Annotated in this window: 52 protein-coding genes (1 of these 52 running past the window's edge); 36 read left to right on the forward strand and 16 right to left on the reverse strand. The window is 58.3% G+C overall.

From position 1 onward, the window contains the following. Window positions 1–243 (reverse strand): hypothetical protein (locus tag CORAM0001_RS11430; RefSeq protein ID WP_040361360.1); only part of this gene is annotated, 243 nt, incomplete at its 3' end. Window positions 244–619: 376 nt separating this feature from the next. Here CORAM0001_RS11430 and mihF point away from each other — a divergent pair. From mihF to secG, 24 genes are all read left to right on the forward strand, one after another. Continuing rightward, on the forward strand, window positions 620–946 hold the full coding sequence (gene mihF, locus CORAM0001_RS05770) for an integration host factor, actinobacterial type (RefSeq protein WP_005510818.1): 327 nt from the start codon (window positions 620–622) through the stop codon (window positions 944–946). Window positions 947–951: 5 nt separating this feature from the next. Beyond that, complete coding sequence (gene gmk, locus CORAM0001_RS05775; protein ID WP_005510748.1) at window positions 952–1,524, forward strand: guanylate kinase; 573 nt, start codon at window positions 952–954, stop codon at window positions 1,522–1,524. 117 nt (window positions 1,525–1,641) lie between these two features. After that, on the forward strand, window positions 1,642–1,920 hold the full coding sequence (gene rpoZ, locus CORAM0001_RS05780) for a DNA-directed RNA polymerase subunit omega (RefSeq protein WP_005510796.1): 279 nt from the start codon (window positions 1,642–1,644) through the stop codon (window positions 1,918–1,920). 27 nt (window positions 1,921–1,947) lie between these two features. Continuing rightward, the gene (gene coaBC / locus CORAM0001_RS05785; protein WP_005510822.1) at window positions 1,948–3,228 is read left to right on the forward strand and encodes a bifunctional phosphopantothenoylcysteine decarboxylase/phosphopantothenate--cysteine ligase CoaBC; all 1,281 of its coding nucleotides are present in this window, start codon (window positions 1,948–1,950) and stop codon (window positions 3,226–3,228) included. A 118-nt stretch (window positions 3,229–3,346) separates the two neighbouring features. Then, window positions 3,347–4,564, forward strand: a complete 1,218-nt coding sequence (gene metK, locus CORAM0001_RS05790) for a methionine adenosyltransferase (RefSeq protein ID WP_005510790.1) — start codon at window positions 3,347–3,349, stop codon at window positions 4,562–4,564. A 49-nt stretch (window positions 4,565–4,613) separates the two neighbouring features. Further along, complete coding sequence (locus tag CORAM0001_RS05795) at window positions 4,614–6,650, forward strand: primosomal protein N' (RefSeq protein WP_005510734.1); 2,037 nt, start codon at window positions 4,614–4,616, stop codon at window positions 6,648–6,650. Window positions 6,651–6,710: 60 nt separating this feature from the next. Continuing rightward, a complete protein-coding gene (def, locus tag CORAM0001_RS05800; protein ID WP_005510753.1) occupies window positions 6,711–7,214 on the forward strand; it encodes a peptide deformylase in 504 nt (167 codons plus the stop codon). Between the two features lie 95 nt (window positions 7,215–7,309). Then, window positions 7,310–8,284, forward strand: a complete 975-nt coding sequence (gene fmt, locus CORAM0001_RS05805; protein WP_005510780.1) for a methionyl-tRNA formyltransferase — start codon at window positions 7,310–7,312, stop codon at window positions 8,282–8,284. Continuing rightward, window positions 8,285–9,742: an RsmB/NOP family class I SAM-dependent RNA methyltransferase gene (locus CORAM0001_RS05810; RefSeq protein ID WP_005510742.1), complete on the forward strand. Its 1,458-nt coding sequence runs from the start codon at window positions 8,285–8,287 to the stop codon at window positions 9,740–9,742. Between the two features lie 11 nt (window positions 9,743–9,753). Further along, a complete protein-coding gene (rpe, locus tag CORAM0001_RS05815; protein WP_005510758.1) occupies window positions 9,754–10,422 on the forward strand; it encodes a ribulose-phosphate 3-epimerase in 669 nt (222 codons plus the stop codon). 35 nt (window positions 10,423–10,457) lie between these two features. Beyond that, window positions 10,458–11,492, forward strand: a complete 1,035-nt coding sequence (gene ribD / locus CORAM0001_RS05820) for a bifunctional diaminohydroxyphosphoribosylaminopyrimidine deaminase/5-amino-6-(5-phosphoribosylamino)uracil reductase RibD (protein ID WP_425265862.1) — start codon at window positions 10,458–10,460, stop codon at window positions 11,490–11,492. 69 nt (window positions 11,493–11,561) lie between these two features. Further along, window positions 11,562–12,149: a riboflavin synthase gene (locus CORAM0001_RS05825; protein ID WP_005510801.1), complete on the forward strand. Its 588-nt coding sequence runs from the start codon at window positions 11,562–11,564 to the stop codon at window positions 12,147–12,149. Between the two features lie 11 nt (window positions 12,150–12,160). After that, window positions 12,161–13,423 carry a bifunctional 3,4-dihydroxy-2-butanone-4-phosphate synthase/GTP cyclohydrolase II gene (locus tag CORAM0001_RS05830; RefSeq protein ID WP_005510804.1) on the forward strand — a complete coding sequence of 421 codons (1,263 nt, stop codon included), beginning with the start codon at window positions 12,161–12,163 and terminating at the stop codon, window positions 13,421–13,423. After that, entirely contained in the window at window positions 13,424–13,906 is a 483-nt protein-coding gene (gene ribH / locus CORAM0001_RS05835; protein ID WP_005510781.1) for a 6,7-dimethyl-8-ribityllumazine synthase, read from the forward strand. A 2-nt stretch (window positions 13,907–13,908) separates the two neighbouring features. After that, a complete protein-coding gene (locus CORAM0001_RS05840; RefSeq protein WP_005510815.1) occupies window positions 13,909–14,403 on the forward strand; it encodes a PH domain-containing protein in 495 nt (164 codons plus the stop codon). Window positions 14,404–14,432: 29 nt separating this feature from the next. Next, window positions 14,433–16,481, forward strand: a complete 2,049-nt coding sequence (gene uvrC / locus CORAM0001_RS05845) for an excinuclease ABC subunit UvrC (RefSeq protein ID WP_005510845.1) — start codon at window positions 14,433–14,435, stop codon at window positions 16,479–16,481. A gap of 112 nt (window positions 16,482–16,593) precedes the next feature. Continuing rightward, on the forward strand, window positions 16,594–17,484 hold the full coding sequence (gene rapZ, locus CORAM0001_RS05850) for an RNase adapter RapZ (RefSeq protein ID WP_005510809.1): 891 nt from the start codon (window positions 16,594–16,596) through the stop codon (window positions 17,482–17,484). Window positions 17,485–17,507: 23 nt separating this feature from the next. Next, window positions 17,508–18,455 carry a gluconeogenesis factor YvcK family protein gene (locus CORAM0001_RS05855; RefSeq protein WP_005510803.1) on the forward strand — a complete coding sequence of 316 codons (948 nt, stop codon included), beginning with the start codon at window positions 17,508–17,510 and terminating at the stop codon, window positions 18,453–18,455. A gap of 192 nt (window positions 18,456–18,647) precedes the next feature. After that, window positions 18,648–19,646: a DNA-binding protein WhiA gene (whiA, locus tag CORAM0001_RS05860; protein WP_005510844.1), complete on the forward strand. Its 999-nt coding sequence runs from the start codon at window positions 18,648–18,650 to the stop codon at window positions 19,644–19,646. A gap of 183 nt (window positions 19,647–19,829) precedes the next feature. Beyond that, window positions 19,830–20,837: a type I glyceraldehyde-3-phosphate dehydrogenase gene (gene gap / locus CORAM0001_RS05865; protein WP_005510729.1), complete on the forward strand. Its 1,008-nt coding sequence runs from the start codon at window positions 19,830–19,832 to the stop codon at window positions 20,835–20,837. 106 nt (window positions 20,838–20,943) lie between these two features. Continuing rightward, the gene (locus tag CORAM0001_RS05870) at window positions 20,944–22,155 is read left to right on the forward strand and encodes a phosphoglycerate kinase (RefSeq protein ID WP_005510728.1); all 1,212 of its coding nucleotides are present in this window, start codon (window positions 20,944–20,946) and stop codon (window positions 22,153–22,155) included. 69 nt (window positions 22,156–22,224) lie between these two features. Further along, complete coding sequence (tpiA, locus tag CORAM0001_RS05875; protein ID WP_040361363.1) at window positions 22,225–23,013, forward strand: triose-phosphate isomerase; 789 nt, start codon at window positions 22,225–22,227, stop codon at window positions 23,011–23,013. 202 nt (window positions 23,014–23,215) lie between these two features. Next, on the forward strand, window positions 23,216–26,044 hold the full coding sequence (gene ppc / locus CORAM0001_RS05880) for a phosphoenolpyruvate carboxylase (protein WP_005510770.1): 2,829 nt from the start codon (window positions 23,216–23,218) through the stop codon (window positions 26,042–26,044). 101 nt (window positions 26,045–26,145) lie between these two features. Next, the gene (gene secG, locus CORAM0001_RS05885) at window positions 26,146–26,382 is read left to right on the forward strand and encodes a preprotein translocase subunit SecG (RefSeq protein ID WP_005510775.1); all 237 of its coding nucleotides are present in this window, start codon (window positions 26,146–26,148) and stop codon (window positions 26,380–26,382) included. Between the two features lie 118 nt (window positions 26,383–26,500). Here secG and pgl read toward each other — a convergent pair whose 3' ends face one another. The 3 genes from pgl to zwf are packed head-to-tail and all read right to left on the reverse strand — an operon-like array spanning window position 26,501 to window position 29,846. Continuing rightward, complete coding sequence (pgl, locus tag CORAM0001_RS05890) at window positions 26,501–27,268, reverse strand: 6-phosphogluconolactonase (protein ID WP_005510821.1); 768 nt, start codon at window positions 27,266–27,268, stop codon at window positions 26,501–26,503. After that, window positions 27,265–28,281 carry a glucose-6-phosphate dehydrogenase assembly protein OpcA gene (locus CORAM0001_RS05895; protein WP_005510779.1) on the reverse strand — a complete coding sequence of 339 codons (1,017 nt, stop codon included), beginning with the start codon at window positions 28,279–28,281 and terminating at the stop codon, window positions 27,265–27,267. Before CORAM0001_RS05895 ends, pgl begins: the two co-directional genes overlap by 4 nt. Window positions 28,282–28,331: 50 nt before the next feature. Beyond that, window positions 28,332–29,846, reverse strand: a complete 1,515-nt coding sequence (zwf, locus tag CORAM0001_RS05900) for a glucose-6-phosphate dehydrogenase (protein ID WP_244262008.1) — start codon at window positions 29,844–29,846, stop codon at window positions 28,332–28,334. 224 nt (window positions 29,847–30,070) lie between these two features. Between zwf and CORAM0001_RS05905 the strand changes: the two genes are divergently transcribed. Genes CORAM0001_RS05905 through CORAM0001_RS05915 form a run of 3 tightly spaced genes read left to right on the forward strand, consistent with a single transcriptional unit; the run spans window position 30,071 to window position 31,865 of the window. Continuing rightward, window positions 30,071–30,433: a GntR family transcriptional regulator gene (locus CORAM0001_RS05905; RefSeq protein ID WP_005510834.1), complete on the forward strand. Its 363-nt coding sequence runs from the start codon at window positions 30,071–30,073 to the stop codon at window positions 30,431–30,433. A gap of 11 nt (window positions 30,434–30,444) precedes the next feature. Further along, on the forward strand, window positions 30,445–31,149 hold the full coding sequence (locus tag CORAM0001_RS05910; RefSeq protein WP_244262005.1) for an AAA family ATPase: 705 nt from the start codon (window positions 30,445–30,447) through the stop codon (window positions 31,147–31,149). Next, on the forward strand, window positions 31,146–31,865 hold the full coding sequence (locus tag CORAM0001_RS05915; protein WP_005510843.1) for a hypothetical protein: 720 nt from the start codon (window positions 31,146–31,148) through the stop codon (window positions 31,863–31,865). The genes CORAM0001_RS05910 and CORAM0001_RS05915 overlap by 4 nt, the downstream gene beginning before the upstream one ends. A 213-nt stretch (window positions 31,866–32,078) precedes the next feature. Here CORAM0001_RS05915 and tal read toward each other — a convergent pair whose 3' ends face one another. Both tal and tkt read right to left on the reverse strand, forming a co-directional pair. Continuing rightward, on the reverse strand, window positions 32,079–33,194 hold the full coding sequence (gene tal, locus CORAM0001_RS05920; RefSeq protein WP_005510824.1) for a transaldolase: 1,116 nt from the start codon (window positions 33,192–33,194) through the stop codon (window positions 32,079–32,081). A gap of 172 nt (window positions 33,195–33,366) precedes the next feature. Next, window positions 33,367–35,466 carry a transketolase gene (gene tkt, locus CORAM0001_RS05925; protein WP_005510764.1) on the reverse strand — a complete coding sequence of 700 codons (2,100 nt, stop codon included), beginning with the start codon at window positions 35,464–35,466 and terminating at the stop codon, window positions 33,367–33,369. 288 nt (window positions 35,467–35,754) lie between these two features. Here tkt and CORAM0001_RS05930 point away from each other — a divergent pair, with 288 nt between their 5' ends. Next, on the forward strand, window positions 35,755–36,669 hold the full coding sequence (locus CORAM0001_RS05930) for a heme o synthase (RefSeq protein ID WP_208854642.1): 915 nt from the start codon (window positions 35,755–35,757) through the stop codon (window positions 36,667–36,669). A 354-nt stretch (window positions 36,670–37,023) separates the two neighbouring features. On the opposite strand, the gene CORAM0001_RS05935 is transcribed toward CORAM0001_RS05930, so the two are convergent. The 4 genes from CORAM0001_RS05935 to mptB form a co-directional block, all read right to left on the reverse strand. Then, the gene (locus CORAM0001_RS05935; protein ID WP_005510736.1) at window positions 37,024–38,037 is read right to left on the reverse strand and encodes a COX15/CtaA family protein; all 1,014 of its coding nucleotides are present in this window, start codon (window positions 38,035–38,037) and stop codon (window positions 37,024–37,026) included. Between the two features lie 93 nt (window positions 38,038–38,130). After that, window positions 38,131–38,934: an ABC transporter permease gene (locus tag CORAM0001_RS05940; protein ID WP_005510813.1), complete on the reverse strand. Its 804-nt coding sequence runs from the start codon at window positions 38,932–38,934 to the stop codon at window positions 38,131–38,133. After that, a complete protein-coding gene (locus tag CORAM0001_RS05945) occupies window positions 38,934–39,902 on the reverse strand; it encodes an ABC transporter ATP-binding protein (protein ID WP_005510793.1) in 969 nt (322 codons plus the stop codon). The genes CORAM0001_RS05940 and CORAM0001_RS05945 overlap by 1 nt, the downstream gene beginning before the upstream one ends. A 25-nt stretch (window positions 39,903–39,927) precedes the next feature. Continuing rightward, window positions 39,928–41,667 (reverse strand): polyprenol phosphomannose-dependent alpha 1,6 mannosyltransferase MptB, encoded by a 1,740-nt coding sequence (gene mptB / locus CORAM0001_RS05950; protein ID WP_005510831.1) that lies wholly within the window; start codon window positions 41,665–41,667, stop codon window positions 39,928–39,930. Window positions 41,668–41,852: 185 nt separating this feature from the next. Here mptB and CORAM0001_RS05955 point away from each other — a divergent pair, with 185 nt between their 5' ends. The 7 genes from CORAM0001_RS05955 (at window position 41,853) to CORAM0001_RS05985 (ending at window position 48,305) form a co-directional block, all read left to right on the forward strand. Then, the gene (locus CORAM0001_RS05955) at window positions 41,853–42,551 is read left to right on the forward strand and encodes a helix-turn-helix transcriptional regulator (RefSeq protein WP_005510799.1); all 699 of its coding nucleotides are present in this window, start codon (window positions 41,853–41,855) and stop codon (window positions 42,549–42,551) included. Next, window positions 42,548–44,014, forward strand: a complete 1,467-nt coding sequence (gene sufB / locus CORAM0001_RS05960; RefSeq protein WP_005510784.1) for a Fe-S cluster assembly protein SufB — start codon at window positions 42,548–42,550, stop codon at window positions 44,012–44,014. Before CORAM0001_RS05955 ends, sufB begins: the two co-directional genes overlap by 4 nt. 5 nt (window positions 44,015–44,019) lie before the next feature. After that, complete coding sequence (gene sufD, locus CORAM0001_RS05965) at window positions 44,020–45,210, forward strand: Fe-S cluster assembly protein SufD (RefSeq protein WP_005510840.1); 1,191 nt, start codon at window positions 44,020–44,022, stop codon at window positions 45,208–45,210. 93 nt (window positions 45,211–45,303) lie between these two features. Beyond that, on the forward strand, window positions 45,304–46,065 hold the full coding sequence (sufC, locus tag CORAM0001_RS05970) for a Fe-S cluster assembly ATPase SufC (protein WP_005510783.1): 762 nt from the start codon (window positions 45,304–45,306) through the stop codon (window positions 46,063–46,065). Beyond that, window positions 46,058–47,311 carry a cysteine desulfurase gene (locus CORAM0001_RS05975; protein ID WP_005510808.1) on the forward strand — a complete coding sequence of 418 codons (1,254 nt, stop codon included), beginning with the start codon at window positions 46,058–46,060 and terminating at the stop codon, window positions 47,309–47,311. Before sufC ends, CORAM0001_RS05975 begins: the two co-directional genes overlap by 8 nt. 21 nt (window positions 47,312–47,332) lie before the next feature. Continuing rightward, window positions 47,333–47,848, forward strand: a complete 516-nt coding sequence (gene sufU, locus CORAM0001_RS05980; protein WP_005510836.1) for a Fe-S cluster assembly sulfur transfer protein SufU — start codon at window positions 47,333–47,335, stop codon at window positions 47,846–47,848. Continuing rightward, window positions 47,841–48,305, forward strand: a complete 465-nt coding sequence (locus CORAM0001_RS05985) for a metal-sulfur cluster assembly factor (RefSeq protein ID WP_005510771.1) — start codon at window positions 47,841–47,843, stop codon at window positions 48,303–48,305. Before sufU ends, CORAM0001_RS05985 begins: the two co-directional genes overlap by 8 nt. 402 nt (window positions 48,306–48,707) lie before the next feature. Here CORAM0001_RS05985 and CORAM0001_RS05990 read toward each other — a convergent pair whose 3' ends face one another. After that, a complete protein-coding gene (locus tag CORAM0001_RS05990; protein ID WP_005510837.1) occupies window positions 48,708–50,171 on the reverse strand; it encodes an amino acid permease in 1,464 nt (487 codons plus the stop codon). A gap of 98 nt (window positions 50,172–50,269) precedes the next feature. Continuing rightward, window positions 50,270–51,478: a lycopene cyclase family protein gene (locus CORAM0001_RS05995; RefSeq protein WP_005510817.1), complete on the reverse strand. Its 1,209-nt coding sequence runs from the start codon at window positions 51,476–51,478 to the stop codon at window positions 50,270–50,272. Between the two features lie 20 nt (window positions 51,479–51,498). On the opposite strand from CORAM0001_RS05995, the gene CORAM0001_RS06000 reads away from it, so the two are divergent. After that, window positions 51,499–53,130 carry an ABC-F family ATP-binding cassette domain-containing protein gene (locus CORAM0001_RS06000; RefSeq protein WP_005510820.1) on the forward strand — a complete coding sequence of 544 codons (1,632 nt, stop codon included), beginning with the start codon at window positions 51,499–51,501 and terminating at the stop codon, window positions 53,128–53,130. Here the strand turns inward: CORAM0001_RS06000 and CORAM0001_RS06005 are convergent. The 4 genes in view from CORAM0001_RS06005 to CORAM0001_RS06020 are tightly spaced (at most 48 nt apart) and all read right to left on the reverse strand, a layout consistent with a single transcriptional unit that may run on beyond the window. After that, a complete protein-coding gene (locus tag CORAM0001_RS06005; RefSeq protein WP_100066802.1) occupies window positions 53,127–53,885 on the reverse strand; it encodes a response regulator transcription factor in 759 nt (252 codons plus the stop codon). The two genes, CORAM0001_RS06000 and CORAM0001_RS06005, sit on opposite strands and share 4 nt — an antisense overlap. Beyond that, on the reverse strand, window positions 53,878–56,154 hold the full coding sequence (locus CORAM0001_RS06010; RefSeq protein WP_005510766.1) for a sensor histidine kinase: 2,277 nt from the start codon (window positions 56,152–56,154) through the stop codon (window positions 53,878–53,880). The genes CORAM0001_RS06005 and CORAM0001_RS06010 overlap by 8 nt, the downstream gene beginning before the upstream one ends. Before the next feature lie 45 nt (window positions 56,155–56,199). Next, the gene (locus CORAM0001_RS06015) at window positions 56,200–56,946 is read right to left on the reverse strand and encodes a glutamine amidotransferase (RefSeq protein WP_081451102.1); all 747 of its coding nucleotides are present in this window, start codon (window positions 56,944–56,946) and stop codon (window positions 56,200–56,202) included. Between the two features lie 48 nt (window positions 56,947–56,994). Beyond that, a protein-coding gene (locus tag CORAM0001_RS06020; RefSeq protein WP_005510733.1) for a glutamine amidotransferase-related protein crosses the window boundary here: on the reverse strand, window positions 56,995–57,671 show its 3' portion. The gene runs 73 nt beyond the window's last position; 677 of the gene's 750 nt are visible here — the last part of the coding sequence; its start codon lies off the right edge, out of view; its stop codon occupies window positions 56,995–56,997.

The raw sequence follows: 57,671 nt of genomic DNA on the forward strand, positions 1-57,671 counted from the left end.
AATAATGGTCAAGAACAAGACACGACAGCCCGCAGAGTGGATTGCTTGGGTGGCGGCCGCATTCGGGTGGTTGTGCTCGGCGTTTGTGTGGTCATCTGGTGGCCCTGAACAACGAGTGGTCAGCATCGTATCTACGGTGATGGTAGTGATAGCGACGATAACGGTCGCAGCTATCGCAGTAACGAGGAAGAGCTCGGCGTTAGGCGTACTTGCACTAGTTACCTTGCTTTCGCCCTTACTCATCCTTTTTGCATCGTTTGCTAGCTGGTGATTAAGGCGCATATCTTACGGGCGCGACTGCCTGGGAAGTCGTTAAAAATGGCATACGCAGCAATCTGCCACTGCATCAAGGGCATTCCGTACAAAAACCGTGGTCAATTTCCATTCTCCTGGGCAAACGGTGCTACAATCGCCGGAGTTGGTTGACCACGACCGAAAGGTGGGGCGGATATAGCCCTGGTGTCATTTTTATCGACACCCCGTCAGCATTTGCCTCAACAACCGGTAAGTGCGGTACGGTCTCCAATCGTTAAGCACGGTGTCCTTGCCTGCCTTCGGCGGACGCGAGGCTCGTGCTAGTAAATAAGAAGCTAACCAATCTATTTTTACGGAGGAACACGTGGCCCTTCCGCAGTTGACCCCGGAGCAGCGTGCAGCAGCACTCGAGAAGGCAGCTCAGGCCCGCAAGGTACGCGCAGAGCTCAAGGACAAGCTGAAGCGTGGCGCTACCGACCTGCCAGAGGTTCTCAAGCAGGCTGACGAGAACGAGATCATCGGCAAGATGAAGGTCTCCGCTCTGCTCGAAGCTCTGCCGAAGGTCGGCAAGGTCAAGGCACAGGACATCATGAATGACCTGGAAATTGCACAGACCCGTCGTCTGCGTGGCCTGGGTGACCGTCAGCGTCGCGCTCTGCTGGAGCGCTTCGGCTACGCAGTGGAGGACTAGTCGCCGTGGCCGGGAATGAAAACGGTCAGTTGGTAGTCCTCGCCGGCCCCGCCGGTGTAGGAAAATCCACTGTTGTCAGTCGGCTCCGTGCCGAGGTTCCCGGACTGTACTTCAGCGTTTCCATGACCACCCGCGCCGCACGGCCGGGTGAGGTCGATGGCCGCGACTATTTCTTCGTGACCCCGGAGAAGTTCCAACAGCATATTGATGCAGGAGAGATGCTCGAGTGGGCTGAGATCCACGGTGGTCTGCAGCGTTCTGGTACGCCGCGTGGCCCGGTGGATAAAGCTCTCGCCGAGGGCCGTCCAGTGCTCGTTGAGGTGGATCTGGCGGGTGCCCGTTCCATCCGTAAGGTAGCGCCGGATGCTCACCTGCTGTTCTTGGCCCCGCCAAGCTGGGAGATTCTCGTCAGCAGGCTCACTGGTCGTGGCACGGAAACCGAGGCGCAAGTCAAGCGTCGCCTGGAAACCGCGCGAGTCGAAATGGACGCTCAGCACGAATTCGATGAGGTTGTTGTCAACGACAATGTCGATGATGCTGTGGCAGCCATCGCTCGGGCGCTGACTACTGGCAAGTAACAGGGCGACTCCACATCATAGATAGTAGAAACCGTTTTCAAGCAATGGTGTTTCTATTGCTACGACGGTTTTTATTGTCACCCCAGTAACTCACGTTCTATTGAGGAAAGATTTCTCGTGACCCAGGAAAATACCGCCACCGAGGCAGTGTTCGACCCGCCAATTGGTATTACCAATCCGCCGATCGACGAGCTGCTTGGTAAGGCTTCTTCGAAGTACGCGCTGGCTATCTTCGCCGCCAAGCGCGCACGTCAGATTAATGACTACTACCAGCAGATTGACGAAGGCATGCTGGAGTACGTTGGCCCGCTGGTTACTCCGGGGGTCGCTGAGAAGCCTCTGTCCATCGCTCTTCGTGAAATCAACGCTGGTCTGCTGGACCACACTGAGGGTTAGAGCATTTCCTTAAGGGGAGATATCTGTATGCATACCGCCGGTAATGCTGACGTATCCGAATGTTTAAAGGTTGTCGTCGGGGTTGCCGGCGGCATTGCTGCATATAAGGCCGCACACGTTGTTCGTGGCTTCAAGGAACTCGGTCACGATGTTCGCGTCGTTCCCACTGAGTCCGCATTGAACTTTGTAGGTGCAGCTACTTTCGAGGCACTGTCGGGGAACCCGGTGTCGACTACGGTTTTTGACGCAGTCGACGAAGTACAGCACGTTCGAGTGGGCCAGGAGGCCGATCTCGTCGTCGTAGTTCCCGCGACTGCCGACTTTATGGCGCGTGCCGCACACGGGCGTGCCGACGACCTGCTCACCGCGACTTTACTTGTAGCGACCTGCCCGGTGGTTCTGGCCCCTGCCATGCACACCGAGATGTGGAACCATCCAGCTACCCGCGAGAACGTCGAAACGCTGCGACGCCACGGCACGATTGTGCTCGACCCGGCACATGGCCGACTGACCGGCAAGGACACAGGTCCAGGCCGTCTGCCCGAGCCGGAGCAGATTGTCTCGCTGGCATTGGCTGCCGTCGAGAATCCACGCCACTTCCGCCGAGACTTCGAGGGCGTCCGCTTCATGATTACTGCCGGCGGCACCCGCGAGGCCATCGATCCTGTTCGCTTTATCGGCAACCACTCTTCTGGCCGCCAGGGGTATGCACTCGCTGAAATGGCCGCTCAGCGTGGTGCCCAAGTCACTGTGGTCGCAGGTCACACAGATCAGCTGGCGACCCCGTTGGGCGCTACCGTTGTCAAGGTTGACTCCACGTTGGAAATGGCCGAGGCGACCTATGAACATGCCAAGTTAGCCGATGTCTGCATTTTTGCTGCTGCCGTCGCAGACTTCCGTCCAGCATCCGCCGCTGGGTCCAAGATGAAAAAGGGCGTCGCAGATGATGCTTTAAGCAATATCCAACTCGTGGAGAACCCGGATATTCTGGCTACCACTGTGCAGCGTCGTCAAGCGGGAGAGATTCCGGCGACCACGACGATGGTGGGTTTTGCAGCTGAAACCGGTGACGAGACGACGACACCGCTCGAGCTTGCGAAGCAGAAAATTGTGCGCAAAGGCTGCGATTTGCTGATGTGTAACGACGTCTCGGGTGGGCAAACTTTCGGTGCGACGGACAACGTCGGATGGTTGCTGTCTCTCGATGGCGAGCAGTGGGACGTGCCGCGGGGCTCAAAATTCTCGGTGGCCGGTTCGATTTTGGACGCAGTTTCCGAGCTGCGACAGGAACCTCAGCCAGCGGAGTAGCCGATGCCTACTACGGCAACTGAACCGCTTGGTCTATAATTATCGAATCAAACGAAAGCCCACGCCGCAGCGACACCGCAGGGGTGGGGAAATGATCTAGAAGAAAGTTGTACTGCTCGTGGCCTCTAATCTTCGGCTGTTTTCCAGTGAATCCGTTACCGAGGGGCACCCAGATAAGATTTGCGACTCGATTTCGGACTCCATCCTCGACGCTATGCTCGCGCAGGATTCTGCATCGATGGTCGCCGTTGAGACTGTGGTGACTACCGGTTTAGTCCATGTTGTTGGCGAGGTTCGTACGAAAAGCTACGTTGACATCCCCGGTATTGTCCGGAGTCGACTGAAGGAAATCGGTTTCGATTCTTCTGAAAAAGGCTTTGACGGCAAGACCTGTGGCGTGTCCATTTCGATTGGTGAGCAGTCCTCAGACATCCACGACGGTGTGCACACTTCTCTGGAAGCACGCAGCTCTGACGGCGAAGTCGAAGCAGAAGATCTCAAGGGCGCTGGCGACCAGGGGCTGATGTTCGGCTACGCTACCAACGAAACTCCGGAGTACATGCCGCTGCCGATTGCGCTGGCGCACCGCCTAGCTCGCCGCTTGACGCAGGTACGCAAGGAAGGCATCGTCCCGTCGCTCCGGCCGGACGGTAAGACTCAGGTCACCTTCGCTTACGACGAAGACAATAACCCGGTGTACTTGGACACCGTTGTGGTGTCCACGCAGCACGACCCGGATGTGACCCAGGAGTGGATTACCGAGCAGATTAAGACTCACGTCGTCGATTGGGTGCTCGACGACGCTAACTTGCGCGAGCGCTTTGTTACCGATGAATTGAAGCTGCTGGTTAACCCGTCTGGCCAGTTTATTATCGGTGGCCCGATGGGCGATGCCGGCCTGACCGGCCGCAAGATTATCGTCGACACTTACGGCGGTATGGCTCGTCACGGTGGCGGCGCATTCTCGGGTAAGGACCCGTCAAAGGTGGACCGCTCCGCCGCTTATGCCACCCGTTGGGTTGCGAAGAATGCCGTGGCTGCGGGTCTGGCTGACCGCCTTGAGATTCAGGTCGCCTACGCTATCGGTCGCGCTCGCCCGGTAGGCCTTTACGTCGATTCTTTCGGCACCGGTCACGTTTCGGACGACGCCATCCGCGAGGCTATCAACAAGGTCTTCGACCTTCGTCCGGCCGCTATTATTCGTGACCTGGACTTGCTGCGCCCGATTTATGCGCAGACCTCCGCCTACGGTCACTTCGGCCGAACTGACTTGGACCTGCCGTGGGAGCAACTCAACCGTGTTGAAGAGCTCCGCGCAGCCGCTGGCCTGGGATAAACACCACCCGCCAGCATTACCCTGGGGTGGGGCAGTAGAGTAAGACTCTATGACCGACGCCCCTTTCGCACCCGCCGCCGCAGCTGAGAAGCTGCCAGTCGCGCGGGTGCTTCCGCTTTTGGGGTTACCGCAGTTGGATCGCCCCTTCGATTACCTGGTTCCGCGCGCACTAGCCGAGGAAGCGGTCGTCGGTTGCCGCGTGCGGATTCGCTTCCACGGCCAATTGGTCAATGCGCTGGTGCTGGAGCGCTGTGCCACGCCCACTCACGACGGCAAACTGTCCTATCTCAAGGATGTCATCAGCTCTGAGGTTGTCTATCCGCCACAGCTTCGACGGTTGGTGGATTCTCTGGCGGAGTATTACGGCGCAACGCGCTCAAACATCATTCGCTCCGCCATCCCAACCCGTCATGCACGGGCCGAACGTGCCCGCAAGGAAAATATGCCCCCGACGTGGGAAGAGTTGGGAAAGCTTGCCACCGAAGATCCGGACCTTTCCGCTTGGGGCAACTACGTCTTCGGCGAATCCTTTGTCGATTCCGTCCGCAAGGGCGCCCCGGCGCGCGCAGCGTGGCAGCCAGTTCCAGGCGAACAGGTCGCAGCCATGCTAGCCGCGCTCAGCGTTTCGGTCGCCCGCGATGGTGGCGGCGTTCTCATCATTGTTCCGGACGCACGCACGCAGGCGCGCTTCGAGAGCGCTTTTCGCGAGCTCATTTCTGCCCGTCAGCTCACTCTTCTCGGGGCTGGCCTCGGTCCCGAGTCCCGCTATCGCCGCTACCTGGATATCCTGCACGGCCAGGGACGCATAGTCGTCGGCACGCGCTCGGCAGCGTACGCGCCAGTGAAGAATCTGCGTTTAGCAGTGATTGTCGATGATGGCGATGACAACCTCGTAGACCCCCGCGCACCCTACGTGCACTCTCGCGAGGTGCTGGTCACGCGTAGTGCGCAGGAGGGGTGCGCTCTCATTTTTGCGTCGTATAGCCGGACAGCCGAGGTGCAGCTGCTGGTCTCCTCAGGTTGGGCGCACAATCTGGTAGCAGGCACTGACGCCCTGGCTGAGTCCATGCCGGAGATGATCGCCTCGACGGACACTTCCGAAGACCCGGATGACGTCAGTAGGGGACGCCTTCCTGCCATCGCTTTTCGACGGGCAAAAGCCGCTCTGCGCGAAGAGCTTCCGATTCTGGTCCAGGTACCCCGCAAGGGATATGTGCCGACACTGTCGTGTCGCTCCTGTGGCGCGCCTGCGCGCTGTCGCTGGTGTAACGGTCCACTGGGAATTCCACCGTCCGATAACCCGGACGATCCGGCGCCGCCGACCTGTCGGTGGTGTGGCCGCATCGACATCCACCACCGTTGCCATAGCTGTGGTTCCACCAAGATTCGGCCAGTCGTGGTCGGCAGTGAACGTACGGCGGAAGAGTTTGGCCGTATTTTCAGTCCATTCCCAGTCGTCGCTTCCTCTGGCGAACGCATTGTTGACGACATTCCCGAAGGCCCGAGGGTCGTGGTGGCCACGCCGGGAGCCGAGCCTTATGCGCCGGCGGGCTACGGTGCAGTGATGCTGCTGGACACTTGGGCGATGCTCGGCCGGCAGGACTTGCGCGCTCACGAAGAGGCATATGCGCATTGGTCTCGAGCTGTCACGCTTGCGCGCCCGCGGGAGCGAGGCGGGGCGGTGGTTATCGATGCGGATGCTGCAGTCCCGACTGTGGCCGATCTCCTGGCATGGGACGCGGTAGGCGCTGCGAATAGGGAATTGGCCGACCGTACAGCTGCCGCTCTGCCTCCGGCCTTTCACGTGGCAGCAGTGGATGGGACTGAAGAGGGCCTGCGTAACTTCATGGAGTCCCTGGAGGTTCCATCGGGTGCGGAAATCCTGGGGCCGGTAGACCTTCCCCGCAATGCCAGGCCACCAGCAGGCGTGGAACCGGGTACACCTATTCAGCGGATGTTGGTGCGCTGTGACCGTCGCCAAGCACGGGCAGTGGGAGCGGCGTTGAAGGCAGCACAGGTCGTTCGAGCGACCAGGAAGGACCCGACGCCAGTGCGCGTCGTCGTCGATCCGATTAATTTCGGCTAGCTGCTAAAATGAGCGCGTTATCGCTTGATTCACACCAGTTTTCTTGGAGGCTCTAAGTTCATGGCAGTTCGTGAGGTACGTCTTTTCGGCGATCCGGTGTTGCTGTCCAAGGCGGAAACCGTCACTGATTTCGACGCGACGCTGTCGCACCTGATTGATGACATGTTCGACACGATGGACGAGCAACAGGGCGTCGGGCTCGCGGCAAACCAGGTCGGCGTGCTGCAGCGCGTCTTTGTCTACGACTGCAATGGCACCCGCGGGCACATCGTCAATCCGGAATGGGAAGCCATCGGCGACGAGACTGTCCACGAAATCGAAGGATGCCTATCTATCCCGGGTATTAATGGACCCGTGACTCGACACGCACGTGTGCGCGTTACTGGCCAGGATCGCCACGGCACACCGGTGAGCTTCGAAGCTGATGATTTGCTGGCTCGCTGCGTACAGCATGAAAGCGACCACCTGGACGGTGTCCTGTTTTTGAAGCGGCTCGAGGGCGACGAGCGCAAGACCGCGATGCGTTCTCTACGTGAACAGGACTGGTTCCTCAACCGCGGTTAACTCACCTGCGCCGAGCCCCTCCGGGTGTGGCGCCCCGAGTTTCATCACTAGATTAACTAGAACAACTAGGTCCACCAGGAAGGAATCCACTTACTGTGCGCCTGATTTTTGCCGGAACCCCGGAACCCGCTGTCGTTGCACTGAAGAAGTTGCTCGAAGACTCCCACCATGAGATCGTCGCTGTTCTCACTCGCCCTGATGCCCGCCGTGGCCGCGGCAAGTCGCTTTCGCCCTCGCCGGTGAAGGCTTTGGCCTTGGAACACGACATTCCCGTGCTCACCCCGACGACCCTGCGCGATGAGGAAATCCAACAGCAGATTCGCGAACTAAACGCCGACTGCATCCCGGTGGTCGCCTACGGCAATCTCGTGCCGGAGGAATTGCTCGATGTACCGACGCACGGCTGGGTTAATCTGCATTTCTCGCTGCTTCCTACTTGGCGAGGTGCCGCGCCGGTGCAGGCAGCTATCGCCGCTGGCGATGAAGTCACGGGCGCCAGTACTTTCCGGATTGAAAAGGGCCTGGATACCGGACCAGTTTTCGGTACCGTCACCGAAGCGATTCGCCCGACCGATAATGCCGACGACCTTTTGACCCGCCTCGCATACTCCGGCGCAGATCTTCTAGCCGCCACCATGGACGGCATCGAAGCCGGTGCGTTGCGTCCGACCGCTCAGCCGGAACAGGATGTCAGTTACGCCGCTAAGTTCGGGCCGGAGGATGCCCGAATCATTTGGACGCAGCCGCGCCATCTTCTCGACCGCCGCGCTCGCGCGTTCACGCCTGCCCCAGGTGCGTGGACGACCCTCGACGGCTCACGTTTGAAGGTCGGAGAGCTCACCCCGCTTTCCGACGAGGACAGCGCCGCAGTCGAAGAGGTGCGAAAGGCAGCTGATCCGGAGGCGGCAGCCGCCACACCGGGTGAGTTGGTAGTGGAGAAGCACCGGGTATCCGTGCGTTGTGCCGATGGCTATGTGCAGCTGGTGAAGGTGCAGCCACAGGGTAAGAAGATGATGGATGCGTCCGACTGGGCGCGAGGTAGCCAACCCGGCGGAAAGGTCTGCGAGTAAATGGGCAACGACAAACCCCGCCACACCGGTGGCGGACGGCAGCGTGGCAACCGCGCCGGACAGAACCGCAATGACCGCAACCGTAACCGTGACAACAGAGGTGGGGACAACCGTGGTGGCATCGACCAGCCGCGCAAGGTCGCACTAAAGGTATTAGCCGATGTTCGCGAGAATGATGCTTACGCGAACCTGCTGCTGCCCAAATTGCTGAAGGCACACAAGCTCAAGGGCCGGGATGCTGCTTTTGCAACTGAGCTGACGTACGGCACACTGCGGGCGGAAGGCCTGTTGGACGCCGTGATTGAGGCATCGTCGTCACGCCCGTTAAGCGATATTGCTGGACCGGTGATGGACGTGCTGCGCCTGGGCACGTACCAGCTGCTGCGTACGCGCGTCGACGCCTACGCGGCGGTCGATACCTCGGTGCGGTCAGTGGCGAAGGTGGCGGGACCTGGCGCGCGCGGCTTTGTCAATGCCATTTTGCGGAAGGTCTCCTCGCAGACCGAAAGCGAATGGGTGTCTGAGATTGCGCCGGATCCTGCGACCGATCCGATTGGCTACGTAGCGATGAAGCATGCCCACCCGCGCTGGATCGCGATGGAGTTTGCCCGCGCACTCGGTGCACAAGCCGGTGAATTGCAGCAGGCACTTGCTGCCGACGATGCGCGCCCGCTTGTGCACTTGGTCGCTCGTCCGGGCGAGATTACTGCCGAGGAATTGGCACTGATCACCGGCGGTGAAGAGGGACCGTGGTCGCCGTACTGCGTGCGCTTGGACTCCGGTGCCCCTGGAGAGCTGGAGCCGGTCCGACAGGGCTTGGCTGCGGTGCAGGACGAGGGTTCTCAGCTCATTGCGCGTGCCGTCACCAAGGCACCCGTTGCCGGTGAAGACAGCGGCCGCTGGTTAGATCTGTGTTCCGGCCCCGGTGGTAAGTCAGCTTTCATCGGCGGCATCGCAGCTATTGAGGGCGCGAAGCTCGATGCTGTTGAGGTATCGGCGACTCGCGCAGAACTGGTGAAGAAGGCCACGGCCGGGCTGCCAGTGACTGTAACCGTTGCGGACGGTCGTGATACCGGGCTGGAGACAGGCTTTGACCGCATCTTGGTAGACGCGCCGTGTTCTGGCTTGGGCTCGCTCCGCCGTCGCCCGGAAGCGCGCTGGCGGAAGTCGCCGTCCGATCTGAACTCGTTGACTACGCTGCAGTTTGAACTGCTCAGTGAAGCTGTGCGTCTGGCACGGCCGGGTGGCATCATCGTTTATTCCACGTGTTCTCCGCATCTGCGGGAAACCAGGGGCATTGTCGATAGGGCAGTGACGGAACTGCCGGTGACTGAGCTGAATGCACACGAGTTGGTAGCACCGATGACTGATGTCGGACCGTATCCATCAGTGCAGATGTGGCCACACCGCCACGGCACCGATGCGATGTTCTTCTCAGTTTTGCGCAAGAACGACTAGGCTCAGAGGTTATGAGCGCACCAATTATTGCCCCGTCCATTCTCGCTGCTGACTTCGCTCGCCTCGACCGCGAGGTTGCGGCTGTAGCCAATGCAGATTGGCTGCATATCGACGTCATGGATGGCCACTTCGTTCCCAACCTGTCCTTCGGCGCTCCGGTGCTGGCGGCCGTAGCTGCGGTGACGGGGAAGTACTTGGATGTCCATCTCATGATTGAGAACCCGGAGAAGTGGGTCGACACCTATATCAAGGCGGGGGCGAGCTCCGTTATTTTCCATGTGGAAGCCGCCGACGATGCCATCGCGCTGGCACGCCGCATTCGTTCCCAGGGTGTGAAGGCTGGATTCTCGCTGCGCCCGGGTACCCCAATTGAGCCGTGGCTGGATCACCTCGCCGAATTCGACGAGGTGCTGGTCATGAGTGTCGAACCCGGTTTCGGGGGCCAGTCCTTTATGCCGGATCAGCTAGCCAAGGTCGAGAAGCTGCGTGAACGCATTGATGCCGAAGGGCTGGATACTCTGATCGAGATTGACGGTGGTATCTCCGCGAAGACCATCGAATCCGCTGCCGCCGCTGGTTGTGACGCCTTCGTTGCAGGGTCGGCCGTTTTCGGCGCTGAGGATCGTGCGGCGGCTGTCGATGAGCTGCGCGCATTGGCAACCGCTGCTGCAACTAAGTAGACGGCGGTGAGGCAACGGTGGCACAGTTTCCGGATATGGTCTCCGCACAGCCGCTGACTGACGCGCAAGCAATGGCATTGGCCATAGAAGCCGGCCAGCGAGTTCGGGGCACCACCTATCCCAATCCACCGATTGGTTGCGTCATCCTCGATACCGCAGGAATCGCGGTAGGTGTGGCCGGAACTGAGCCGGTAGGCGGGCGACACGCAGAGCCACAGGCATTGGAGATGGCGGGGCCACGAGCTCAGGGCGGCACTGCAGTGGTCACGCTCGAGCCGTGCAACCATATCGGCCGTACACCACCGTGCACCGAGGCACTTGCGGCAGCCGGTGTTTCCCGCGTCATATTTGCAGTCGCCGATCCTAATCCCGTGGCCGCTGGCGGCAGCGAGTGGTTGCGTTATAAAGGCATCGAGGTCGTTGAAGAATTCCAGCGTGACCAAGTAGCCGCCGGCTACCTACGTCCATGGTTACACTGGCAGCGCACTCGGCGCCCACACATCACGCTGAAGACGGCGGGCACGCTGGATGGTTTCGCCGCCGCTACCGACCGCACCTCGCAGTGGATTACGGGGGAGCAGGCGCGGGCACGGGTACATGCTGATCGTGCACGTCGGCAAGCGATTGTCGTCGGAACGGGAACAGTGCTCGCTGACAATCCGCGATTGACCGCGCGCACACCAGACGGCGAGGAGCTGTCAACGCAACCCCTGCGCATCGCGATTGGCACCTCGGAGGTCGCCGCCGATGCGAATATCCGCGGCGATAACTTCCGCCATATTCGCACTCACGATGTGGAAGTGGCGCTGGAGACAATGGCGGATATGGGGCTTATTGACGTGCTGGTAGAAGGCGGCCCAAGGCTCGCCAGCGCTTTCTTAGAAGCCGATGCTGTCGACGCGATTGAGTCTTACATTGCCCCGGCGTTTCTCGGCGCTGGTCTGCCAGTGACATCGGCCAACCACGAGACCACCATCACCGATATCTCGCGGTTCCGCACCGCCTCGGTCGAGACTTTGGGGGATGACATTTTGATCACGGCACTCCGCAGTGGCAAAGATCGTGGGTAGACCGGCTAGAGTTAATTTTGTAAAAATCTTTCAATTTATAACAAACGGTAAAGGATTTTCCTGACCACTATGTTTACAGGAATTGTTGAGGAACTCGGCGAAATTCGCGAAATCCACCGCGAAGCCGATTCCATCACTCTGACCATTCGCGCATCCACCGTGCTTGACGACGTGCACCACGGTGATTCCATTGCTGTCAATGGCGTTTGTTTGACCGTCGTGGAGTTTGGCGATGATTTCTTTAACGCTGATCTCATGCAAGAGACTCTGGATAGGTCGAGCCTCGGCCAGGTAGAGGTCGGCTCCAAGGTCAACCTCGAACGTGCAACCGCAGTCGGTCAACGCCTCGGGGGCCATATCGTGCAGGGACATGTCGATGGCACCGGCAAGGTTATTTCGCGCACGCCAGGGGAGCGCTGGGAGGTAGTGCGGATTTCCCTGCCGGAACAGCTCTCCAAGTATGTCGTGGAAAAGGGCTCAATTGCCGTGGACGGCACCTCGTTGACCGTCTCTGCAGTAGGCGAGGGGTTCTTTGAGGTCAGCCTGATACCGACGACGCTGACGGACTCCGTTATTGGTTCGATCGCGGTAGGCGCCAAGGTCAATTTGGAAGTCGATGTGCTAGCCAAGTACGTCGAAAAAATGTTGGAAAGATAAGCTACAAGACTGTGATTAAGTTCGATTCTGTTGAGCGGGCCATTGCGGACATCACGGCCGGTAAGGCCGTGGTCGTCGTCGATGATGAAGATCGTGAGAACGAGGGCGACATCATCTTCGCCGCCGAGAAGGCAACGCCTGAACTTGTTGCCTTTATGGTGCGCTATTCCTCTGGCTACATCTGCGCGCCGCTGACCGCCGAAGACTGTGAGCGTCTGAATCTGCCACCGATGGTGTCAGAGAATGAGGATGCCCGCGGTACCGCATATACAGTGACCGTGGATGCCAACACCGGTACGACCGGTATTTCCGCCACAGATCGTGCGAACACTATTCGTACTCTGGCTGACCCCACCTCGAGCCCGCACGATTTCACCCGACCAGGACACGTGGTCCCGTTGCGAGCTCGCGAGGGTGGCGTCCTCGTCCGTGCCGGCCACACTGAGGCTGCGGTCGATCTCGCCCGCCTAGCAGGACTTCGTCCCGCCGGCATGCTGTGTGAGGTTGTCTCCGAGGAAGATCCAACCGGTATGGCGCGTTCGGAGGAACTGCGTCGTTTCTGCGACAAACACGATTTAGCGCTGATCTCCATTGAGCAGCTGATTGAATACCGTCGCCACAACGAGCACTTGATTGAACGCGTTGTCGAAACCAAGCTGCCGACCGACTACGGCGAGTTCCGTGCCGTTGGCTACCGCAGCCTTATCGACGGTGTCGAGCATGTCGCTCTCGTTGTGGGTGATGTTTCTTCCAACGATGGCCAGGACGTCCTCGTGCGTGTCCACTCCGAATGCCTCACCGGCGACGCATTGGGATCTCGCCGCTGCGATTGCGGTCAGCAGCTGCACAACTCCATGCGCATGGTTCACGAAGCGGGGCGCGGCGTCATCCTCTACATGCGCGGTCACGAAGGCCGAGGCATTGGTCTGATGCCGAAGCTCCAGGCCTACCACCTGCAAGATGAGGGCGCTGACACCGTTGATGCCAATCTCGCACTCGGTTTGCCGTCGGATGCCCGCGAGTACGGCACAGGTGCGCAGATTCTGCAGGATCTGGGCGTCACCTCTATGGCGCTGCTAACGAACAATCCGACTAAGCGTGCCGGCCTAGGCGGTTATGGGCTGGAGATGAGCCGCCGGGTACCGGTGCCAGTTGAGGTCAACGAGGATAACTTGAAATACTTGTTGACAAAGCGCGAACGCATGGGCCATGAACTTCCTTGGTTGGATGAGTACATGGAGCCCCACGGCATTTCGACAGAAGGAGCACAGTAGATGAGTGGCGCAGGTCTTCCTGAAATTTCCGTTCCCGATTCCACTGGTGTGACCGTCGGTCTGGTCACCTCTCACTGGAACGAGGAGATCACCGGGCAGCTTCGTCGTGAAGCGCTGGCCCAGGCCGAGGAGGTCGGCGCTGTAGTTACGGATGTGACTGTCGTCGGCGCTCTGGAGATTCCGGTTGTGGTGCAACAGCTCGCGCGAACTCACGACGCCGTGGTGGCGCTGGGATGCGTTATCCGCGGTGGTACGCCGCACTTCGACTATGTCTGCGACTCGGTGACTGAGGGCCTGACGCGAATCGCACTGGACTGTGAAACGCCAGTTGGCAATGGTGTGTTGACCTGCAACACTGAACAGCAGGCAATTGATCGTGCCGGCGGTGCGGGAGCTGCGGAGAATAAAGGTCGCGAGGCCATGGCCGCAGCACTGCATACCGTCGCCGTGTTGAAGTCCCTTCGTGAAGGTGGAGCTGAGTAAGAATGGGCAACTCCGAACGCCACAGCAATTCGACTGCCGTCGACACCGGTAGCGAAGACCAATGGCTGTTGGAAATCACCTCGCAAAAGCTGCGTCTTTGGGCGATTATCGCTGCAGTTGTGGTCTTCGCGATTCATATCTTCATGGGCATCGTGGTGGACTTTGGTAACACTGGCGCTTCGGTGACCACTATCGACCAGCTGGCTTTCCCAACGATTGGTTTGATCATCGCCGGGGTAATCCTGCTGCTGACTCGGGCTCGCGTTCGCGTAAACGCCAGGGGCGTGGAAGTTCGCAATCTACTCAATGAGAAGTTCTACCCGTGGGTCGATATCTACGGCCTGAGTTTTCCAAAGAAGTCCCGCTGGGCTCGCTTGGAGTTGCCTGACTTTGAGTTTGTGCCAATGCTCGCGATCCAGTCGGCTGACGGCAGCCGCGTCGTGGAAGACATCCGCCGGTTCCGTGAACTTGAAGACAAGTTCATGCCGGAGGACTAACCCAAGGACACGTTTTAAGGACACCGTAAGTGACTGACCCTTCTCAGTACCGTCCCGCCCCCGGCACCATTCCCACGGAGCCGGGGGTGTACCGTTTTCTCGATTCAACAGGGCGCGTTCTCTACGTCGGCAAGGCGAAGAACCTCCGTGCGCGTTTGTCTAACTATTTCCAGGACTTAACTCGGCTGCATCCCCGCACGCGTCAGATGGTGCAGTCCGCTTCGAAGGTGACGTGGACTGTCGTCCACAATGAGGTCGAAGCGCTGCAGTTGGAGTACACCTGGATCAAGCGCTTTAATCCGCGGTTCAACGTGATGTACCGCGATGACAAGTCGTATCCGATGTTGGCCGTCAGCGTCGGCGAGCTGTACCCGCGGCTGTTCCTCTACCGAGGGCCGCGCCGGAAGGGCGTGCGTTATTTCGGGCCCTATTCGCACGCGTGGGCTATCCGAGAAACGCTCGACTTGCTTACGCGAGTTTTCCCAGCCCGCACCTGTTCAAAGGGAGTCTTCAACCGGCAGCAGGCCCTGGGGCGCCCCTGTTTGCTCGGATATATCGACAAATGTTCAGCGCCTTGTGTAGGCCGTGTCAGTGCCGAGGAACACCGCGAAATTGTCCGTGGTTTTACCAGCTTCATGTCGGGAAATACGGGCCCGGTCACCAGACGCTTGAAAAACGAAATGGAGGAAGCTGCCGCCGAGTTGGACTTCGAGCGCGCCGCGAGCCTGCGCGACAACCTCGCTGCCATCGACAAGGTCATGGAGCGGCAGTCAGTCGTGCTTTCCGACGCCGCCGATGCCGACTTTATTGCGCTAGCAACCGACGAACTGGAAGCGGCCGTGCAGATTTTCCACGTTCGGGCAGGACGTATTTACGGTCAGCGCGGCTGGGTAGTGGAGAAGTCCGGCGAGTACGCGACTACAGAGTTTCAAGAGGGAGAAACCGATCCCAGCTTGGGTGGGCTGCTAACGCAGTTCCTGACACAGTTCTATGGCGACGCCGCCAAGCACGCGGATGTCGACGGCGATGAATCAACCACTGCCGCCCAGGTTGTGCCACGCGAAATTCTCGTCCAGGCCACGCCCGACGATCTTGACGAGGTTGCTGCATTTTTGGCCGATATTCGTGGCACTAATGTGGATATCCGCGTCCCACAGCGCGGTGACAAGCGGACGCTCATGGAGACCGTGCAGAAAAATGCCGCTGAAGCGCTGCGCCAGCACAAACTAAAGCGAAGTGGAGATCTAACTACTCGATCGCAGGCTCTCTCCGAACTTCAGGACGCGCTGTTTATGGATGAAGCTCCGCTGCGCATCGAATGCACTGACATCTCGCATATTCAGGGCACCGATGTGGTGGCCTCGTTGGTGGTCTTCGAAGATGGATTGCCCAAGAAGTCCGACTACCGCCGCTACCGAATCAAAGATGCAGCGGGTGACGGTCGCTCCGACGACGTCGGTTCCATCGCTGAGGTGGTGCGCCGACGTTTTCTGCGCCATAACGAGGACAAGCTCGCCATGCCCGATGATGCCAGCGAAATGTTCGTCGAAGAGACGACTGATGCCGTCGATGAGCAGTCGAGGAGCAGCCGCAAGTTTGCCTACCCGCCACAGCTGTTCATCGTCGACGGTGGTGCACCGCAGGTCGCAGCCGCTCAGGCGGTCCTCGATGAACTCGAGGTCACCGATGTGACGTTGGTGGGAATTGCCAAGCGCTTAGAAGAGCTGTGGATTCCGGACGATGATGAGCCACTCATTCTGCCGCGCAATTCGGAAGCGATGTACCTTATTCAGCGAATTCGTGATGAGGCGCACCGATTTGCCATTAATTATCACCGTCAGCAGCGATCTAAACGCATGCGCTCGTCGGTGCTTGATGGCATTAAGGGGCTGGGGCCAGCACGTCGCAGTGAGTTGGTCAAGCACTTTGGCTCTGTTGCGGCGCTGAAGAAAGCCAGCGTCGAGCAGATCGAAGAAGTGGCTGGTTTCGGTCCGATGCTCGCGAAAACTGTTCACGATTACCTCCACCCAGACGAGAAGTCGTCAGAGCCAAACTCGGATGTCGGTCCGGGAGAGTAGGCGTAGAAGTAGGTAAACAAGTGGCTAAAACCGCACTTGAAACAGTGCTAGCGGGTTTACTTCCGCTAGTAAAACCGAGAGCGGTTGGGCGGAATTGTATTAGAGTGATGGCATGATTACTTCGGGTTATTCCCCTCAGGCTGAAAAGTCACTTGTGTTGATTACCGGCATGTCCGGTTCCGGACGCAATACGGCCGCCAGCGTCTTGGAGGAGATGGGCTGGTATGTCGCAGACAACCTGCCACCGGAGTTGATTATGCGCATGGTCGAGTTGTCGTTTGAGGCGGACTCTCCCGTAGAGCGCCTCGCTATCGTCACCGATGTGCGCTCGCGCGCGTTCGCCGGTAGTTTGGGGGAGGTGCTCGACGGACTCCGCAATGAGGGGCGCCAGCCCTATGTCATCTTCTTTGATGCCAACGACGACACTCTCATCGCCCGCTACGACTCGGTCCGTCGCACCCATCCGCTGCAGGAAAATGGCACACTTTCACAGGGTATTGCCGCTGAACGCCAGATGCTGCTGCCAATAAAGGGCATGTCGGATTTAGTAGTGGATACCTCTGACATGAGCGTGCACGATTTGCGCCGTGAGTTAGAGCATCAGCTGTCGGATACCGCTAGCAAGATTCAGCAGATCACCATCGAATCCTTTGGATTTAAGCACGGTGCACCGCGCGATGCCGACATGCTTTTCGACGTCCGTTTTCTCCCCAACCCCTATTGGGTACCTGAGCTGCGCGCGGGCCGCGGCACCAACAAAGCAGTGGCGGACTACGTACTGTCCCAACCTGAATCTCAGGGGTTCTTGGACAACGTCACAAACTTAATCGAATTGGTTTTGCCCGGGTACCGCCGTGAGGGCAAAGGTTTTATGACTATCGCTGTGGGATGCACCGGAGGCCATCACCGAAGTGTGGCCATGTCGGAGGCGCTGGCTAAGAAGCTCGAGGGAGTTTCCGGGATCAACGTCAACGTCGTCCACCGCGATATTGACCGCAACTAGCGGTTTTCGTGGAGGTGTAGAAATTGACATCAATTACCAGTCTGGGTGGCGGTCATGGTCTCTTTGCCACGCTGAGAGCTGACCGTCAGGTTGCGGACCATGTCACTGCGGTGGTCACAGTTGCCGACGATGGCGGATCCTCTGGCCGCCTTCGTCGTGAGCTGGGGCAGATTCCCCCTGGAGACCTTCGCATGGCGCTCGCCGCGCTTTCCGCAGATACGGAAAAAGGCGATCTGTGGGAAAAGACACTGCAGCACCGCTTTGGCGGAACCGGCGCATTGGCAGGGCATGCGATTGGCAATCTGATTATCGCTGGCCTCACCAGTGTGATGGGAAATGAAGTTGACGCCCTTGACGAAATCGGCCGGTTGCTGCAAATCCAGGGTCGCGTCGTGCCCATGTCGCCAATCCCGCTAGAGATTGAGGCCGAAGTCGTAGGCCTGGAGCAGGATGCCCGCGTCGTGCGCCAAGTCCGTGGCCAGGTCGCTGTGGCCACGACACCTGGCCAGGTGCGCCGAATCCGGCTGATTCCTGAGACTCCGCCTGCATCCGAGGAGGCCATTGAAGCTATCCTCAATGCCGATTTGGTGACGCTGGGTCCGGGTTCGTGGTTCACTTCGGTTCTGCCACATCTTCAGGTGCCCGGGCTGCGGGACGCTCTGCAAGAAACCAAGGCCACAACCGTCGTGGTACTGAATCTTGTCGCCGAGCCGGGGGAGACCGCCGGTTTCTCTTCCGAACGGCACATCCATATGCTCACGCAGCACGCACCTAACTTGAAGCTCAATTACGTGCTTGTCGACGACAACACGCCGCTCGCGGATACCGAACGGGAATACCTGCAGCGAGCGGCGGACAGCCTAGACGCGAAGGTTGTCTTCGCCGATGTGCAAGAAGTTGACGACCGCGGGGCTTTGACGGGTCGGCATTCGCCGGAAAAGCTAGCTGTCGCACTTCGTCAGTTCCTCTAAAGCGTCCGGCCAATCGAAGGTTTTTATGCAATCTCCTGCGGGGATGCAGTAGGCATTCAGCTAATTGCCACTCGATTGGTTCCGGATACTATCCTTGAGGTTTATTGCTAAAGCTCAAATGGGGTTAATTAAACCTTAAATTAGCCAGGCCCAAACCCAGCTCGTACACATGAAATGAGGATGGACAGCATCGTGGCATTGACGGCGAAGGTCAAAGACGAACTAGCCCGCGTGTCAGTTTCGCAGGAAAGCGCTCAGGCAGCGGAGATTGCGACCCTGTTCCGCTTCGCAGGAGGACTCCACCTGGTGGCAGGTTCGATTGTGCTGGAGGCTGAGTTGGATTCCGGCGCTGTCGCACGCCGCCTGCGCTCCATGCTGGCCGAACTCTACGATGTCAAAGCCAGCCTCAATGTTTTGTCTCCCGGTGGGTTGCGAAAGACCTCGAAGTACATCGTGCGGGTAACCGTTGGCGCGGAACTCGTCGTTAGGCAAACTGGCCTGATTGACTCTGCAGGACGTCCCGTACGTGGACTACCACGCAAGCTCATTATGGGGCAGAAGATTGATCAAGAAGCTGCATGGCGGGGTGCTTTTTTGGCACATGGTTCACTGACTGAGCCGGGGCGTTCCTCAGCTTTGGAAGTCACTGCTCCTTCTGCTGAAGCGGCGCTCGCATTGGTGGGATGTGCTCGTAGGCTCGGTATTACGGCTAAGAGCAAGGAGAATAAGTCCCGCGGTGGCGATCGCGTAATTATCCGGGAGGGCGATGCAATCGGTGCGCTCCTCACGCGAATGGGAGCCCAGACTACTCGCCTGCAGTGGGAAGAACAGCGTATGCGTCGTGAAGTGCGAGCGACGGCCACCCGCTTGGCAAACTTCGACGATGCCAACCTCCGGCGCTCGGCTCGTGCGGCCGTTATTGCAGCAGCGCGAGTAGAGCGTGCTTTAGAGATTCTCGGAGACGATGTACCAGATCATTTGGTGTCTGCAGGACAGCTGCGCATTGAGCACAAGCAGGCATCATTGGAAGAACTTGGGCAGCTAGCCAATCCGCCCATGACCAAGGACGCAGTCGCAGGACGCATCCGTCGTTTGCTCTCCATGGCGGACAAAAGAGCAAACGAACTCGGAATTCCCCCCACAACTGCAGTCGTTACAGACGAACTTTTTGACAAAGAAGTTGACGAGTAAAGCACCCGTTATGCCTAGTCAGCTGTAGAAATTTGGATAAATCTCCGTTTATTTGGGGTTTTCGCGCGAAAGCAGCGCTGCGCGAATGAAAAACCCAACGTACACTTCTGTAGTGAACCTGTTGGAGCGCAATCAGCGCCCTGACAAGTGGCATCGATTCGCCAATCCATTAAGGAGATTATTGTGACGGTTCGTGTAGGTATTAACGGTTTTGGTCGCATTGGCCGTAACTTCTTCCGCTCTCTGCTCGCTTCGGGCGCTGACCTGGAAGTCGTTGCTGTAAACGACCTCACTGATAACAAGACCCTGGCTCACCTGCTCAAGTACGACTCCATCATGGGAAAGCTTGACGCAGAGGTCACCTACGACGATGAGTCCCTCACCGTCAACGGCAAGCGCATCGTGGCATACGCTGAGCGCGACCCGAAGGACCTGCCGTGGGGCAAGCACGAGGTCGACATCGTCATTGAGTCCACCGGTTTCTTCACCGATGCCAACGCTGCCAAGGCTCACATCGAGGCTGGCGCCAAGAAGGTCATCATCTCCGCTCCGGCTAAGAACGAAGACGCAACCTTCGTTGTCGGTGTCAACCACACTGACTACGACCCGGAGAAGCACAACATCATTTCGAACGCTTCTTGCACCACCAACTGCCTGGCTCCGATGGCTAAGGTTCTGGACGACAAGTTCGGCATCGAGCGCGGTCTCATGACCACCATCCACGCATACACCGGTGACCAGCGTCTGCACGACGCTCCGCACAAGGATCTGCGTCGCGCCCGCGCTGCTGCTCTGAACATTGTTCCGACCTCCACCGGCGCGGCAAAGGCAGTCGCTCTGGTTCTGCCGCAGCTCAAGGGCCTGCTGGACGGCTACGCACTGCGTGTTCCGACCCCGACCGGCTCTGTCACCGACCTGACCTTCACTGCTAAGAGCGAGGTCACCGTCGAGTCCGTCAATGCTGCCATCAAGGAAGCTGCTGAGGGCGAGCTCAAGGGTGTTCTGGGCTACAACGAGGACCCAATCGTTTCCAAGGACATCGAGGGCGACCCGCGTTCCTCTATCTTCGACGCACCGCTGACCAAGGTCATCGGCGACCAGGTCAAGGTTGTCTCCTGGTACGACAACGAGTGGGGCTACTCCAACCGCCTCGTCGACCTGGCTGTCTACGTCGGTGAGCGCCTCCAATAGAACACCTGGTTAATCCCAGACCCCGAACGGGCCGGGGTGGTTGTGCCTGAGTAGGGCACTCCACCCACGGCCCGTTTTTTCACACTTTCACAAGGATTTCATTGAGATGACTGTTAAGACTGTCAAAGACCTGATCAACGAAGGTATTGAAGGCCGTTACGTCCTCGTCCGCTCCGACTTTAACGTTCCGCTGAAGGACGGCGTAATCACCGATCCGGGTCGAATCGATGCTTCGCTGCCCACTCTGTCCGCTCTTATCGATGCCGGTGCCAAGGTCGTTGTTATGGCTCACCTGGGTCGCCCGAAGGGCGAGGTTAAGCCCGAGTTCTCTCTGGCCCCGGTCGCTGAGGCGCTATCTGAGCGCCTGGAGCAGTACGTCGCGCTCGCCGGTCATGTCTCCGGTGAGGACGCGCACGAGCGCGCTAATGGCCTGACCGAGGGCGATGTACTCCTGTTGGAGAACGTCCGCTTCGATCCGCGCGAGACCTCCAAGGACGAAGCAGAGCGCGCCGAATTCGCAGCCGAGCTGGCTGCACTTGTTCCGGACGGAGCATTTGTTTCCGACGGTTTCGGTGTTGTTCACCGCGCCCAGACTTCCGTCTTCGACGTCGCTAAGAAGCTGCCGCACTACGCCGGCAACCTGGTTCAGGCTGAACTTGAGGTTCTACGCAAGGTCGCTGAGACCCCGGAGAAGCCGTATACCGTTGTGCTCGGCGGATCCAAGGTCTCCGACAAGCTGGGCGTTATTGAGGCTCTCGCGCCGAAGGTTGACTCCCTGGTCATCGGCGGCGGCATGTGCTTCACCTTCCTGGCTGCCAAGGGCTACGCCGTGGGCTCATCCCTGCTGCAGGAAGAGATGATTGACACCTGCAAGGATTTGCTGGACCGCTACGGCGACAAGATCGTTCTGCCAACCGACGTAGTCGTGGCTGACAAGTTCGCTGCAGACGCTGAAAACAAGGTCGTCGAAGCCACCGAGATTCCGGAAGGCTGGATGGGCCTGGACATCGGACCGGCTTCCGCCGAGGCATTCGGCAAGGTGCTGGCTGAGTCCAAGACTGTGTTCTGGAATGGCCCGATGGGCGTGTTCGAGATGGAGGCTTTCGCAGCTGGCACCCGCGAGGTTGCACAGGCCATCATCGATGCGACCACGAACAACGGTTGCTTCTCCGTCGTCGGTGGCGGTGACTCCGCAGCGGCAGTGCGTACCCTGGGATTGAACGAGGAAGGTTTCAGCCACATCTCCACCGGTGGTGGCGCTTCGCTGGAGTTCCTCGAGGGTAAGACTCTGCCGGGCGTCTCCGTCCTGGAAGACTAAGATTTTTCCACCACTGGATTTTCAACGCTTAAAAATCCGCTAATTGATAGGGAAGTGAATTCCACCACTATGGCACGTACACCATTTATTGCTGGTAACTGGAAGATGAACCTGAACCATCTCGAGGCTATCGGTGTGGTGCAGAAGCTCGCGTTCGCTCTGCCGAAGGAGTACTACGACAAGGTTGACGTCGCTGTCATCCCGCCGTTTACCGACCTGCGTTCGGTCCAGACTCTCGTTGAGGGCGATAAGCTCGGCGTTACCTACGGTGCTCAGGATGTCTCAGTCCACGAGTCCGGCGCTTACACCGGCGAGATTTCCGCCTCGATGCTGGGAAAGCTCGGCTGCACTTGGGTCGTCGTCGGTCACTCCGAGCGTCGCGATATGCACGCAGAAGACGATGAGCTGGTCGCAAAGAAGGCCAAGGCAGCACTGCGCGAGGGCATGAACCCAATCGTCTGTGTCGGCGAGCCGCTCGAGGTCCGAGAGGCCGAAGAGCACGTCGAGTACGTTGTCTCTCAGGTCAAGGGCTCCCTGGCTAACCTGACCAACGCTGAGCTGGCCAAGACTGTCATCGCTTACGAACCGGTCTGGGCAATCGGCACCGGTAAGGTCGCATCGGCTGCAGACGCTCAGGAAGTCTGTGCAGCTATCCGTGAGACCATCGCTGAAATTGCGGATGAGAGCATCGCAAAGGAGATGCGCATCCTCTACGGTGGTTCCGTCAAGGCCGAGAACGTCGCTGAGATTGTCGGCAAGCCCGATGTCGACGGCGGCCTCGTCGGTGGCGCTTCGCTCGACGGTGAAGCATTCGCGAAGCTTTGCGCACTTGCTGCAGATGCCGCTCAGAACGCCTAAGTGTATATAAATTCAGAACAACTGATAAGATAGGCGCCATGCGCGACCCCGGATTGGTTTTATTGATTCTCATAAAACCGATTCGGGGTTATTGCCTTTAGGCGGACTCAACTCAGGCACACCGAATGGCAATAATTCAGCGCAATACTTTTCCCGAGGCTTTCCACATTGAATGCCCGGCAATTTTAAAAGGAAGTGTTCAATGAACGAACAAGTACATCGTGACACTGACCGACACACTGCAAGCAATGGGCAATCCTCGTCGACCGCGACCGCGAAGCAGCAGGACTTGCTCCGGGAGGATATTCGCCACCTGGGTCGAATTCTTGGGCAGGTAATCCGCGAGCAAGAGGGTGACGAGGTCTTTAACCTGGTCGAAAATGCTCGCCGTGCAGCCTTCGAACTCCATCGTGGCGATGGCGACATCGAGAAGCTCACCGGCCTCTTCCGCGATATTGATCCGGCTGAGGCAAGCCCGGTCATCCGTGCTTTCACGCACTTCGCACTTTTGGCTAACCTCGCTGAGGATTTGCACGAGGAGCTGGGCATCGAAGCATCTCTCGATGCTGGCGATCCACCGCAGGACTCCACGCTGGAGGCAACATGGCAGAAGCTTCGCGACGCCGAGGTTTCCAGCAGCGCGATTGCGGACATGATGGACCACATTGAGGTCGTTCCGGTTCTGACCGCGCACCCAACGGAAACTCGTCGTCGCACAGTGTTCGATGTGCAGAAGCACATCACGGCCGCAATGCGTCGTCGTCATGAGATCCAGGCAGCCCCGTTGAATGCACGCACCGCGGACCGACTCGCTGAAATTGATGCCGATATCCGTCGCCGTATCCTGACGCTGTGGCAAACGGCTCTGATTCGCATGAACCGCCCGGATATTCGCGACGAGGTCGAGGTTGGTCTTCGCTACTACCAGCTTTCTCTGCTGGAAGCTGTGCCACAGATTAACCGGGACGTCGTCAAGCACTTGCGTCAGCTCGGCGGCAACAAGCTGCCGGCTAACCCAACGATTCGCATGGGATCGTGGATCGGCGGCGACCACGACGGCAATCCGTACGTGACAGAGGATACGCTGCGCTACGCCTCCGATAGGGCAGCGGGTACGATTCTGCGTCACTACTTCTCGCAGCTTCACCTGCTGGAGCGCGAGCTCAGTCTCAGCGATCGCCTGACCAAGGTCACCGTGGATCTGGTCGCCTTGGCCAGCCGTGGCCACAATGACGTACCAAACCGCGAAGATGAGCCGTACCGTCGTGCGGTTCACGGTATTCGCGGTCGAGTGGCGGCAACAGCGGTGAACTTCTTCGACGAGTCCATCATTGAGGGCGACTGGTCGGAATTCACTCCGTATGACAGCGCCGAGGAGCTGCTTGACGAGCTCTCGATTATCGACGACTCCCTGCGGTCCAGCCACGATGACCTCATCGCCGACCATCGCCTGCGCGATCTGATGGATTCAGTCGAGGTATTTGGTTTCCACCTGTACTCGATTGATATCCGCCAGAATTCGGACTCACATGAGGAAATTCTCACCGAGCTATTCTCGGCTGCCGGTGTGGTGGACAACTACGCGGCATTGAAGGAAGCCGACAAGGTCGAGCTGCTGACCAAGGAACTGCAGTCCTCCCGTCCGCTGATTTCGACTTCTACAAATCTTTCCGAAGCTACGGCTCGCGAGCTAGGCATTATGCGTGCGGCATCTCGTGCGGTGCGCAAGTACGGTCGCGATGCGGTACCGCACTGCATCATTTCAATGTGTACATCGGTCTCCGACCTGCTGGAGCCTATGATTCTGCTCAAGGAAGTCGGTCTAATTCGCCCGAATGGCTCCCAGCCGACCGGTTCTGTTGACGTCATCCCGCTGTTCGAAACCATCGAAGACCTACAGGCTGGTGCCGACGTGCTGCGTGCTGCGTGGGACATTCCGGTCTACCGCGCATACGTCTCCGCACGCGGAGATCTGCAGGAAGTCATGCTCGGCTACTCCGACTCCAACAAGGACGGCGGGTACTTCGCTGCAAACTGGGCGCTTTACGACGCGGAGGTCGCCATCGTGGCGGCCGCGAAGGACAACGACATTCGCCTGCGTCTCTTCCACGGCCGCGGAGGTACTGTCGGCCGTGGCGGTGGACCGTCCTACGAGGCAATCCTGGCGCAGCCGTCGGGTGCAGTCCAGGGCTCGGTGCGTATCACTGAGCAGGGCGAGATTATCTCTGCTAAGTACGGTCACCCTGCAGCGGCACGCAGGAACCTCGCCGCGCTGGTTTCGGCAACTATCGAGTCGACTCTGCTCGACGTCGATGACCTGAAGAACCCGTCTCGCGCCCACGAGATTATGTCGGAGATTTCCGACCTGTCGCGCGAGGCCTACTCGAAGCTTATGCACGAGGACCCGGGCTTTATTGACTTCTTCACTTCGTCTACTCCGGTCGATGAGATCGGCAGCCTGAACATCGGTTCACGTCCGACCTCACGCAAGCAGACCCAGACCATTTCTGACCTGCGCGCAATTCCGTGGGTACTGTCCTGGTCGCAGCAGCGTTCTATGGTGCCGGGCTGGTTTGGTGTCGGCTCTGCACTGCAGGAGTGGATTGGCGAGGACGAGGACGGCTCTCGTCTGGCTGAGCTCCGTCAGCTCAACGAGATTTGGCCGTTCTTCAATTCGGTGCTGTCAAACATGGCGCAGGTCATGTCCAAGGCTGACCTGAATCTGGCGCGCGCCTACGCTAGCCTGTGCCAAGATAAGGCCGACGGCGAGCGCATCTACAGCATCATCAAGGCTGAGTTCGACCTGACTTTGGAGATGTTCCTGAAGGTAACCGGGTACAAGCATCTGCTGGAAGACAACCCGCTGCTCAGGCGTTCGGTGGACATGCGCTTCCCGTACCTCATGCCGCTGAACATCATCCAGCTAGAGATGCTGCGTCGCTACCGTGCCGGTGATAATCGCGACAAGGTGCGTCGGGGCATTCAGCTGACCATGAATGGCCTGGCAACTGCACTGCGCAACTCCGGCTAGGAATTCGCCTAGGGATACGGCTGGGGATACCTAGCCAGCGGAGTAATTGCGCTAGTATAGTTGGAGTTCTTAAAGAAGCGACGTTTCAAAAGGAAGTGCGCGTGTACCTCGCCATTCAGATTGTCCTGGTCATCACATCCATCCTGATGACGCTGTTCATCCTGCTCCACAAGGGTAAGGGTGGCGGACTGTCCAGCCTCTTTGGTGGCGGCATGCAGTCGAATCTGTCCGGTTCGACTGTGGTGGAGAAGAACCTTGACCGCGTCACTATTGTGACCGTGATTATCTGGTTGCTCTGCATTGTCCTGTTGCTGCTGTTTAATACCTTCGGCTGGTAGGTTTCGCACGCAGCACGCCCCAGCGCAGGCCTTTAAGTAATAAAAATTCCCGTCGATAGCATTTCGCTTATCGACGGGAATTTGCTGTTTCTGGGCTGTTAGCCGGTGAAGCGAAAGCCTAGAGCTGTGCAGCCGCAGCATCGTCAACAAAGACAACGGTCTCTTGAGCACCGCGAACTCCGGCCGCTGGCCACTGCGCTGGGTCGTCCTGCTGCGCGATAGCTGCAATTGCCTCAGCCTTTCCGCCACCCGCTACAAGTAGCCACACACGCTGAGAGCTGGCAATGGCCGGCATCGTCAACGTGAGGCGGGTCGGCGGTGGCTTCGGGCAGTTATGCACGTCCACGACCAAGCGTTCCCGCTCAGCCAGCGCTGCGGTATGCGGGAAAATCGAGTTGATGTGTCCCTCTCCGCCCATACCAAGAAGGTGAAGGTCAAAGCCATTTGGAGCCTTCTCCCGAACAATAGCTTCGTAGCTTTCGGCGGCCTCCGTGGTGGTCACGCCGCTGTCGGCAGCGGCAAACTCGAAGATGTTTTCCTCCGGCACACCGACAGGGGACAAGAGACGCTCACGAGCAGCCAACGCATTGCGATCTGCCGAGTCGGCAGCGACAAAGCGTTCATCTCCGAAGAACACGAGGACTCGGTTCCAGTCGATGTCTCCGGAATCGTCGGCAAGCGCACTGAGCAAAGCGGTACCCGCGCCGCCACCGGTGAGAACGACGCGTACAAAACCGTCATCGGTGACCGGAGAGGCGTTGCCATGCTGGACGGCGACAACCGCATCGATGAAGCGTTGACGTGCAACCTCGACGATGCCGGCCTGGTCTGCAGCGCGGTGGAACTGTGGGACAGGGACGGTGTTCGAGACGTTGTCGGTGGTCACTTGTCAGAAACTCCTGGTTCGTTAGCGAAGCTAGTTGTTGTGGACGTTGGAGGCTGCATACCCACTGTGTGAATCTGACTGAGTCCACGCAGGGCGCGGCCGTAGGCAGTATCGTGATCGAGGTGACGCAGCTCCTCTGCCAAGCACTCGGAGCGTGTTGGACGCGACAATGCGACCTTGAACGGTGGCTTTTCTCCGTTGGTGACCGATGCAGTGGTAGCGCTTTCAATATCGATGCGCAGAGTCTGACCATTTTCACGCTCAAACGCGACGGAGGTCACCGGTGGCTTGGCGCGGCCCTTTTCGTCCACCGGAATCTTCTTCTCACCGGTGGAGTAACGGTTGACCGGCAGCCCAAGGCGATCTGCCAACCAGCCGGCGGCTACCTCCACCGATGGCGACTCCTTTGGACCGTAGATGGACACGGAGGTCACCGGCGAGTGCGGCGGCAGGTCGAATGCGGAGGCCAACACACCGCGCCAGTTCGTCAGTCGCGACCAGCTCAAGTCGGAATCGCCAGGCGTGTAGCCCGTACGGCGCGTGTAGATAGCGTTACTACTCGGGTCACACAACGAATCGGTGATACGGCGCTGGGCAATCCGGCCGATTGGTGTCGCCGCTGGTACTTGCGGCGCCTCGGACGGCCACCACGCCACGACCGGCGTATCCGGCAGCAACAGGGGAGTCACCACAGAGCTGTGGTGCTGACCAATCTCACCGGACATGTGCATAACGACGATCTCAGCGGCACCGGCATCTCCACCGACGCGGAGTTCCGCGTCGAGGCGATTGTCCAAACGCGGATCATCGGAGACCAATACCAGCACACGGGATGGGTGCTCGCGGGAAACGGAGTTGACCGTGGAAATAATGTTTTCCAGGTCGTCTTCGCTTTTGGCCAAAACGATCAGGGTGAGGACACGGCCCGTGGTGACGATGCCGCCCTGCTCTCGAAGCTGCACTAACTGACGAGCAATGCTCGCGGTGTCAGTGTCTGGCAAATTGACAATCATGAAGGTGTTCTTTCTGTCAGAAAATTCTTAAGAACTGAGAGGTCGGCAACCTATGGCCGTCGCCAAACGCGACCGTCGCGCTCGAGCATGTGGTCAGCGGAGGACGGCCCCCACGAACCTGCGGGGTATCCCTCGGGACGACCGCGCTTGGCCCAGTACTCAATGATGGGGTCAAGAATCTTCCAGGACAGCTCGACTTCCTCGTTGGTGGGGAAGAGGCTGGCCTCGTCGAGAAGCGCATCCAGAATCAGGCGCTCGTAGGCCTCTGGCGACTGCTCGGTAAACACCTCGGAGTAGGAGAAGTCCATGTTGACATCGCGCACCTCCATGGCCGAGCCCGGGACCTTCGAGCCGAAGCGCATGAGCACGCCTTCGTCTGGCTGGACGCGGATGACCATGGCGTTTTGGCCAAGAGCGGCCGTCATTGTCTCCGCGAAGGGCAGGTGAGGTGCGGACTTAAAGACCAGAGCAATCTCAGTGACGCGGCGGCCGAGGCGTTTGCCGGTGCGCAGGTAGAAGGGAACACCGGCCCAGCGACGGGAGTTAATCTGCAGCGTACAGGCGGCGTAGGTCTCGGTCGTGGATTCGGGGTCGAAGCCTTCCTCATCGCGCAACCCCGGCACGAAGTTGCTGCCCTGCCAATCCGCCGTGTACTGGCCACGAGCGGTGTATTTCGAAAACGGGCGCACTGGCTCGACGGCACGCAGCACCTTGATCTTTTCCGCCTGCAGCTCTTCCGGGGTAAAGGCGATGGGCTCTTCCATTGCCACCAGCGCCAGGAGCTGGAGTAAGTGGTTCTGAATCACGTCACGAGCTGCACCGATACCGTCGTAGTAGCCGGCGCGACCGCCCAAACCGATATCCTCGGCCATGGTGATCTGAACGTGGTCAATGTAGTGAGAATTCCACATCGGATCGAACAACTGGTTGGCAAAACGCATGGCCAGAATGTTCTGAACGGTTTCCTTGCCCAGGTAGTGGTCGATGCGGAACACAGCGTCTTCTGGGAAGACCGAGTTCACAATCCGGTTGAGTTCCTGAGCGGAGGCCAGGTCGTGGCCGAATGGCTTCTCAATAATCACGCGACGCCAATAATCCTCGCCCGACTGCGCCAGCCCCGAACGGTCGAGCTGATGACAGACATCGGGGAAGTTAGCTGGCGGAATGGACAGGTAGTAGGCCCAGTTGCCAGCGGTGCCGCGGGAGCGATCGAGCTCCTCAAGTTGTGCGGCCAGGCGATCGAAGGCCTCGTCATCGGTAAAGGTACCGGTGACAAAGTGAATGCCCTCAGCCAGGCGCTGCCAGACACTCTCACGGAAGTCTGTGCGGGCGCCCTGTTCCACTGCGGTGCGCACATAATCCTCAAAGTCCTGTTTCGACCATTCGCGACGACCGTAGCCAACTAACGCGAAGGAGGCAGGCAGTAGACCGCGGTTCGCCAGATCGTAGATGGCAGGCAGAAGCTTCTTTCGGGCCAGATCGCCCGTCACTCCGAAAATCACCATGCCACCCGGGCCGGCAATACGCGGCAGGCGTTTATCCTGCGGGTCGCGCAGCGGGTTGATGTATCCGTCGTGGTGGGCACTGTCCTCTCCATTGTGAGGAGAGCTGGCAGTAGGAGAGTTCGGATTGTTGTGTTGCAGAGAATCACTCACGGTTTACATAATGTCATATCGATAAAATCCCGGTGGAATCGTTGCCGATTCCTCCGATGGGGCCTTGACAGGCCCCTTTCGTTTGCCTTAGGTTTATGACATAGGTGGTATACCCGTACACCAGGGAGGTGGATATGCAAGCGAGAGAAGCGGATCCCCGGCCCATCTACGTCCAGATCGCCGAGGATTTGAAATCACTAATTTTGTCCGGAGAGCTCGCAGCTGAGAATCGTGCCCCTTCAACCAAGGAGCTCTCGGAGTTCTATCAGGTCAATCCCACCACGGCCGCCAAGGCCATGACGGAGCTGTCGATGGTGGGGCTCGTGGAGAAGAAGAGAGGACTCGGCATGTTTGTCACTCCAGGCGCCCGTGAGCGCATTCAAGCTGAGCGTCGTGAAGCGTTCCAGCGCACCTACATCGAGCCGCTAAAAGCGGAGGCCGGCGTCCTCGGCCTCACGCTTGACGACATCATCGCCATGCTGGAGGAGGAGAAATGAGCATCTACGGCGTGATCGGCCCCAACGGCGCGGGCAAGACCTACTACCTGCACACCCTTGCGCAGATGCCTACGGCTGCCCTGGCGAAGGCAGCACCCGACACCCAGATCTTCGGCGCCACCCCGCGCGAATATTTCCACATCCTACGCACCGGCTGGGATCAGCTCGATGTATCCCACGCGGAGTCCCTCCTCGATTTCCCTGCCGACACCCCCATCAAGCAACTCAGCCTGGGCCAGCGCCAACTGCTCATCGCCGCTACCGCCCTCGCATCGGGCAAGGATGCATTGCTTTTCGACGAACCCTTCAACGGCCTCGACGTCGAGCACCGCACCATGTTGCGCGGCATGCTTATCGACGCCGCCGAATCGGCCGACATTGTGGTCACGTCGCAGCACTCCCAGGATCTCGCCGACCTGGTGGACACCTTGATTGTCATCCACAAGCAGGATGCGTACGGACCCCATGACGTCGAAAAGCTGCGCGCTACCCACCCGGTGCTGCGCGGCCCTACGGATCTCGTGGCGCAGGTGACCGGCCCAGTGCTCGCTAAGAAAACTCTCGGCGAGCGCTGCGAGGCAATCCTAGCTACAGCGCTAACCGCGTCTGCCGCTGCGCATGCCCGCGCCCTCGGCGTTGACGTGAGCTATCTCGACCCCGCGGCCCTCATCGACCTTGCTAGCACCTCCGTCTACGTCGAAAGGAGCAAGAAATGAGCACCGGAGCTTTCATCGCGACCAACAAGAAAACCTTCCTCGGCGTCGCCGCTGTGGCCATCCTGTACTCGGCCTTCGGGCGCATGCTTGTGGGCAGCGGAACCGGCAACACCTTGCTGGGGATTATCGCACTGGGCATCCTCTTCCTCATCACAGCCCGACGGTCGGTCACCCTGCGCGACTACGGCGTGAGCACCGTCCGCTGGGTACGCTCCGCAATCATCGCGATCTTGGGCACATCGTTGGTGGCTACCGCATTCATCGTCACGGCGATGGTCATCGAACAGAACAAATCCGGCTACTACCGGGGATTCGATAGCTTCATTGTCACCTCCGGCCCAGCCCTGTTCCCGGACACTAACGGAGAGCTGTACATGATTGAGGATTCCGGGCAGAACTACATCACGGTCCTGCTCACCGCGCTGTGCGTCTTCTTGAGCTTCCTCATGGCTACCGTGGCGAGCACCGCAGTCGGCACCGTCGCCGGAGCGAAGGGCACTCGTGCAGGATCGATCACCATCGGCATGGCCCTGGCCGCGCTATTCCTCTTCAGCTACCTGCTGGACGTGACCGACTCCGTACCGGGCGCCCCCTGGCCGGCTGTGCCGATCTTTGCCTCAATCATCACCGTAATCTCTGCGTTCGTGATGGCCGGGGCATTAAAGGAAGAGAAACGCCCATTGCCCGCCGTGCGCCCCGCTTTCGCCGAGGCCTAACAGCCAAAAAGCTCCCCTCAGGGAGCTTTTTGTGTCCAGATTACGGGCCGAAAAATACAGGCCGCAAAAGTGAAACTGTGCGAGTTTATAGCACTTCCAGGCCGGTAGGTTCAGGCCATTTTTGCCATAAGCGCGGTCAGTAACTTGCATTGGACCGCCGCCTCCAGCCATAAACGCGGTCACTACCAACAGGCAAGTAGACGATTAGCTGGCTTACTTCAGCTGTTCCATACGCTGTGCAATCGACTCGAGCAAGGACTGCCAGGAGTCCACAAACTTCTCCACGCCCTCGCGCTCTAGGACGGCGAAGACGTCATCCAGGTCGATGCCAATCTCGCTGAGCTCGGTCATAACGGCGTTGGCTGCGTCACCCTGGCCGCTGACGGCGTCGCGAACCTCGCCCTCGTAGCCCGCGGCAGCACGCAGCGTCTTCTCCGGCATCGTGTTGACAGTCTGCGGTGCAGCCAGCTCAGTGACATACAGGGTGTCAGGGTAAGCCGGGTTCTTCACACCAGTCGAAGCCCACAGCAGGCGCTGTGGCTTGGCGCCGGCATTTTCCAGCTGCGCCCAACGGATGTTCTGCGAAGAAAAAGTTTCCTCGAACTTGGCGTAGGCAGCGCGGGCATTAGCTAGACCGGCCTTGCCACGCAGAGCCAGAGCCTCCTCGGAGCCAATCTTGTCCAGGCGAGCATCAATCTCAGTGTCAACGCGGGAAACGAACAGTGAAGCAACGGAATGAACCGATTCAAGGTCCACGCCGTTGTCCTTCGCACGCTCAATGCCCTCGATGAACGCATCGATAACCTGCAGGTAACGCTCCACCGAGAAAATCAGGGTGACGTTCACCGAAATACCCTCGGACAGAGCCTGGGTGACAGCCGGCAGGGAAGCATCGGTCGCCGGAATCTTAATCATCGCGTTCTGCTTGCCGACGCGTTCCCAGAGCTTACGGGCTTGCGCAATCGTGGCCTTGTAGTTGTCGGCGTAGCGAGGATCGACCTCGATGGAGACACGGCCATCGACACCATCGGTTTCCTCAGCCACACCGGCGAAAAGGTCACAGGCATCGCGGACATCGTCGATAGCCATGGCGAACACAGCATCTGCCGGGTTCGCACCCTCCGCAGTGAGCTGTGCCAGCTGAGAGTCATAGTCCTCACCAGCGGTCATCGCCGAAGAGAAGATAGCCGGGTTAGTGGTGACACCGACAACCCGCAGCTCTTCAATAAGATTCTTCAAATCGCCTGAGGTGAGGCGCTGGCGCGAAAGATCGTCGAGCCACGCCGAGGTTCCTACCTTGGCGAGTGCTTCCATCGTGGTGTTTCCCATAGTGTTTAACGCCTTTCTGTCTAAACCGCTTCGTTGCCTAAAGGCATCTCTAAATACTGTGTGTCTTTAAACTACTGTGCGACACAAACAATACTGGCGCTACCGGAGCGCCGGTAGGGGTTTCTACAATTCCCGTCCCGATGTCAGCCGTTAGCGCCAGGTTGAACAGAACTTACTTAGCAGCCTCGATGGACTCCTTGGCCGCATCGACAACAGCGCCAGCGGTAATGCCGAACTTCTCGAACAGCTCCTTGTACGGAGCCGAGGCACCGAAGTGCTCCAGGGAGACCGCGCGACCAGCGTCACCCAGGTGGCGGTACCACGGCATGGCAATTCCAGCCTCAACCGAGACACGAGCGCGGACGGCCTTCGGCAGGACCTGCTCACGGTAGGCCTCATCCTGCTGCTCGAACCAGTCAAGACACGGGACAGAGACAACGCGGGCGCTGACGCCTTCCTCAGCCAACTTCTCAGCGGCCTCGACAGCGAGATGAACCTCCGAGCCGGTACCCATGAGGATGACATCCGGGGTCTCCTTGGCGCCGTCGACAAGCACGTACGCACCACGACGGACACCCTCAGCGGCCTTCTCCTTGGTGCCTTCCAGAACCGGAACGTTCTGGCGGGTCAGAGCCAGAGCCTTCGGGCCTGCCTCGCCCTGAAGAACAGCGGACCAAGCCTGAGCGGTCTCGTTAGCGTCAGCCGGGCGGACAGTGGACACACCCGGGATAGCGCGCAGCGAAGCCAGCTGCTCAACAGGCTGGTGCGTCGGACCGTCTTCGCCCAGACCAATGGAGTCGTGGGTCCAGACATAAATAGGGGAGATGCCCATCAGCGATGCAAGGCGGACAGCCGGACGCATGTAGTCCGAGAAGATAAGGAAGGTGCCGCCATACGGACGGGTACCACCGTGGAGCAGAATGCCGTTGAGGATCGAGCCCATGGCGTGCTCACGAATACCGAAGTGCAGGTTGCGGCCGTACGGGCCGGTGTTCCAGGTACCGGTGGTGATGGATTTCGGGCCGAAGGATGGCTCACCCTTCAGGACAGTATTGTTGGAGCCAGCCAGGTCAGCCGAGCCACCCCATAGTTCCGGCAGGGTCTTGCCCAGTGCCTGCAGCGCGGCCTCGGAAGCCTTACGGGTGGCAACACCCTTCTCGTCCGGCTCCCAGGTCGGCAACTCAGCGTCGAAGTCCTCCGGCAGCTCGCCAGCGGTCAGACGGTCCAGCAGAGCCTTGCGCTCCGGGTTAGCCGCAGCCCACTCATCAAACTTCACCTGCCACTGTGCGTGAGCCTCAGCACCGCGCTCAACTAGCTTGCGGGTGTGCTCAATGACTTCGTCAGCGACGTCAAAGCTCTTGTCGGTATCGAAGCCGAGAGCTTCCTTGATGCCGACAATCTCCTCGCCACCAAGTGCAGCACCGTGCGAAGCGCCGGTGTTCATCTTGGTCGGAGCCGGGTAAGCGATCACAGTGCGAACGCGAATGAAGGTCGGACGCTCCGTATCCTTCTTGGCCTCCTCGACAGCAGCCTCGAGTGCTGCGACGTCCTCGCCGCCGTCGACCTCAATGACCTGCCAGCCGTAAGCACGGTAGCGGTCCGCGACATTCTCGGTGAAAGCAATGGTGGTGTCGTCCTCAATGGAGATGCCGTTGTCATCCCAGAAGACAATCAGGTTGCCCAGCTGCTGAGTGCCAGCCAGCGAGCAGGCCTCGGCAGTGACACCCTCCTGAACGTCACCATCAGACGCAATGACGTACACGTAGTGATCAAACGGAGACTCACCCGGAGCAGCTTCCGGGTCGAACAGCCCGCGTTCCCGTCGCGAAGCCATGGCGAAACCGACAGCCGACGCCAGACCCTGACCCAGCGGACCAGTGGTGATTTCCACGCCGTCAGTGTGGCCGTACTCCGGGTGACCCGGCGTGAGGGCGTCCCACGTACGCAACGCCTTCAGGTCATCGAGCTCCAGGCCGAAACCGCCGAGGTAGAGCTGGACGTACTGCGTCAGAGAGGTGTGACCACAGGAGAGAATGAAACGGTCACGGCCGATCCACTTCGTATCCTTCGGGTCATGGCGCATAACGCGCTGGTAAAGAGAGTAAGCCAGCGGTGCGAGGCTCATCGCAGTGCCGGGGTGTCCCGAACCTGCTTTTTCCACGGCGTCTGCAGCCAGCACACGAGCCGTATCTACGGCCTTCGTATCCAAGTCAGACCAGTCCGAGGGGTAGTTGCGCACAACCCGTGCTTCATGCTCAGTCGACAGTGTCACGTGAATGACTCCTAGTATCCAAATGGATTAGTAAAGTTCTCCTCCATACTAACTAGGATTGCGCGCTCCGGGTTCAAACCGGGCCGAATAGCTAAGAGGTAAGTCTCAGAGGGCGCGCCGCACATGCTTAACGACGGTCATTATTGGAACCGTTATGATTACCGGTAAACTGATTGCCTACCCCTCATTTTATTTTGCGGAAAAACTCGTCGGGAACTTTTTGACCGTTACATCCGACTATTAGTATTCGGGGGGTTGTTTATGGCGCGTGAAAGGGACATTGCTTTGTTGGAAACAGTCAAGGCGTATATTGCACTGACTAAGCCAAGAATTATTGAGCTCCTGCTCGTCGCGGCCATTCCCGCAATGCTTCAGGCTGATCGCGGTCATGTACACGTTGGACTGATTCTTCTCACCCTGTTCGGTGGTTGGATGGGCGCAGCGGCCGCACACACCTTCAATATGGTCATGGATTACGACATCGACCAGAAGATGCGCCGCACTCGCCGTCGCCCGCTCGCGCGCAACCAGGTTAGCCGTCGAGCGGCAGCGATTTTCGGCACTGTCTTGATGATTGCGTCGGTCCTGTGGCTGTGGTTGCTGTGTAACTCGCTGCTAGCCGCCGTTTTCATTCTGATTACGATTGCCTTCTACATCTTCGTCTACACGTTGTGGCTGAAGCGCCGTACTGATCAGAACGTAATTTGGGGTGGCGCTGCGGGTTGTATGCCGGTGATGGTCGGCTGGGCCGTAATCACTGACAACAACCCGGAGATTACGGGGCTGGCTCACTGGTGGCAGGCATTCATCCTGTTCCTGCTTATCTTCTTCTGGACACCGCCGCACACCTGGGCATTGGGCCTGCGCTACAAGGAGGACTACAAGGCCGCTGGCGTGCCGATGATGCCTGTGGTCAAGCCGGCAATCGTCGTTTCTAAGCGCATTATTTACTACACCGCCGCGACCGTGATTACCACTCTGCTGTTGGTTCCGTACGCTGGTTGGATCTATCTGATTGGTGCCGTTGGCGCTGGTGCTTGGTTCCTGTGGGGCGCCATTGATCTGCACCGCCACGTTAAGACCGGCGGCAAGATCAAGCCGATGAAGCTGTTCTTCATGTCGAACAACTACTTATCCATCGTCTGTGTGGCGCTTTCTCTCGATGCCGTACTCGGACTGCAGACAGTTTCGAGCATGTTTTAGAGCAGCTGCTGAGCTCCTTTGAAGAGGCTCTTCCCGGTTGTGAACTGCTCCCCATTAGTTGGACTGAGAAATCAGTTACCGACTAGTGGGGAGCAGTTCAGTTGTGTGGGGAGGGCCTCTTTTTTGTGTGTGCGAATACGGGCTGCACATGTGAAACTGTGCGAGTTTATGTCACTCCAAGGCCATTTTTCGCGCCATTTCTGTCATAAACATAATCAGTAACTCGGATCGATAAGTGAGCAGACAGCAGAACCGCCTAAACACGCGCAAATCAAGGTGCGTGTTTAGGCGGTTCGAGTAGGAATCAACAGCCGGTAACCAAAATCGTCACCACAGCCACTGACCGGCAGCTAGCTACGCGGAAACCTCGACGTTCTTCTCCGATACAACAGTGGCGGCAGCCGCATCGCCTTCAAGAGAGCCAGTGACTACTGCGCTGCCTCCGACAGTGCGGTAACCGTGCTGGAACAGTACTGCGGTCAAAGCGGTGCAGATACCAGATCCGGCAACGTGAACCGGCACCAATGCCTCCGGTACACCGGACCAGTACTGAATCATTCCAACTACACCCTGAGCCAAAATGAACACAACGAGTACGAGGGCAATTTTACGCACAGGTGCAAAGGCTTCCGAGGCCAGCAGACCGAAAATCAGGCCAATAACCAGGCCAAGGTAGAGGTACATAAAACCAGCGTGGATATGCGCCAAGTCAACAATCGGTAGCTGGAGGCGGTCCTCCGGGAGCACCGAAGCATCTCCAGCGTGTGGCCCCGCACCGGTGACCATAGTTCCGGTAATCAGCGTCATCGTCAGGGCCAAGCCGGAGGCGGCAGCCAGATAGCGTAGATAGCGCGGGTACATGCGGGTAGCAGTGCCGTCGTCAGGCTCAGAAATCTTGACGAAAAGCATGCCAGCGAGCCAGACCAGAATCATCGAAGGCAGGAAGTGCAGGGCCACGGCGTACCACTTCAGGTCAACCCACACGGAAATGCCACCGATAACAGCCTGGACGATAACGCCGAGACCGTTGAGGAAGGCCAGCAACTTGATTTCCTTACGGCGGCCGACACGCATAACCGAAAGGAAGAGCAGAAGTGTCAGAGCAACTAGCACAAAGGTGAGCAGCCGGTTGCCGAACTCAATAATTTGATGGAGCATTTCTGCTTCCCCGGCAACAGGAACGAAACTGCCCGGGTGACATTCTGGCCACGATGCACAACCGAGGCCTGAACCAGTAACACGGACGATAGAACCGGTTACCGCGATCGCCGCCTGTGCAATCAATACGAGAAGCGCATAGAGCTTCTGGCGCCCGATTGGTGCCAGCGGCAAAAACGATAGGGGCAAACTTCGATCTGCAGTATTCACATTAAGAAATTCTACCCATGCTGGCGGAAAATGGTAATAAGCGAAACCCCTGCGTTGGGCTGCGCTTTTCTTTGCAGATTCCCCGACAGATTCCTAGTCATTCGGCATATCAAAACGGAACCAGCGAGCCGCCAGTGCAGCGCCAAGGACACCCCACACGATCAGCACCCCGACAGCTGACCAATGGACGGACATGGCCAATGCCGCGGAGATCACGTCGGTAAGCGCGACGGACGGCAAGAGGTGTAGCAGTACAGAGCTGATGCCATCTAGCGACGGTGCGACGGCCACATAAGTAGTCGCACCAATAAGGATGAACCAGATCAGGTTGGCCAGACCTAGGATTAGCTCGGCTCCCAACGTGCCGCCCATGAGCAAGCCCAATGAGGTAAAGACGAACGTTCCCAGAAGCATCCCCACATAAGCCAGCAGCCAGCCGCCAATCGACAGCTCTGCGCCAAGAGCGAGCCCCACGAGACTAAACAGTATGTACTGCAACGTGACGGTGGTACAGACCGACACAATCTTGCCAGCAATAATGCCCCAGGGTGGCACGCCTGAGGCGCCGATGCGCTTCAGGGCTCCGTAACGGCGGTCAAAGCCCACGGCAATTGCCTGCCCGGTAAACCCTGCAGACATGACGGAAATCGCCAGCACCATGGGGAAGATACGCTCGAGCGGATGATCGAGTTCAAACACCGGCACCATCACCAGGCCGATGAGCATTGCCAACGGGATAATGATGGTGAGGAGCATTTGCTCACCGTGCCGCCAGAAGAGCTTCGTCTCTAACCACGCCTGCGACATGACCAACTTTGCCATGTCCGAACGCTGTGGTGCCGGGGCGAAAGTGCCCTTTGCAAAGCGGGAGGCATCGGCTCTCGGTGCGGTAGTCATTAGCTCCTCATCTCCGTTCCAGTGATCTGCAAGAAGACATCTTCAAGCGATTGCGTCGCCCTATTCAACGAGGTGATCAGCACCTCTTGCTGCTCGCAGCTCTGCGCCAAGACAGTCAAGGCGCGCGGTGAAGCCTCACCAATCAGGGAAAACTCTCCACCGCCAGAACGCTGCAGTCGCTGTGAAAGGCCAGACTCGCTAAAGCTGCGGTTGACCTCTTCGAAGTCAAGGCTGCCTCGAACGCTGATCTTCATGGCAGTGCTTGACGACGTTCCCTGGAGCGCCGATGCGCCTGCGCTAGTGACCTCCTCGGTGGTGCCGGCCACAACTAGATGTCCTTGGTCGATAATCGCAACGTCGTCGGCAAGCGATTCGGCCTCGTCCATCAGGTGCGTTGTCAGGACTACGGTGACCCCATCCCGGCGCAGCGACGAGATGAGATCCCAGACGGCCAGACGGGACTGGGCATCGAGGCCTGCTGTCGGCTCGTCGAGGAACACCAGCTCCGGGCGTCCGACCAGGGCGCATGCGAGCGACAGCCGCTGCTGCTGACCACCAGAGAGCCTGCGGTAGTTCGTCTTACGATGGCGTTCTAGGCCCACGACTTCAAGGAGCCAATCAGTGTCCAGCGGGTTTGCGGAGTAACTGGCAACGAGGTTCAGCATTTCGCCAACGCGAACACCGGGGTAGGCACCTCCGCCCTGGAGCATGATGCCAATGCGGCTGCGTAGTGCTGTGGTTTGAGTGACCGGGTCGAGATCGAGAATTCGAATTCGCCCTTCATCCGGCTTGATGACGCCCTCACACATTTCAACAGTTGTGGTCTTACCAGCGCCGTTGGGGCCGAGGAGCGCAAGAACCCTACCTCGATCCAGGGAAAGCGAAAGGTCTGATACAGCCTCAACGTCATCGAATTTCTTCGTTACGTTCTCAAGGCGCAGAGCAGGAGAATTTGCAGCGTTATTCACGGTTAGTCAGTCTAATCTCACAGTTTTAATGAAGGCGAAATACCTTAGATCGCGTCGAGTACGCCAAGATGACGAACATGACTGCGACGAAGAATACCAACGCCAGTAGGTAAATCTGAGCGACGGTGCCCGGAGGCAACCCCAGGCCGCGTGGTAGTACTACAAAACTGAAAATTGCCGAGTACAGAACCACGGCAATGCGGAATTGTACCCGGTTGGCCCAAGCGGACAGGGGCACGATGGCCCATAGCAAGTACCAGGGATGCACGACGGGGAAGAGGATTACTAGAGCAAACATCGCAAGGCCGTAGCCGCCGAGCGGGTGAATGCGACCACGGAACGTTGCTAGCAACATGCGCAGGAGCCAGGCAGCTACCAGCACTACGCCAACGCCGCGGGTAAACAGCAAAGCACTGTCGCTGATATCGCCGAGACCCAAAAGCCTGCCGAAGAAACCAGCGATAATCCCGAGCAGGGTAGTCAGCGACATCCAACTGCGTACCGTTGCGGCGCCACCTTGCGCGGTAATCCAACCAAAGCCCAGACCAGTTCCTAAGGAAACAACGACTGCCGTGACGACGGTTATTGCGCCCGTCACTACCGCGGAAAGAGCAACGGCCTTCCAGGTGCTGCCAAACTTTCGAGCCAGCCACATGCCGGCAAAGCCGAGCGCCACGAAACCGGTGACTTTGACCATTCCGGCGAGGCCGATGAGCACGATACCGCCTGCATACAGCGCCCACGATCTACCTCGGCTTTGGTTCTCGTGTCCGATGGGCCCTGCCCCTGGCAGCTCATCGGGCACCATCGATTGCGCAGGGCCGTGGATAGCGCGCAGACACAGTTCGAGACCAACGAGCAGGAGTGCCAGCAGCAGGGCCTCGTTGTGGATACCACCCACCAGGTGCAGCAGTACCAGCGGATTGAGCGTGCCCAGCCAGAGAGTGAACTGTGAGCTAACTCCGCAACGGCGACCAAGCTGCACCAGCGCCCAGGAAACCACGAAAAGCGAAACAATGGCGACGAGTCGATGCAGAAAGACGGAAGCAATCACCCCGTCGCTGGTTATCTTGGCGATGCCCCATGCCACTGCGAGGGCCGTGGGGCCGTATGGGCTCGGAGAGTGCGACCATATCAATGGCACTGACCGGGCCAGCGGGTCGTTGGCTCCCAATAGGTCAACAGGCCCTGCGAGGTAGGGATCCATTCCCCGCTCCACAATTGCAGCCTGCGCCAAATAGGAATAGATATCCTGCGTAAACAGGGGAGCGGTAAACATCAAGGGCAATACCCATGCTGCGTAGGTGCGTATGAGCATCGGAGTAGTCACTGCGGTGACACGAGTCCGCGCACCGGCCAGAACGAAAGCGCCGACACCCAACCAGGCTGTGACTAACATGCCAATGCCCACGAAGGTGACGATTGTCGTTGCGACCAACATTCGACCGAGGATTAGCCCGAGAGGTGTACCCCAAAACTCATTTCCAACCACCGGTGTCGCGCCTGAGCCAATCCCGGCGACCATAATAAACACTGACCCGAGAGCACCCAGCCAACGCAGCCAGGTGAAGCGTCGGAGTTCGCGGTGATTAATGCGGTGTTGGAGCGGCTGTTCTGAACCCTGGTGGAGGGTTGCCGACCTGGAACCGGCCAGACCAATTTTCGGAATGGCGTCACGCACCCCGAGAGCGTCGTCGAAGGTGGACGAGCGGCGCGGGGTAGGTCGGTTAGTTTTCACAAGGTCACATAGTAGACGATTCGACACGCCGAAAGGGCGTTCTAATCAGCGACGTTGCATTGATATTTAAATGCGTTGGACATTGTGACCCAATTACGACACAATTATGTTGTCTAATACACCAGCGGCGCAAGTGGGATACTTGCCTCGCTGAGCCACCTAGACACCCATTATTATCCAGCAGTCCAATCGCAGGAGGTGACTCACCAGTCATGGCAGATCGGAAGCCGACAGTCAATGATGGTGACACGCGCAAGCGCATTCTCCAATTGCTTCTGGAACACAACCCGGCGTCTGCGACTTTTATCGCAGACACCCTGGGACTATCCGCTGCAGGCGTCCGCCGTCATATTGACATTCTGGTGGACGAAGGTCTTGCCGAAACCGCTCCGGCACCCAGCACCGGCCCCCGGGGCCGAGGCAGGCCAGCAAAGTCCTATCGCCTGACAGATCGGGGCCGCGCTAGATTCGGGCACGCTTACGACGACCTTGCTAGTGCAGCTCTGACCGCACTGCGCAAGGCCGGTGGTGAGCAGGCAGTTGCCCAGTTTGCCCGTCAACGTATTGATGACATTCTGCTCGGCGTCACCCCGGTGGGGCAGGACGCAGAGAAGGAAGAGGTCGTAGAGGCCGTCGTCGATGCTTTCCGACGGGCCGGGTACGCGGCAACTATCAACCAGAACACTGGCGGCGTGCAGATTTGCCAGCACCATTGCCCAATTAGCCACGTGGCCTCCGAGTTTCCGGAGCTCTGCGCGGCGGAGCATGAAGCCGTTAGTAAATTATTAGGTCAGCACACCCAACCGTTGGCGACAATCGCTGATGGAAACGGTATCTGCACCACAAATATCCCACTCACTCCCGTAACAAAGACATTTACTGAATCGCCACAAGAAAGGAGCGGAGAATGACCCTCGCCCATGAGAACTCCACCGACGTGGCTGAATCCACGAAGGCTGCCACTCCGCAGACTGACGAAGAGATTATCGAGTCCATTGGTGCCTACCAGTTCGGTTGGCACGACCCGGATACCGCTGGTGCTTCCGCGAAGCGCGGTCTGTCTGAGGCAGTCGTTCGCGACATTTCGGCTAAGAAGAACGAGCCGGAGTGGATGCTTGAGCGCCGCTTGAAAGCTTTGGAAATCTTTGACCGCAAGCCGCTGCCCACCTGGGGCGCGGATCTGTCGGGCATTGACTTCGACAATATTAAGTACTTCGTTCGCTCCACTGAGAAGCAGGCCCAGACTTGGGAAGACCTGCCGGAGGATATCAAGAACACCTACGACAAGCTCGGCATTCCGGAGGCTGAGAAGCAACGCCTGGTCGCAGGTGTCGCCGCTCAGTACGAGTCTGAGGTTGTCTACCACCAGATTCGCGAGGATCTAGAGTCACAGGGCGTTATCTTCCTAGACACCGACACCGCTCTAAAGGAACACCCGGAGCTGTTTAAGGAGTACTTCGGCACCGTCATTCCGTCCGGTGACAACAAGTTCTCCGCTCTTAACACCGCAGTCTGGTCCGGCGGCTCCTTCATTTACGTGCCGAAGGGCGTTCACGTGGACATCCCGCTGCAGGCATACTTCCGTATCAACACGGAAAACATGGGACAGTTCGAGCGCACGCTCATTATTGTCGACGAGGATGCCTACGTGCACTACGTCGAGGGCTGTACCGCTCCGATTTACAAGTCCGACTCGCTGCACTCGGCTGTTGTGGAGATTATCGTGAAGAAGGGTGGCCGCTGCCGCTACACCACGATCCAGAACTGGTCGAACAACGTCTACAACTTGGTTACCAAGCGCACCAAGTGCGAAGAGGGCGCAACCATGGAGTGGATTGACGGCAACATCGGCTCCAAGGTCACCATGAAGTACCCAGCAGTGTGGATGACCGGTCCGCATGCCAAGGGCGAGGTGCTGTCCGTGGCTATGGCTGGTGAGGGCCAGTTCCAGGACACCGGCGCCAAGATGGTGCACATGGCTCCGCACACGAGCTCCAACATCGTGTCCAAGTCCGTGGCCCGCAATGGTGGCCGCGCTGCCTACCGCGGTCTGGTGCAGGTCAACAAGGGCGCCAAGCACTCGCACTCCAACGTCGAGTGTGACGCACTCCTGGTGGACACAATTTCGCGTTCGGACACGTACCCGTACGTGGATGTCCGCGAGGACGACGTTACCCTCGGCCACGAGGCAACGGTTTCCAAGGTCTCTGACGATCAGCTTTTCTACCTGATGAGCCGCGGCATCGAAGAAGAAGATGCAATGGCCATGGTCGTGCGCGGCTTTGTCGAGCCCATTGCCAAGGAGCTCCCGATGGAATACGCCCTCGAGCTCAACCGCCTCATTGAACTGCAGATGGAAGGTTCGGTCGGTTAATACCAATGACTACGACGATTAACAACGAAAACCAGGCTGCTCATAGCCGCCGCGTGCTGGCGAACAAGGGCGACGTTTTCTCATCCTTCAACGTGGAGGACTTCGCCGTGCCGCATGGCAAGGATGAAGAGTGGAAGTTCACGCCGCTGCGTAAGCTCCGCGGTCTCCACAACGGCACCGCCGCGGATCCGGTTGCAGCCTCGATTTCGGTCGAGACTGCCGGTCAGGATGGTGTCGCTGTGGACGTCGTCAAGCGTGACGACGAACGCCTTGGCCGCGCCGGTACCCCAACGGATCGCGTGGCAGCACAGGCGTACTCAAACTTCGACGATGCGCACGTCGTGACCTTCGCGAAGAATTCGGTTTCCAAGGAGCCCGTCGTCATTGACATCGATGGTCCGGGCGAGGACAACGTGTCCTACGGCCATATCGTCATTGACGTGCAGTCCCATGCCGAGGCCGTCTGCGTCATCAACTACCGCGGCAGTGGCACGTTCGCGGACAACATCGAATTCGCAATCGGCGACGGCGCCAAGCTGAGCGTCGTGACCATGGTGAACTGGAACGAAGATGCAGTTCACGGCTCTGCGCACCATATTCGTGTCGGTCGCGATGCCACGCTGCGCCACACCGTCGCGACGTTCGGTGGCGAGGTTGTCCGTATCGTTCCGCGCGTTGCTTTCACGGCACCCGGCGGCGATGTCGATCTGCTGGGCGTGTACTTCGCCGATGCCGGTCAGTACTTTGAAAACCGCATGCTGGTCGACCACGCTGTGCCGAACTGCCGCTCCAACGTGATGTACAAGGGCGCGCTGCAGGGCGAGCCGAATGTCGCTCATCGTGAGGCCCGCACCGCGTGGGTGGGAGACGTGCTCATTCGTGCAGAAGCGACGGGCACCGACACCTACGAGCTCAACCGCAACCTGCTGCTCACCGAGGGCGCGCGTGCCGACGCAGTTCCGAACTTGGAAATTGAAACCGGTGAGATTGCCGGTGCCGGGCACGCTGCCACCGTTGGTCGCTTCGACGAGGAACAGCTGTTCTACCTGCTCTCGCGCGGTATTCCGGAGCTAGCAGCCCGCCGTCTGGTGGTTCGCGGCTTCTTCAGCGAGGTCATCAACCTGATACCGGTCGAGTCCGTTCGCGAGAAGCTTGAAAAGCTCGTTGACGAAGAGCTCAACACCGCTGGCTTCTAACCGCTTATTTTCTTTCTCACCCTTTCCGTCCTGTCACCCCGGCAGCACCGGGGGAGCAGGCCACTTACACCGATTAAAGGAAAAGATTTCACTATGAGCACTTTGGAAATCCGTAACCTCCACGCGCAGGTGCTGCCGACCGACGAGTCCGCCGAGCCCAAGGAGATTTTGAAGGGCGTCAACCTGACGATTAACTCCGGCGAAACCCACGCCGTGATGGGTCCGAACGGCTCCGGTAAGTCCACCCTGAGCTACACCATCGCAGGTCACCCGCGTTACGAAGTCACCGAGGGCGAGATTCTCCTCGATGGCGAAAACGTGCTGGAGATGAGCGTCGACGAGCGCGCTCGCGCTGGCCTCTTCCTGGCAATGCAGTACCCGGTGGAGGTCACCGGTGTGTCCATGTCCAACTTCCTGCGCTCTGCAGCAACCGCTGTCCGTGGTGAAGCTCCGAAGCTGCGCCACTGGGTCAAGGAGGTCCGTGAGGCCATGGCTGACCTGGAGATTGACTCTTCCTTCTCCGAGCGCTCCGTCAATGAGGGCTTCTCCGGTGGCGAGAAGAAGCGCCACGAGATTCTGCAGCTCGACCTGCTGAAGCCGAAGTTCGCCATCCTGGATGAGACCGACTCCGGTCTGGACGTCGACGCTCTGCGCGTCGTCTCCGAGGGCATTAACCGGTACCAGGATGAAAACGACGGCGGCATCCTGATCATTACTCACTACCAGCGCATCCTGAACTATGTGAAGCCGGACTTCGTCCACGTCTTCCACGATGGTCGCTTCATCACCTCCGGTGGCCCGGAGCTCGCAGACGAGCTGGAAGAGCACGGCTACGAGAAGTACATCAATGCCTAACGCCGAACTACTCAGCCCATCACTCCGCGAGGATTTTCCGATTCTGTCGCGCACTGTCCGTGACGGAAAGCGGCTGGTCTACCTGGACTCCGGAGCGACCTCGCAGCGCCCGAAACAGGTCATCGATGCTGAAGTGGAGTTCCTAACTCACCACAACGCCCCGGTGCACCGCGGTGCCTACGAGATTGCTGAGGAGGCCACGGATGCCTACGAAGATGCCCGCGAAGCCATTGCAGGCTTCATCGGCGCCGACTATGACGAGCTGGTCTTCACGAAGAACGCCACCGAAGCGTTGAATACAGTGGCATTCGTGCTTGGCGACGACCGCTCAGGTCAGTACCAGGTCGGCGAAGGTGACGAGATTGTCGTCACTGAGCTGGAGCATCACGCGAACTTGGTGCCGTGGCAGGAGCTGGCTCGTCGCACTGGTGCGACACTGCGTTGGTATGGCGTGACTGAGGACGGCCGCATTGACATGGACTCGCTGGAGCTCAGCGAGAAGACCAAGGTTGTGGCCTTTACCCATCAGTCAAACGTCACTGGTGCAGTCACCGATGTGAAGGAGATGGTGCGTCGTGCTCGCGAGGTCGGTGCGCTGGTAGTCCTCGATGCCTGTCAGTCGGTGCCGCATATGCCTGTCGACGTCAAGGATCTCGATGTAGACTTCCTGGCGTTCTCCGGCCACAAGATGCTTGGCCCCAACGGGGTCGGTGCGCTCTACGGTCGCCGGGAACTGCTCGAGGCACTGCCGCCGTTCCTCACTGGTGGCTCGATGATTGAGGTCGTCACCATGGAGAAGACCACCTTCGCAGCGCCTCCGCAGCGCTTCGAGGCGGGTACCATGATGACCTCCCAGGTCGTCGGCCTGGGGGCTGCGGTGAAGTACCTGGATGCCATAGGTATGGATAAAGTGGCTGCTCATGAGCACCGCTTGACCGCGCTCGCACTGGAGAAGCTGCAGGAAATTGACGGCGTGACCATCATCGGCCCGACTACTCCAGAACAGCGTGGCTCTGCTGTGTCCTTCAAGGTCGAGGGCATTCACCCTCACGACCTTGGCCAGGTTCTCGACGACCAGGGCGTGTGCATCCGCGTCGGTCATCACTGTGCATGGCCGATTCACCAGATTCTCAACGCTCAGTCGACCGCCCGGGCATCCTTCTACATCTACAACACGGAAGAGGACGTACAGGCGCTTGCCGACGCAGTGCGCTACGCCCAGAAGTTCTTCGGTGTCACCCCATAACTTTAAGGAAAGGAGAAGGACATGAAGCTCGAGCAGATGTACCAGGAAGTCATCCTTGATCATTACAAGCATCCGCAGCACGCGGGTTTGCGGGAGCCTTTCAATACGGAAGTGCACCACGTCAATCCGTCGTGTGGCGATGAACTCACGCTTCGAGTCACCCTGAACGACGACCTCACCGTCGTCAATGACGTCTCCTATGACGCCGTGGGCTGTTCTATCTCGCAGGCCTCCACCTCGGTTATGGCTGAGGAGATTGTCGGCAAGACTGTCGATGAGGCTATGGCCAAGCTCGCCGAGTTCGAGAGAATGGTCACGTCCCGTGGAAAGATTGAGGGAGACGAGGACCTTATTGGCGATGGTATTGCCTTCGCCGGTGTTTCTAAGTACCCCGCCCGCGTAAAGTGCGCGCTTCTCGGATGGAAAGCTTTCCAGGCCGCAACCGCTGAGGCCCTGGCCAACGCAGCTGAAGGCAACGGCGTTGGTACCGCGACTGTAACCGTTACCGATGACGAGGAAGGCCATCACCATGACTGAACCAATCGCTAATGACGCCACCTCGCCCGCGCAGCCAGACGCTGTCGACGAGGACACTATGACCACTGGTGCTCCGATTGATGAGGGGGATGCGTACGAGTCCATCACCGTCCCGCCGGCACCGGAGCAGACCGAAGCCGATAACAAGCTGGCCATCCAGGTTGAAGAGGCAATGTACGAGGTTGTTGACCCGGAACTCGGAGTCAACGTCGTGGACCTGGGCCTGGTATATGACATCTGGATTGAAGAAGGCGACATTGCCGCTATCTTCATGACACTCACATCCCCGGCCTGCCCGCTGACCGATATGCTCACCGACCAGACAGCCTCCGAGGTTATGAAGATCGAAGGTATCCGCGACTTCCGCCTCAACTGGGTCTGGTCCCCGGCATGGGGCCCGCACATGATTACTGAGGACGGCCGCGAGCAGATGCGTGCTCTCGGCTTCTCGGTCTAGATGATCAGTGACAGCGGTGATTAGAGAACCGCTACGTTAAAAGTGCTTGGCGACGAGCTCCTGGCTCGGTCAGCTAGGCACTTTTTCATTTGTATTGAGTTGCTGACTGCGTTTATGGTCGGCATCGGTAGGGCGATGCGAGGTACTGACTGCGTTTATTTCAAAAATGGCCCGAAAAATGGCCTGAAAGCGTCATAAACTCGCACAGTTTCACACGTGCAGCCCGTATTCACATGTGCAGCCCGTAGCTTTTTGGGGTTGTCCGACTCGGAGTAAAAAGCGACCCCACCTGACACTGAAAAGTGCCAAGCGGGGTCGCTATTGTCTTCGACTGCTAATCCAAGTCGTGAGAGTTAGATGCGAGATGCATTGCTACTCGCAGCTATTCACAGCCATTCGCAGTTATTCGCGACTCATGTCTGCGGTGGCCGGGTCAACGAGCTTGGAGCCCGTGACCTTCTTATGGATGAACCACAGCAGGACAAAGACCGGGATACCCAGGTACGGAGTGAGGATAGCGAAGATGTTCTCACCAGTGCGGATCGGATCAAGTGCCTGTCCGGCCACCACAAAGAAGCACATAATCAGTGCCAGCACAGCACCGGCGGGGAAAAAACTTGCCTTGTAGGGAAGCGAATCCAATGGGATATTCTGGGCCTTCAGACACTTGCGGAAGCGGTAGTGGCTGAAAGAGATACCAAACCAGGTGATAAAGCCCGCGAGCGCAGAAAGCGTCAGCAGGAAGGTGTACGCCACACCATCGCCTACCAATGAAGTAATGAAGCCAGCCATACCGATGACAGCGGTGGCAATCAGAGCGCGCAGCGGAACGCCGTGCCCGGAAAGCTTGCCGAAGTAACGTGGAGCGTGTCCCTGACGGGCCAGGGAAAACAGCATACGAGTGGACACATACATACCGGAGTTACCTGCGGACAACACCGAGGTCAGAATAACGGCGTTCATCAGCCCAGCGGCAATCGCGATACCTGCGCGTTCAAAGACCAGGGTGAACGGTGAAATAGAAATGTTGTCCTCGGCGGCGTTCAGAAGATTCGGGTCCGTGTACGCAATAAGGAAACCAATAACAGCGATGGCACCGATGTAGAACAGCAGAATACGCCAGAAGATAGTGCGAATCGCGCGGGGAATCGTGCGCTCAGGATCTTCAGCCTCACCTGCTGCTACGCCAACCATCTCGGTGCCCTGGAAGGAGTAGCCGGCTACGACGAAGACGGCCAGCAGTCCCATTCCGCCATTGACGAATGGGGCGTCGCCCGTGGTCCAGTTTTCGAAGCCGGGGGAGGACCCACCCAAGATGCCGAAAATCATGCCGACACCAAGAACGAGGAAGACGATGACGGTAATGACCTTGATGGTCGCAAACCAGAACTCGCCCTCGCCGAATGCACGTGCGGACAGGGCATTCAGCCCGAATAGAATCGCGAGGAAGAGCGCGGACCAGACGATTGAAGGCACATCCGGGAACCAATAGCGCATCACCAGTGCAGCAGCGACCAGCTCTGCGGCCACAGTAATCGCCCAGTTAAACCAGTAGTTCCAGCCCATAGCAAAGCCGAAGGATTCTGAGACGTATCGGCGACCGTACTCCTGGAAGGAACCGGGCACCGGCAGGTAGGCGGCCATCTCGCCGAGAGACTGCATAACCAGCCACACCATGATGCCTATAAGAGCGTAAGCGATGAGCGCACCGCCTGGACCGGCCTGCGAAATGGTCGCACCGGAAGCAACAAACAGGCCCGTACCAATGGCACCGCCAATGGCAATCATGTTCAGGTGGCGAGCTCTCAGCCTGCGCTGAAGCTTATGGTTTTGTGAGGAAGTCTCCTCAGATTGCGTCGAAGTCATTTATTTATCATAAGCGTTTGTACTCCGGTGAATGCAAAAACCACACTGCTTTAATTGTTGGTATCACCCCACAAATCGGCTGATGTATATGATCCCCGTCAACGAGTTCTCCATCTCCCAGGTCCCCGCACAAACCCAGCGATGAGCTTTCCGCACGTACGCGGACTCATTTTCAGCAAAGGCACGGCCACTTTCGCCATAGCGCAAAGCGTCGCCAGTGGGGAAGTCCCTATCAAATAGGCAAACACGTCCCTCTCCGGCAACGAAAAGAACGCCCGAAAAAACGCACCCGTCTGTCGTGCATCGAACCCCAGCAACGCCGCGAGTCCACGTTCGCGTAACCATCGCTGCAATCGCATGCTTAACGACGTCCCCAGCGTCCGGCCTCCCTTCTTTTCCATACCGGCCAAGAAGCGGTCGACATCTTCGATAACCGAACCCACCGAGTAACCAGTGGCAGGATGCATCCAACCACCAGCAAAGCCGAAGAGGGTGCCCATGGATGGTCCACTGTGCGTCAAGGCACCGTAGCGAGAGGGAAGGTTTGCCAGTAGGGGAAAGGACACCACTTCTTCGTCGATGGCCAGATCTTCCGAAAGCCCCAGGGACTTCAACCGTGCATTTTGGCGTCTACGCAACAGCGCTAGAAGTAGGGAGTCATCGGCCTCACCGCCGCTCCCGACTGGCGCACCGGCTTCGCCGCGATACCCGTCAACCATAGGAGTCGGAGTAGCGAGAATGGTCTCTTCAATGAGGAAGGTCCTGTCGTCCAAGAAAATGCGATAGGAGAAACTAGCCGGCTCTGCCTTTGGGGCATTCAGGGCTGTTGGGGTGAAGTCCATGAGGACTGCACGGCGGTGGGCGCTGGGAACGTCGTCAAGCGAAAAGATGTGCCCGATGGCGAGCTGCCGTACCTGTCCGCCTCGCCCGGCTGCGGCGTACGTGCGCCCGGTGGTGACAATTGTGATGTCCGTACCCGTGGTTTCGGAATCGGTGAGAGCGCGGCGTTCGATATGGAAACCGCCAAGTTTTTGCAGGCAGTCCTTGTTAACAACGCCGTAGGTGCGGGTGAGCTGACGTTCGGTGCCGTCCGCAAGAATGACGCTGGGTTGAAAAGTGGCGGCGAGGAAGTCGCTGGGCAACCAGTTGGGGAGTTGGTCGCACCAGAGACCAATCGTCGAGGGCAGTGTGCCACCTGCGGGGTCGTAAGCGGTGACATCCCAGCCACGAGCGGATGCGCGGTGGGCGGCGATTCTTCCGGCGGGCCCGAGGCCGACGACGGAGGCGGTCACGGGAAATGAAGTCATAACTGGTAGGCTACTCGTTCGTGATTGTGACCCATGACCTTGAAGTCCGAGTCGGCGCCCGTACCCTGCTCACTGCGCCGGGTGAGCAGCTGCGCGTCCAGCCGGGAGACCGGATTGGGCTCGTAGGGCGAAATGGTGCTGGCAAAACGACGACGATGCGTATTCTCTCCGGCGAAACTGAGCCCTACGGTGGCTCAGTAGTGCGCTCTGGCCCGATTGGTTACCTGCCACAGGACTCACGCGAGGGCAACATCGACATCTCCGCCCGCGACCGTGTGCTGTCGGCGCGAGGCCTTGACCAAATCCGTCGCAACATGGATCGCCAGCAAGAGATCATGGAGACCGCGACCACTGACACGAAGCGCGATGCGGCGATTCGGAAGTTTTCGCGTCTCGAGGAGCGCTACCACGATCTCGGCGGCTACGAGGCGAACGCCGAGGCAGCCCGCATTTGCGACGCGCTAGGCTTGCCGGAGCGCGTACTCGACCAGCCGCTGAAGACGCTCTCGGGTGGTCAGCGCCGCCGCGTCGAGCTTGCGCAGATCCTCTTCGCCGCTACCGAAGGCTCGGGCAAGTCCGCCACGACGCTGCTTCTCGACGAGCCGACGAACCACCTCGATGCGGATTCGATTACCTGGCTGCGCGAATTCCTCAGTAAGCATGAGGGCGGCTTGATCATGATTTCGCACGATGTCGAGCTGCTCGAGGCAGTGTGTAACAAAGTCTGGTTTCTCGATGCGGTGCGCGCCGAAGCTGATGTGTACAACATGGGCTGGAAGAACTACCTGTCGGCACGCGCGACCGATGAGGCTCGACGTCGCCGTGAATTCGCTAACGCGGAGAAGAAAGCCAGCGCGCTGCGCAAGCAGGCCGAGAAGCTAGGCGCGAAGGCGACGAAGGCTCGTGCGGCCAAGCAGATGGTGGCTCGTGCTGAGCGCATGATGGACAGTCTCGACGAGGTCCGCGTCGCGGATAAGGTCGCCCACATTTCCTTCCCAGAGCCAGCGCCCTGTGGCAAGACTCCGCTCAACGCCACGGGACTGACCAAGATGTATGGTTCGTTGGAAGTTTTCGCCGGTGTGGATCTTGCAATTGACAAGGGTTCCCGCGTGGTTGTCCTCGGCTTCAATGGCGCTGGTAAGACGACGCTACTGAAGCTACTCGCCGGTGTGGAGCGCACAGATGGCGAGGGAGGCATTGTCTCCGGCCACGGCCTGCGCATCGGCTACTTCGCCCAGGAACATGACACGATTGACCCGGACAAGACTGTCTGGGAAAACACCGTCTACGCCTGCCCTGACGTCAACGAGCCCGAACTGCGGAGCCTGCTCGGTGCCTTTATGTTCTCCGGCGACAAGCTGCAGCAGCCAGCGGGCACCCTCTCCGGCGGTGAGAAGACACGTCTGGCGCTGGCGACGCTGGTTAGCTCCCGCGCAAATGTCCTGCTTCTCGACGAGCCCACCAACAACCTTGACCCGCAGTCCCGCGAGCAGGTTCTCGACGCACTGCGCACTTACACCGGGGCCGTCGTACTGGTTACCCACGATCCAGGTGCGGTCAAGGCGCTAGAGCCCGAGCGCGTCATCGTGCTCCCCGACGGCACGGAAGACCTCTGGAGCGACGACTACATGGAAATTGTCGAGCTGGCTTAAGACGGATCCATTGGTCCCGGCAGGTAACCGTCCTGCTGGGCGAGCCTATACATCTCCGACTTGTTAAGGCTGTTTTCGGCCCGGCCAGCTGCCGCATACTTGGCTCGAATGCGGCCCAAGTAGTCCAACACGGTATTCGGTGTCAGCCCTGTCATCGACGCGACTCGCTTCGTCGACTCACCGGAGGCGTAGAGCTCCAGTACCTCGCGTTGGCGTTCTGACAAATCGACAGAATCGAGCAGGGGATCAGAGTCAACTACCGATGCCCATTCCGTAGTCAACGCGCCCTTGCCAAGCGCCGCCAGCCGTACTGCCGACACGACTGTCTCGGGGGTTTCCGATTTCTGCACAACCCCCATCACTCCGGTACGCACTGCTTTTCGGACAAGGTATGGGCTTTCAGCAGACGAGAGGATGAGCACGTGATCGGTGACCAGTTCCAGCGAGAGCACGTTCTGCGCCGGATCTGAATTATCCGCCAGCCGTAGATCCAACACGACTACATCCAGGCGGTCATCGGTGCCCACATCAGCCAGGAGTTCCGGCACAGTTTGATAACAGCCGACGAGCTCAAAGTCAGGCTCTGCAGACAGCAGGGTTTCGAGCCCCTGCAGAGTCAAGGCATGATCATCAATCGCAGCAACGCGAAGCAAACGATCCGACTGCACGCTGTAATCTCCGATGTTGTCGGAGTCAATTGCAGCCGAGACATCGATGGAAGCATTGCCCATTCCCGCAATACTCTCCCTAGTCACGTGACATCACTATCCTCTCACCGGCTTCATCAAACCTTTGCACTCCATTGTCATCAGAAATGGATGCAAATGCACGTCTGCCCGGGGGCAATAGGCGAATTGTTACCGATCCTTCTTCCGCGTTATCGATTGCTTCGAGGAAGTTCGGCATCAATTTAGCCACCGCGGAATCATCGTCGACAAGCGGAATACGGCGCACGTCGGTGCTATCGGAGACGGCCTGAGTGTGATTGCGGTCATCGAGGAGCCGGACATGAACACCTCTGGCCCGCGCGTCCCAAACAGCTTGGTGAAGTGACCCGACATTTAGATGCGGTGAACGTAAAACGTCTCGGAGAAGCTGCTCTGTAAGCCGGGCACGCAACTGCAGTCGCGGGGTCGGCTTATCCAAAACTGCAGCGGCGCTAAATATGGGACCGACCCGGCGCTGCAGCCATTCGTAGTTGCTCTGACTGCTAATTTCGTACTCTTTGGCGGCACCGGCAGCGTACAGCGCACGATTATAATCCTGAATAGACTGCGGAACGGTACGCATAAAGAAGCGAACCATGATGGACGTCAAAATTCCAGCGACCAGCATCACGGAACGAACTAGCAGGTCGACTCCAGAAATACTGATGTGGGTCGAATCCGAGGGGGCAAGGGGGAAGAACTTGAGTAGCTCCACCAGGATTGCGCCACCGAGAACGGAATTCAGCGCAACCCAGGGTCGGCCGCGGATGGCGAGCAATGCAGACGCAAAAGAAATTAAGCTAAAGTGCCAAAAATACGACCATTCCAAATTGTTTGGAATGGGCTGGTAAAGCCCAACCCCAGCTAATACAACGATCGCGATAGCAATTACAATTGCCCGGTTCAACGGCAATTGTGAATGGCGGCCATACATAATCAGTCCGAGAAGACCGATCGCTATTGCCAGACTGATTTGCCCCGCCGTCGTAAATAATTGTCCATTACTGACTAAAACCATGAACAACACACCGACGATTGCACCGTAGAACTGCCAGGAAAAAACAATTGACATTCCCATGAGGTCATACAGCGATGTCGTATGAGCGGAGGAATCGACTACATCTTCCTCTTCCACCGGAGAGGTATTACCGCGCCATTTGAGAATAACCTGAGTACCTTTCCCAGGCTTTGATTTAACGAGGGCATCTCCACCGCGGAGAGCCTCCATCCGTCCTTTAACACTCAACCGAATACCTGCACGATGCGGGTCAATTCCTTCGGGGTCGAACCCGGTGCCGTCGTCACGAAAATCAATGGAGACCTCGCCCGAGGCAACACGAATGTGGCACTTCTTCTCCGCCGTGACACCTGCGTGACGCTTGGAATTATTTGCCACCTCGGTTGCGGCTAATAGGAACGTGTTAGCAACTTCTCCTGGCAGACGAACTGGACCGCCTTCTTCACTGGTATCTAGCGTTACCGCGATGTCAGAGCTCACCGACATCAATTGCGCCCGTACAGACTCCGCAAAAGTTCTACCACTTACCGTTTGCCGAGGCGAGAAAAACAGCCCAGTCTGCTCGTCTAGAGAGAAGTCAATCTTAGAGCCCTTACCAATTGCAGACAGTGCGGCCAATACATAGTCATGGACATAGGCGTTGAAGCTACTCATCGCCTCGCCGCGGACACGCATACGCTCCGCTCTCTCATTGACCTTCCGAGAGTTCTCGTAGGTGTAGTCAATAAGCCTTGCGACGGGTTGTGCAGAGCCCGCAATAATCACAAATGGAAAAGTGTTGATGAGATTGAATCCGACATCCGACAACATGTCGAGCCAAAAAGTGTGTCCCAGCAACCAAGAATTAATGACGGCAATAAGTCCGGGAACAAATACCATCACGGACAAACTGATGTGGAGTGGTACCGTCAGCGCAAATGCAGCGAGGGCCAAACCTGAAAATGGGCTATACCAGAGTGCATTTCCAATGGGGTTATGAGGGAGATCCCAATAGGTTGAAACCAACATCAGGAAAAATAACATGATGTACATCGGTACACGCAGAGCGGTAATTAGGCCTCGCCGCGTATTATTGATGACTGCCCAAATCAGCAACATGTCGCTGAGAATGAATATGAGCAGCGATGCAAAAGGGAACCAGTGGCTCCGAAAGTTTTCTAAGGGGACAGAACGAATAGCCGATTCAATCTGCCACAAAAAGCCGGTGACGGCAATAATAATCGCGCCGGATCGCAGCACGGACATTTCAATTGATGGTGACTGTCCGGCAAGTGCCGAGTCGGGATTCCACCTCTCCATGCGACAATCACATTCCTTTTGCCTATTGCCACTAGATAAAACTACTCAGTCTCTACATGCGGTATGAAGCCGAGCGAAGTTCTGAAGAATACGCCCACTTCGAGCAACATCCAACTGTCGCGCGGCCGATACCGCTTCAAGATCTGTTCCTGGTAAATAGTAACCCTGATTTGCGTAAATCTGGAGACGCTGAGCAAACGTGTTGGCATCTAATTCCGGGTGAAACTGCGTCGCATATGCATTGCGGCCCAACCGGAACATCTGCACTGGACAGTCCTTTCCAGTTGCCAACAACGTAGCGTCGCCAGGCAGTTCTTCGATGGCCTCCTTGTGGCCTACGATGGCGTGAAAGTGGGGCGGCAAGCCTTCAAGAATTGGGTCTGATTCGCCATCTGGAGTTGCAGCTACTTCAATTACTGCTGCCTGCTCCCCGTGCTTGCGGGAGACGCGGCCATGACCAGCAGTACCGAGCAGGCCGATGCCATAACAAGCTCCGAAGAAGGGGAAATCTCGTTCGAGCACTTCTGCCAGCAAATCCTCGAACCAGGTCTCGACCTCCTTCTGTAGATAGCTCTTATCGTCATCGGAGGCGTTAAAGGGACCTCCGCCAACGATTACGCCCGAGTAGTTATCTAGGTTCAAGTTCGCCGGACGAGACTGTTCCAAGCGAAATTGATGCAACTTTGCCGGCGCCAATGCACATCTCCTGGCAAATGAGAGATGTTCAGCGTGAGCTGCGGCATCTTCGCCGCGTGTAGAAAGCAAGAGGAAGGGCTTGGCGGAGGTAGACATTTGCGGGAACGAGTTTCGTGAAAAAGGGGAGATAGAGGGAGACGAAGACTACTGCACCATTAGCAGGCTCGGATTGGCTGCATGCGTACACACGTGCATAAATCGGGGGATAATTGACGCAACGGCCTGGAGGTCCACATCAGATACCTTTAGTCGAATCGCGTCGACTTCCTCCGGGTCAAAGTAACCGACATCGGTGTAGAAAGACATTCTGCGGAGCAGTCCGTTAGCATTCATCTCCGGATGAAATTGGGTAACCCAGTTATTCGATCCGATCGAGTACATCTGCACCGGACAGGTTGGGCCTGTGGCAAGCAAAGTTGCGTGATTGGGAAGTTCCGCAACGGATTCCTTGTGGCCAGTCAACGCATAAAAAACCGGAGGTAGCACCGAGGCTATTGGATCCTGAGTAGCGGCTTCGGTGAGCTCTACCCGGGTAGAACCCGCTACTTCGCCGTGACGCAGGTTAACCAAACCACCCGAAGTAAAGGCCGTGTAGCTAGCGCCGTAGCAGATAAGCAGTGCGGGGACAGGACTCCTAAGTACGTCGTAAAGCACATCGTGCGAATACTTCTGCAGACCCGAATGCTCTAGGTCGGTGACGTTAAATGGGCTGCCGCCGACGAATACGCCGTCATAGGAGGTCAGGTCGGGTAACTTAGCGCCGACAGCGTCGATGGTAAACAGATCCAACTGGCTGGGCTCAAGCCCGGTGGAATCCAGAA

Origin of the sequence: Corynebacterium amycolatum SK46, from assembly GCF_000173655.1 — a bacterium.
Taxonomy (GTDB): domain Bacteria; phylum Actinomycetota; class Actinomycetes; order Mycobacteriales; family Mycobacteriaceae; genus Corynebacterium; species Corynebacterium amycolatum_A.

Excerpts from the sequence above, each read along its gene's own strand:
- coaBC (WP_005510822.1), top strand. The coding sequence starts at position 1,948 with ATGCATACCGCCGGTAATGCTGACGTATCCGAATGTTTAAAGGTTGTC.
- CORAM0001_RS05795 (WP_005510734.1), top strand. The coding sequence starts at position 4,614 with ATGACCGACGCCCCTTTCGCACCCGCCGCCGCAGCTGAGAAGCTGCCA.
- def (WP_005510753.1), top strand. The coding sequence starts at position 6,711 with ATGGCAGTTCGTGAGGTACGTCTTTTCGGCGATCCGGTGTTGCTGTCC.
- CORAM0001_RS05810 (WP_005510742.1), top strand. The coding sequence starts at position 8,285 with ATGGGCAACGACAAACCCCGCCACACCGGTGGCGGACGGCAGCGTGGC.
- rpe (WP_005510758.1), top strand. The coding sequence starts at position 9,754 with ATGAGCGCACCAATTATTGCCCCGTCCATTCTCGCTGCTGACTTCGCT.
- ribD (WP_425265862.1), top strand. The coding sequence starts at position 10,458 with ATGGTCTCCGCACAGCCGCTGACTGACGCGCAAGCAATGGCATTGGCC.
- CORAM0001_RS05825 (WP_005510801.1), top strand. The coding sequence starts at position 11,562 with ATGTTTACAGGAATTGTTGAGGAACTCGGCGAAATTCGCGAAATCCAC.
- ribH (WP_005510781.1), top strand. The coding sequence starts at position 13,424 with ATGAGTGGCGCAGGTCTTCCTGAAATTTCCGTTCCCGATTCCACTGGT.
- CORAM0001_RS05840 (WP_005510815.1), top strand. The coding sequence starts at position 13,909 with ATGGGCAACTCCGAACGCCACAGCAATTCGACTGCCGTCGACACCGGT.
- rapZ (WP_005510809.1), top strand. The coding sequence starts at position 16,594 with ATGATTACTTCGGGTTATTCCCCTCAGGCTGAAAAGTCACTTGTGTTG.
- CORAM0001_RS05870 (WP_005510728.1), top strand. The coding sequence starts at position 20,944 with ATGACTGTTAAGACTGTCAAAGACCTGATCAACGAAGGTATTGAAGGC.
- tpiA (WP_040361363.1), top strand. The coding sequence starts at position 22,225 with ATGGCACGTACACCATTTATTGCTGGTAACTGGAAGATGAACCTGAAC.
- ppc (WP_005510770.1), top strand. The coding sequence starts at position 23,216 with ATGAACGAACAAGTACATCGTGACACTGACCGACACACTGCAAGCAAT.
- CORAM0001_RS05895 (WP_005510779.1), bottom strand. The coding sequence starts at position 28,281 with ATGATTGTCAATTTGCCAGACACTGACACCGCGAGCATTGCTCGTCAG.
- CORAM0001_RS05905 (WP_005510834.1), top strand. The coding sequence starts at position 30,071 with ATGCAAGCGAGAGAAGCGGATCCCCGGCCCATCTACGTCCAGATCGCC.
- CORAM0001_RS05915 (WP_005510843.1), top strand. The coding sequence starts at position 31,146 with ATGAGCACCGGAGCTTTCATCGCGACCAACAAGAAAACCTTCCTCGGC.
- tal (WP_005510824.1), bottom strand. The coding sequence starts at position 33,194 with ATGGGAAACACCACGATGGAAGCACTCGCCAAGGTAGGAACCTCGGCG.
- CORAM0001_RS05940 (WP_005510813.1), bottom strand. The coding sequence starts at position 38,934 with ATGACTACCGCACCGAGAGCCGATGCCTCCCGCTTTGCAAAGGGCACT.
- CORAM0001_RS05955 (WP_005510799.1), top strand. The coding sequence starts at position 41,853 with ATGGCAGATCGGAAGCCGACAGTCAATGATGGTGACACGCGCAAGCGC.
- sufB (WP_005510784.1), top strand. The coding sequence starts at position 42,548 with ATGACCCTCGCCCATGAGAACTCCACCGACGTGGCTGAATCCACGAAG.
- sufD (WP_005510840.1), top strand. The coding sequence starts at position 44,020 with ATGACTACGACGATTAACAACGAAAACCAGGCTGCTCATAGCCGCCGC.
- sufC (WP_005510783.1), top strand. The coding sequence starts at position 45,304 with ATGAGCACTTTGGAAATCCGTAACCTCCACGCGCAGGTGCTGCCGACC.
- CORAM0001_RS05975 (WP_005510808.1), top strand. The coding sequence starts at position 46,058 with ATGCCTAACGCCGAACTACTCAGCCCATCACTCCGCGAGGATTTTCCG.
- sufU (WP_005510836.1), top strand. The coding sequence starts at position 47,333 with ATGAAGCTCGAGCAGATGTACCAGGAAGTCATCCTTGATCATTACAAG.
- CORAM0001_RS05985 (WP_005510771.1), top strand. The coding sequence starts at position 47,841 with ATGACTGAACCAATCGCTAATGACGCCACCTCGCCCGCGCAGCCAGAC.
- CORAM0001_RS05990 (WP_005510837.1), bottom strand. The coding sequence starts at position 50,171 with ATGACTTCGACGCAATCTGAGGAGACTTCCTCACAAAACCATAAGCTT.
- CORAM0001_RS05995 (WP_005510817.1), bottom strand. The coding sequence starts at position 51,478 with ATGACTTCATTTCCCGTGACCGCCTCCGTCGTCGGCCTCGGGCCCGCC.
- CORAM0001_RS06010 (WP_005510766.1), bottom strand. The coding sequence starts at position 56,154 with ATGGAGAGGTGGAATCCCGACTCGGCACTTGCCGGACAGTCACCATCA.
- CORAM0001_RS06015 (WP_081451102.1), bottom strand. The coding sequence starts at position 56,946 with ATGTCTACCTCCGCCAAGCCCTTCCTCTTGCTTTCTACACGCGGCGAA.